This window comes from Flagellimonas lutaonensis, from assembly GCF_000963865.1.
Lineage (GTDB): Bacteria > Bacteroidota > Bacteroidia > Flavobacteriales > Flavobacteriaceae > Flagellimonas_A > Flagellimonas_A lutaonensis.
Map to the genome: position 1 here is coordinate 576716 of NZ_CP011071.1, position 55493 is coordinate 632208.

At 44.9% G+C, this 55493-nt stretch carries 65 protein-coding genes (2 of these 65 running past the window's edge); 38 read left to right on the forward strand and 27 right to left on the reverse strand.

What is annotated here, in order from left to right; translation table 11 throughout:
- The 3 genes in view from VC82_RS02715 to VC82_RS02725 are tightly spaced (at most 55 nt apart) and all read left to right on the forward strand, a layout consistent with a single transcriptional unit that may run on beyond the window.
- On the forward strand, window positions 1-671 hold the 3' portion of the coding sequence (locus tag VC82_RS02715; RefSeq protein WP_045801016.1) for a mechanosensitive ion channel family protein. The gene continues 376 nt to the left of window position 1, outside the view; the window shows 671 of its 1047 coding nt (coding positions 377-1047); its start codon lies beyond the left edge, outside the window; the stop codon is at window positions 669-671.
- Window positions 672-713: 42 nt separating this feature from the next.
- On the forward strand, window positions 714-4316 hold the full coding sequence (locus VC82_RS15185) for a PAS domain S-box protein (protein WP_052698863.1): 3603 nt from the start codon (window positions 714-716) through the stop codon (window positions 4314-4316).
- Between the two features lie 55 nt (window positions 4317-4371).
- Window positions 4372-5442 (forward strand): response regulator, encoded by a 1071-nt coding sequence (locus VC82_RS02725; RefSeq protein ID WP_045801017.1) that lies wholly within the window; start codon window positions 4372-4374, stop codon window positions 5440-5442.
- Between the two features lie 11 nt (window positions 5443-5453).
- On the opposite strand, the gene VC82_RS02730 is transcribed toward VC82_RS02725, so the two are convergent.
- The 5 genes from VC82_RS02730 to ligD form a co-directional block, all read right to left on the reverse strand.
- Window positions 5454-5702: a DUF6327 family protein gene (locus VC82_RS02730; protein ID WP_045801018.1), complete on the reverse strand. Its 249-nt coding sequence runs from the start codon at window positions 5700-5702 to the stop codon at window positions 5454-5456.
- A 2-nt stretch (window positions 5703-5704) separates the two neighbouring features.
- Complete coding sequence (locus VC82_RS02735; RefSeq protein WP_045801019.1) at window positions 5705-6049, reverse strand: hypothetical protein; 345 nt, start codon at window positions 6047-6049, stop codon at window positions 5705-5707.
- Window positions 6050-6055: 6 nt separating this feature from the next.
- A complete protein-coding gene (locus VC82_RS02740; protein WP_045801020.1) occupies window positions 6056-6385 on the reverse strand; it encodes a YtxH domain-containing protein in 330 nt (109 codons plus the stop codon).
- A 179-nt stretch (window positions 6386-6564) separates the two neighbouring features.
- Window positions 6565-7224, reverse strand: coding sequence for a BON domain-containing protein (locus tag VC82_RS02745; protein WP_045801021.1), 660 nt, complete (start codon window positions 7222-7224; stop codon window positions 6565-6567).
- A gap of 99 nt (window positions 7225-7323) precedes the next feature.
- Window positions 7324-8241 (reverse strand): non-homologous end-joining DNA ligase, encoded by a 918-nt coding sequence (gene ligD, locus VC82_RS02750; protein ID WP_045801022.1) that lies wholly within the window; start codon window positions 8239-8241, stop codon window positions 7324-7326.
- 170 nt (window positions 8242-8411) lie between these two features.
- Here ligD and VC82_RS02755 point away from each other — a divergent pair, with 170 nt between their 5' ends.
- From VC82_RS02755 to VC82_RS02765, 3 genes are read left to right on the forward strand one after another with little or no spacing between them, the layout of a single operon-like run.
- Window positions 8412-9212 carry an RNA polymerase sigma factor gene (locus VC82_RS02755; protein ID WP_052698864.1) on the forward strand — a complete coding sequence of 267 codons (801 nt, stop codon included), beginning with the start codon at window positions 8412-8414 and terminating at the stop codon, window positions 9210-9212.
- Window positions 9213-9222: 10 nt separating this feature from the next.
- Window positions 9223-9630 (forward strand): hypothetical protein, encoded by a 408-nt coding sequence (locus tag VC82_RS02760; protein ID WP_045801023.1) that lies wholly within the window; start codon window positions 9223-9225, stop codon window positions 9628-9630.
- A 44-nt stretch (window positions 9631-9674) separates the two neighbouring features.
- Window positions 9675-10031 carry a hypothetical protein gene (locus tag VC82_RS02765; RefSeq protein WP_045801024.1) on the forward strand — a complete coding sequence of 119 codons (357 nt, stop codon included), beginning with the start codon at window positions 9675-9677 and terminating at the stop codon, window positions 10029-10031.
- A 163-nt stretch (window positions 10032-10194) separates the two neighbouring features.
- On the opposite strand, the gene VC82_RS02770 is transcribed toward VC82_RS02765, so the two are convergent.
- From VC82_RS02770 to pta, 6 genes are all read right to left on the reverse strand, one after another.
- Window positions 10195-10965, reverse strand: coding sequence for an exodeoxyribonuclease III (locus VC82_RS02770; RefSeq protein ID WP_045803200.1), 771 nt, complete (start codon window positions 10963-10965; stop codon window positions 10195-10197).
- A gap of 260 nt (window positions 10966-11225) precedes the next feature.
- A complete protein-coding gene (locus tag VC82_RS02775; protein WP_245615961.1) occupies window positions 11226-11609 on the reverse strand; it encodes a hypothetical protein in 384 nt (127 codons plus the stop codon).
- An 84-nt stretch (window positions 11610-11693) separates the two neighbouring features.
- Window positions 11694-13601 (reverse strand): ATP-dependent zinc metalloprotease FtsH, encoded by a 1908-nt coding sequence (gene ftsH / locus VC82_RS02780; RefSeq protein ID WP_245615963.1) that lies wholly within the window; start codon window positions 13599-13601, stop codon window positions 11694-11696.
- Between the two features lie 34 nt (window positions 13602-13635).
- The gene (locus VC82_RS02785; protein ID WP_045801027.1) at window positions 13636-13995 is read right to left on the reverse strand and encodes a carboxymuconolactone decarboxylase family protein; all 360 of its coding nucleotides are present in this window, start codon (window positions 13993-13995) and stop codon (window positions 13636-13638) included.
- A 217-nt stretch (window positions 13996-14212) separates the two neighbouring features.
- Window positions 14213-15397, reverse strand: a complete 1185-nt coding sequence (locus tag VC82_RS02790; protein ID WP_045801028.1) for an acetate/propionate family kinase — start codon at window positions 15395-15397, stop codon at window positions 14213-14215.
- Window positions 15398-15468: 71 nt separating this feature from the next.
- Window positions 15469-17562: a phosphate acetyltransferase gene (gene pta, locus VC82_RS02795; protein WP_045803201.1), complete on the reverse strand. Its 2094-nt coding sequence runs from the start codon at window positions 17560-17562 to the stop codon at window positions 15469-15471.
- 336 nt (window positions 17563-17898) lie between these two features.
- Between pta and VC82_RS02800 the strand changes: the two genes are divergently transcribed.
- The 4 genes from VC82_RS02800 (at window position 17899) to VC82_RS02815 (ending at window position 20372) form a co-directional block, all read left to right on the forward strand.
- The gene (locus tag VC82_RS02800; protein ID WP_045801029.1) at window positions 17899-18750 is read left to right on the forward strand and encodes a universal stress protein; all 852 of its coding nucleotides are present in this window, start codon (window positions 17899-17901) and stop codon (window positions 18748-18750) included.
- An 89-nt stretch (window positions 18751-18839) separates the two neighbouring features.
- Window positions 18840-19715: a universal stress protein gene (locus VC82_RS02805; protein WP_084598146.1), complete on the forward strand. Its 876-nt coding sequence runs from the start codon at window positions 18840-18842 to the stop codon at window positions 19713-19715.
- 10 nt (window positions 19716-19725) lie between these two features.
- On the forward strand, window positions 19726-20019 hold the full coding sequence (locus tag VC82_RS02810) for a hypothetical protein (protein ID WP_045801031.1): 294 nt from the start codon (window positions 19726-19728) through the stop codon (window positions 20017-20019).
- A 104-nt stretch (window positions 20020-20123) separates the two neighbouring features.
- On the forward strand, window positions 20124-20372 hold the full coding sequence (locus VC82_RS02815; protein WP_170218306.1) for a hypothetical protein: 249 nt from the start codon (window positions 20124-20126) through the stop codon (window positions 20370-20372).
- 35 nt (window positions 20373-20407) lie between these two features.
- Here VC82_RS02815 and VC82_RS02820 read toward each other — a convergent pair whose 3' ends face one another.
- Both VC82_RS02820 and VC82_RS02825 read right to left on the reverse strand, forming a co-directional pair.
- A complete protein-coding gene (locus tag VC82_RS02820) occupies window positions 20408-21214 on the reverse strand; it encodes a universal stress protein (RefSeq protein WP_045801033.1) in 807 nt (268 codons plus the stop codon).
- 4 nt (window positions 21215-21218) lie between these two features.
- Entirely contained in the window at window positions 21219-22079 is an 861-nt protein-coding gene (locus VC82_RS02825; protein WP_045803202.1) for a universal stress protein, read from the reverse strand.
- A gap of 188 nt (window positions 22080-22267) precedes the next feature.
- On the opposite strand from VC82_RS02825, the gene deoC reads away from it, so the two are divergent.
- The 3 genes from deoC (at window position 22268) to VC82_RS02840 (ending at window position 24206) form a co-directional block, all read left to right on the forward strand.
- Window positions 22268-22939: a deoxyribose-phosphate aldolase gene (gene deoC, locus VC82_RS02830; RefSeq protein ID WP_045803203.1), complete on the forward strand. Its 672-nt coding sequence runs from the start codon at window positions 22268-22270 to the stop codon at window positions 22937-22939.
- On the forward strand, window positions 22936-23637 hold the full coding sequence (gene deoD, locus VC82_RS02835) for a purine-nucleoside phosphorylase (RefSeq protein WP_045801034.1): 702 nt from the start codon (window positions 22936-22938) through the stop codon (window positions 23635-23637). Before deoC ends, deoD begins: the two co-directional genes overlap by 4 nt.
- Window positions 23638-23753: 116 nt before the next feature.
- A complete protein-coding gene (locus VC82_RS02840; protein ID WP_045803204.1) occupies window positions 23754-24206 on the forward strand; it encodes a DUF2267 domain-containing protein in 453 nt (150 codons plus the stop codon).
- A gap of 146 nt (window positions 24207-24352) precedes the next feature.
- Here VC82_RS02840 and VC82_RS02845 read toward each other — a convergent pair whose 3' ends face one another.
- The gene (locus tag VC82_RS02845) at window positions 24353-25000 is read right to left on the reverse strand and encodes a hypothetical protein (protein WP_052698867.1); all 648 of its coding nucleotides are present in this window, start codon (window positions 24998-25000) and stop codon (window positions 24353-24355) included.
- 174 nt (window positions 25001-25174) lie between these two features.
- Here VC82_RS02845 and VC82_RS02850 point away from each other — a divergent pair, with 174 nt between their 5' ends.
- The 4 genes from VC82_RS02850 to VC82_RS02865 are packed head-to-tail and all read left to right on the forward strand — an operon-like array spanning window position 25175 to window position 28106.
- A complete protein-coding gene (locus VC82_RS02850; RefSeq protein WP_045803206.1) occupies window positions 25175-25843 on the forward strand; it encodes a WG repeat-containing protein in 669 nt (222 codons plus the stop codon).
- The gene (locus VC82_RS02855) at window positions 25840-26601 is read left to right on the forward strand and encodes an SDR family NAD(P)-dependent oxidoreductase (RefSeq protein WP_045801035.1); all 762 of its coding nucleotides are present in this window, start codon (window positions 25840-25842) and stop codon (window positions 26599-26601) included. Before VC82_RS02850 ends, VC82_RS02855 begins: the two co-directional genes overlap by 4 nt.
- A gap of 25 nt (window positions 26602-26626) precedes the next feature.
- Entirely contained in the window at window positions 26627-27307 is a 681-nt protein-coding gene (locus VC82_RS02860) for an FMN-binding protein (RefSeq protein WP_084598147.1), read from the forward strand.
- Window positions 27308-27329: 22 nt separating this feature from the next.
- Complete coding sequence (locus VC82_RS02865) at window positions 27330-28106, forward strand: GNAT family N-acetyltransferase (RefSeq protein WP_045801037.1); 777 nt, start codon at window positions 27330-27332, stop codon at window positions 28104-28106.
- Between the two features lie 46 nt (window positions 28107-28152).
- Here the strand turns inward: VC82_RS02865 and VC82_RS15365 are convergent, their stop codons facing one another.
- The 8 genes from VC82_RS15365 to VC82_RS02905 form a co-directional block, all read right to left on the reverse strand.
- Window positions 28153-28335 carry a zinc ribbon domain-containing protein gene (locus VC82_RS15365; protein ID WP_045801038.1) on the reverse strand — a complete coding sequence of 61 codons (183 nt, stop codon included), beginning with the start codon at window positions 28333-28335 and terminating at the stop codon, window positions 28153-28155.
- A gap of 141 nt (window positions 28336-28476) precedes the next feature.
- Window positions 28477-29223 carry a slipin family protein gene (locus VC82_RS02875; RefSeq protein WP_045801039.1) on the reverse strand — a complete coding sequence of 249 codons (747 nt, stop codon included), beginning with the start codon at window positions 29221-29223 and terminating at the stop codon, window positions 28477-28479.
- Between the two features lie 198 nt (window positions 29224-29421).
- The gene (locus tag VC82_RS02880) at window positions 29422-30441 is read right to left on the reverse strand and encodes a hypothetical protein (RefSeq protein WP_045801040.1); all 1020 of its coding nucleotides are present in this window, start codon (window positions 30439-30441) and stop codon (window positions 29422-29424) included.
- 4 nt (window positions 30442-30445) lie between these two features.
- Complete coding sequence (locus VC82_RS02885; RefSeq protein ID WP_045803207.1) at window positions 30446-31609, reverse strand: M20 family metallopeptidase; 1164 nt, start codon at window positions 31607-31609, stop codon at window positions 30446-30448.
- Between the two features lie 5 nt (window positions 31610-31614).
- Entirely contained in the window at window positions 31615-32226 is a 612-nt protein-coding gene (locus VC82_RS02890; RefSeq protein ID WP_045801041.1) for a flavin reductase family protein, read from the reverse strand.
- A gap of 98 nt (window positions 32227-32324) precedes the next feature.
- Complete coding sequence (locus VC82_RS02895; RefSeq protein ID WP_045801042.1) at window positions 32325-32714, reverse strand: DUF302 domain-containing protein; 390 nt, start codon at window positions 32712-32714, stop codon at window positions 32325-32327.
- 704 nt (window positions 32715-33418) lie between these two features.
- Window positions 33419-34363 (reverse strand): 1-phosphofructokinase family hexose kinase, encoded by a 945-nt coding sequence (locus VC82_RS02900; protein ID WP_045801043.1) that lies wholly within the window; start codon window positions 34361-34363, stop codon window positions 33419-33421.
- 35 nt (window positions 34364-34398) lie between these two features.
- Window positions 34399-35268: an OmpA/MotB family protein gene (locus tag VC82_RS02905; RefSeq protein ID WP_045801044.1), complete on the reverse strand. Its 870-nt coding sequence runs from the start codon at window positions 35266-35268 to the stop codon at window positions 34399-34401.
- Between the two features lie 609 nt (window positions 35269-35877).
- Between VC82_RS02905 and VC82_RS02910 the strand changes: the two genes are divergently transcribed.
- The 5 genes from VC82_RS02910 to VC82_RS02930 all read left to right on the forward strand — a co-directional run bounded on the left by VC82_RS02910 (window position 35878) and on the right by VC82_RS02930 (window position 39479).
- The gene (locus VC82_RS02910) at window positions 35878-36447 is read left to right on the forward strand and encodes a TetR/AcrR family transcriptional regulator (protein ID WP_052698868.1); all 570 of its coding nucleotides are present in this window, start codon (window positions 35878-35880) and stop codon (window positions 36445-36447) included.
- Between the two features lie 65 nt (window positions 36448-36512).
- The gene (locus VC82_RS02915; RefSeq protein ID WP_045801045.1) at window positions 36513-37277 is read left to right on the forward strand and encodes an SDR family NAD(P)-dependent oxidoreductase; all 765 of its coding nucleotides are present in this window, start codon (window positions 36513-36515) and stop codon (window positions 37275-37277) included.
- A 23-nt stretch (window positions 37278-37300) separates the two neighbouring features.
- Window positions 37301-37723, forward strand: a complete 423-nt coding sequence (locus VC82_RS02920; RefSeq protein ID WP_045801046.1) for a nuclear transport factor 2 family protein — start codon at window positions 37301-37303, stop codon at window positions 37721-37723.
- A gap of 32 nt (window positions 37724-37755) precedes the next feature.
- Entirely contained in the window at window positions 37756-38787 is a 1032-nt protein-coding gene (locus VC82_RS02925) for an aldo/keto reductase (protein ID WP_045801047.1), read from the forward strand.
- A gap of 224 nt (window positions 38788-39011) precedes the next feature.
- Window positions 39012-39479 (forward strand): c-type cytochrome, encoded by a 468-nt coding sequence (locus VC82_RS02930; protein ID WP_045803209.1) that lies wholly within the window; start codon window positions 39012-39014, stop codon window positions 39477-39479.
- 104 nt (window positions 39480-39583) lie between these two features.
- On the opposite strand, the gene ppsA is transcribed toward VC82_RS02930, so the two are convergent.
- Together ppsA and VC82_RS02940 are read right to left on the reverse strand one after the other, a co-directional pair.
- The gene (ppsA, locus tag VC82_RS02935; protein WP_045803210.1) at window positions 39584-41974 is read right to left on the reverse strand and encodes a phosphoenolpyruvate synthase; all 2391 of its coding nucleotides are present in this window, start codon (window positions 41972-41974) and stop codon (window positions 39584-39586) included.
- Window positions 41975-42109: 135 nt separating this feature from the next.
- Window positions 42110-42574: a pyridoxamine 5'-phosphate oxidase family protein gene (locus tag VC82_RS02940; RefSeq protein ID WP_045801048.1), complete on the reverse strand. Its 465-nt coding sequence runs from the start codon at window positions 42572-42574 to the stop codon at window positions 42110-42112.
- Window positions 42575-42724: 150 nt separating this feature from the next.
- Between VC82_RS02940 and VC82_RS02945 the strand changes: the two genes are divergently transcribed.
- Complete coding sequence (locus VC82_RS02945; protein WP_052698871.1) at window positions 42725-43114, forward strand: response regulator transcription factor; 390 nt, start codon at window positions 42725-42727, stop codon at window positions 43112-43114.
- 24 nt (window positions 43115-43138) lie between these two features.
- On the opposite strand, the gene VC82_RS02950 is transcribed toward VC82_RS02945, so the two are convergent.
- The gene (locus VC82_RS02950; RefSeq protein WP_045801049.1) at window positions 43139-44509 is read right to left on the reverse strand and encodes an MBL fold metallo-hydrolase RNA specificity domain-containing protein; all 1371 of its coding nucleotides are present in this window, start codon (window positions 44507-44509) and stop codon (window positions 43139-43141) included.
- Window positions 44496-45356: an ATP cone domain-containing protein gene (locus tag VC82_RS02955; protein WP_045801050.1), complete on the reverse strand. Its 861-nt coding sequence runs from the start codon at window positions 45354-45356 to the stop codon at window positions 44496-44498. Before VC82_RS02955 ends, VC82_RS02950 begins: the two co-directional genes overlap by 14 nt.
- A 309-nt stretch (window positions 45357-45665) precedes the next feature.
- Between VC82_RS02955 and VC82_RS02965 the strand changes: the two genes are divergently transcribed.
- The 5 genes from VC82_RS02965 to VC82_RS02985 all read left to right on the forward strand — a co-directional run bounded on the left by VC82_RS02965 (window position 45666) and on the right by VC82_RS02985 (window position 49189).
- Entirely contained in the window at window positions 45666-46175 is a 510-nt protein-coding gene (locus VC82_RS02965; protein ID WP_045801052.1) for a nicotinate-nucleotide adenylyltransferase, read from the forward strand.
- Between the two features lie 43 nt (window positions 46176-46218).
- On the forward strand, window positions 46219-46425 hold the full coding sequence (locus VC82_RS02970; protein WP_045801053.1) for a dodecin family protein: 207 nt from the start codon (window positions 46219-46221) through the stop codon (window positions 46423-46425).
- Window positions 46426-46592: 167 nt separating this feature from the next.
- Window positions 46593-47231: a class I SAM-dependent methyltransferase gene (locus tag VC82_RS02975; protein WP_045803212.1), complete on the forward strand. Its 639-nt coding sequence runs from the start codon at window positions 46593-46595 to the stop codon at window positions 47229-47231.
- The gene (locus VC82_RS02980) at window positions 47228-47740 is read left to right on the forward strand and encodes an archease (RefSeq protein ID WP_045801054.1); all 513 of its coding nucleotides are present in this window, start codon (window positions 47228-47230) and stop codon (window positions 47738-47740) included. The genes VC82_RS02975 and VC82_RS02980 overlap by 4 nt, the downstream gene beginning before the upstream one ends.
- A complete protein-coding gene (locus tag VC82_RS02985) occupies window positions 47741-49189 on the forward strand; it encodes an RtcB family protein (protein WP_045801055.1) in 1449 nt (482 codons plus the stop codon).
- On the opposite strand, the gene VC82_RS02990 is transcribed toward VC82_RS02985, so the two are convergent.
- On the reverse strand, window positions 49179-49820 hold the full coding sequence (locus VC82_RS02990; RefSeq protein ID WP_045801056.1) for a phosphoribosyltransferase: 642 nt from the start codon (window positions 49818-49820) through the stop codon (window positions 49179-49181). The genes VC82_RS02985 and VC82_RS02990 overlap by 11 nt on opposite strands.
- Window positions 49821-50075: 255 nt before the next feature.
- Here VC82_RS02990 and VC82_RS02995 point away from each other — a divergent pair, with 255 nt between their 5' ends.
- The 10 genes from VC82_RS02995 to VC82_RS15510 all read left to right on the forward strand — a co-directional run.
- Window positions 50076-50291, forward strand: coding sequence for a hypothetical protein (locus VC82_RS02995; protein WP_045801057.1), 216 nt, complete (start codon window positions 50076-50078; stop codon window positions 50289-50291).
- A complete protein-coding gene (locus tag VC82_RS03000; RefSeq protein ID WP_045801058.1) occupies window positions 50291-50656 on the forward strand; it encodes an arsenate reductase family protein in 366 nt (121 codons plus the stop codon). Before VC82_RS02995 ends, VC82_RS03000 begins: the two co-directional genes overlap by 1 nt.
- Window positions 50657-50673: 17 nt before the next feature.
- Window positions 50674-51189, forward strand: a complete 516-nt coding sequence (locus VC82_RS03005) for a hypothetical protein (protein WP_157517959.1) — start codon at window positions 50674-50676, stop codon at window positions 51187-51189.
- A gap of 8 nt (window positions 51190-51197) precedes the next feature.
- Window positions 51198-51797, forward strand: a complete 600-nt coding sequence (locus VC82_RS03010; RefSeq protein WP_045801060.1) for a CDP-alcohol phosphatidyltransferase family protein — start codon at window positions 51198-51200, stop codon at window positions 51795-51797.
- 10 nt (window positions 51798-51807) lie between these two features.
- Complete coding sequence (locus VC82_RS03015; protein WP_052699084.1) at window positions 51808-52308, forward strand: P-loop nucleotide/nucleoside kinase family protein; 501 nt, start codon at window positions 51808-51810, stop codon at window positions 52306-52308.
- A complete protein-coding gene (locus tag VC82_RS03020; RefSeq protein ID WP_052698873.1) occupies window positions 52286-53299 on the forward strand; it encodes a hypothetical protein in 1014 nt (337 codons plus the stop codon). The genes VC82_RS03015 and VC82_RS03020 overlap by 23 nt, the downstream gene beginning before the upstream one ends.
- Window positions 53300-53308: 9 nt before the next feature.
- The gene (locus tag VC82_RS03025; protein ID WP_045801062.1) at window positions 53309-54265 is read left to right on the forward strand and encodes a hypothetical protein; all 957 of its coding nucleotides are present in this window, start codon (window positions 53309-53311) and stop codon (window positions 54263-54265) included.
- Window positions 54266-54376: 111 nt separating this feature from the next.
- Entirely contained in the window at window positions 54377-54964 is a 588-nt protein-coding gene (locus VC82_RS03030) for a porin family protein (RefSeq protein ID WP_045801063.1), read from the forward strand.
- Between the two features lie 11 nt (window positions 54965-54975).
- Window positions 54976-55410, forward strand: a complete 435-nt coding sequence (locus VC82_RS03035) for a hypothetical protein (RefSeq protein WP_045801064.1) — start codon at window positions 54976-54978, stop codon at window positions 55408-55410.
- Window positions 55407-55493 carry the beginning of a hypothetical protein gene (locus VC82_RS15510; RefSeq protein ID WP_157517961.1) on the forward strand. The gene runs 90 nt beyond the window's last position, so 87 of the gene's 177 nt are visible here — the first part of the coding sequence; it begins with the start codon at window positions 55407-55409; the stop codon falls past the right edge of the window. The genes VC82_RS03035 and VC82_RS15510 overlap by 4 nt, the downstream gene beginning before the upstream one ends.

Below are 55493 nucleotides of genomic sequence, written 5' to 3' on the forward strand. Positions count from 1 at the left end.
GCAAGGCATTGACGCAGTTACGGTTTTTGAAGAGCATTGCGATGGTCGTCATCATCACCATTGCGGTTTCGGTGGTCTTGTGGAACATTCCCAGCGCACGGCAGGTGGGCAATACCATTCTCACCTCGGCCGGTGTGGCCGGCATTATTGTGGGCGTAGCGGCGCAAAAGTCCATCTCTAATCTCATCGTAGGGTTTCAGATGGCCTTTACCCAAGCCCTTAAAATCGATGACGAGGTGGTCATAGAGGGCGAGTTTGGCAATGTTGAAGACATAACCCTCACTTATGTGGTGGTGCGCACTTGGGATTGGCGGCGGCTTGTACTGCCATTGAACTATTTTAACGACAAGCCGTATGTCAACTGGACATTCAACTCGCGCCCGCTCATTGCCAGTGTGCATCTGTATGTCGATTACACTTTGCCCGTTGACGAGCTTAGGGCCAAATTGATGGATGTTTTGAACGCCGATAAAAGATGGGACAATAATATTGCCGACCTAGAGGTGACCGATACCAATAACCGAACCATGCAGGTTCGAGCCACTTTCAGTGTCAGAAACGCATCAGACGCTTGGAGGCTGCGCTGCAAGGTAAGAGAGGTGTTGGTGGCCTTTATTAAAGAGAATTACCCAGGTGCCCTGCCCAAATTAAGAAGAACGGACGCATCATGAATGGTTCTCTAAATTGATACATGCAATTAGCCAATTTTGAAGATGGATACGTTGAACAACCTTGAACTTTTTGAGGCCTTATTCGAGGCAGCGCCCGAGGGTATTTTGGTCTTGGATGACCAAGGGGCCGTCAAAAGGGCGAATGCCACCGCCGAATGGGTTTTTGGATATACGGCTGAAAAAATAAGGCAAAAAAACATAGACGACTTGGTTCCGGGTCTGTGGGCGAAAATTCATAAAAACCAGAAAGGATCAAATAAAGACTCCGCATTAGAAAAGATCGAGAACAGTACTTCAACATGGGGAAACAAAGTGGATGGCAGTCAGTTTCCCCTTGAGGTCAAATGGGCTTTCAAGACGATTGATGACAAGCGGTTCGTTCTTGTTTTTGTCAGGGACATCACCGCCGAAGAATTGATGGGCCGAGAACTCCGTTCAAAAGAGACCAAGAACAAGGCCCTTTTGGAAGCCATTCCCGATATGATGTTCATCTTGAACCTAAAGGGTGATTTCATCGATGTCCATATCCCTGAACATAACGAAACATTCATTTCCGGGGCAGGAATAATCGGTACGAACATAAAAAAGCTATTTCATCCAAATCTTTACCGTGACCTGTACGATTGCTTCGAAAACACGGCAAAGACAAAAGAAAACCAAAAGGCCGAGTTTCGAGTCGATAAAAACGGCCTGAAAGATTACGAGATAAGGTTTGTGCCCATGAACAACCACAATATCATGGGTATTGTACGCGAGATAACCGCAGCCAAACAGGCCGAAAACAAACTACGGCAAGAAAAAAACAAACTGCAACATTATCTAGACACTGCTGCCTCAATGTTCGTGGTCATCAACAAAGATGGCACCATAGAATTGGTCAACAAAAAAACCTGTGAGGTGTTGGGCTATGAACAAGAAGAACTTATTGGGAAAGAATGGTTCAAGACCTGCTTGCCCAAAGACGAACAAAAGCCTGTCAGGAATGTTTTTGAACGGATAATCCATGGGGAAATTCCTTTGGAGGAATATTATGAAAACCACGTGATTACCAAACAGGGAAAAAAACCTTTGATACGATGGCGAAACGCCATTTTGACCGATGACAGTGGCCAGGTCGCCGCAACGCTGAGTTCTGGCATTGACATAACGACCCAAAAGCAGACAGAAGAAGAACTGCGGGCCAGTGCGGCCAAGAACCATGCACTTTTAGAGGCCATACCTGACCATATTCTGGTTGTCAATGCCAAAGGCAAATATCTTGATTTTTATGAGCCCAACGACCCCGGCCATGTATATCTACCAAAAGAGCAAGTAGTGGGCCGCAACATGAAGGATCTACTGCCCCAAGATCTTTATGTAAAACTTAAAAGAACTATCGACCAAACACTTAAGACCAAAGAAAACCACAAGGTTGAATATGCCCTTGCACGCAACGGAGAGTTAAGGCAATACGAGACCAGTATCGTGTATTTACAAAAAGACCAGGTATTGGCCATGGCCCGCGATATAACTGAAAAAAAGAAAGCCGCTAAAGACCTCAACATTCGAAACAGGGCACTTGATGCGGCCGGTAACGGCATCTTGATCGTCGACGCCCAAAAACCCGATCAGCCCATTATTTACTGTAACGATGCTTTTCAAAAAATAACGGGCTACTCAAAAGATGAGGTTTTAGGAAAGAATTGTCGCTTTTTACAGAACGATGACCGTGACCAAGAGGCAGTTGCCATAATGCAATCGGCCATTGCCAAAGGGAAAGGTTGCCAAGTAGAGCTTCGCAACTATAAAAAGGACGGCACCTTGTTCTGGAACCAATTGACCATTACCCCAGTGCATGATGAAGCTGGAAAACCCACCCATTTCATCGGGGTACAGAACGACGTCACCGACCGCAAACAAGATGAACAACTTAAAGACGAAGTACGACAAATATTGGAGCTGGCCACCAAGAACAAGCCCTTGAGGGAGATAGCCATAGAGATTATCAACGGTATCGAAACGTACGTAGAAGAATGTTGTGCATCGATCCTATTGTTGAAAAAAGAGAGCGGCACCCTTCATATACTTATGGCACCAAACGTGCCCAAAGCCTTCAGCGAGGGTATCGAAGGACTAGAGATAGGTCCAAAAAAAGGATCTTGTGGCACTGCTGCTTTCTTAAAAAAGGAAATCATCGTAGAAGATGTGGCAAACGACCCCCTGTGGGAAGCATACAAAAACCTGGCCCAACAGAGCGGCATCAAGGCCTGTTGGTCGCTGCCCATTTATTCATCTATCGGTGACGTATTGGGCACTTTTGCCGTATATGGAAAACGCAAGGGCAAGCCCAAAAAAAAGGAACTCGAAATCGTGAAAGACATGGCCCGACTCACAGGTCTCGCCATAGAGCACCATGTGGTCAAGCAAGATCTTGAAATAAGCCAAAAAAAGCTGGAGGAATATGCCAATACCTTAGAGCTAAAAGTATCTGAGCGCACCAAAGAACTCAGAGAGACCGTAAAGAAGTTGGTTGAGGCCAACTTACGATCAAGAGAACAGACCGCACTTGCCAAGGCCTCTGAACAAAAGGCCAGAACCAATTATGAAATATTCTCCGCTATCGCCAAAAACTTTCCCAAAGGAATCATCATTGTTTTTAATGCAAACATGGAAATCGTATATATAGAAGGAGAAGAATTACAGCGGATAGATTTGAAAAAGGCCGATTTTGAGGGCAAGCAAATAGATGATATCGACATTTTTTCTGAAAGACGGATGGGCAGAATAAAAAGTGATATCGAAAAGACGTTGAGCGGTAAACACCTTTCTTTTGAAATTGAATTCGGAACTGAAATTTACGCCGTAAACTCTGCCCCCATGTACGCACAAAAAGATGCAGTGTGGGCCCTTTTCGTCTATAGTAATATTACCGAGCAGAAACAGGTCGAAATAGAAATACGCAACACCTTGCAAAAAGAGAAGGAACTCAGTGAATTGAAGTCGCGCTTTGTATCCATGGCCTCTCACGAGTTCAGAACACCTTTGAGCGCTATACTTTCTTCGGCCATATTGATTGAAAAACAGAATACCCCTGACAAGGCCGAAAAAAGATTGAAGTATATCGATCAGATCAAGACCAATGTCCGTAACCTTGTGGTGATACTGAACGATTTTCTCTCTTTGGGCAAATTAGAGGAAGGCAAAATAATAAGCCAACCAGAAAGCTTTGACCTGTTACTCATGACAAGATCGTTGGTAGAAGAAATTACTGCCGACAAAAAAGAGGTACAACAGATTGTGCTGCATCACCAAGGAAATTCCACGTCAGTGTTTTTAGATCCAAAACTGATGCGGCACATTCTGATCAACCTCTTGTCGAACGCCATGAAGTACTCCAAAGAGAATACCACGATTACCCTCACCATCATTTGGGAAGACAATACGGTATCGGTGCGCATAAAAGATGAGGGCATGGGTATTCCCAAGGCCGAACAAGAGCATCTATTCGAGCGTTTCTTCAGGGCACGCAATGCAGAGAACATACAGGGCACGGGCCTTGGTTTGCATATTGTAAAACAATACACTGAACTTATGGGGGGCACGGTAAGCTTCACAAGCGAAGAGGGCAAGGGAACAACCTTCACCTTAGATTTTCCGATTGGGTGACGGTCTGAAAGGTAGAGCAAAATCGGCTGCCCATAGGGATAAAAATTTATGAACGATGAAAAAGATACTCATTATCGAAGACAATACCGATGTACGCGAGAATATGGCCGATATACTAGAGTTGGCCAACTACAGCATCGCCACGGCAGAAGACGGTGAAATTGGGGTTGCCAAGGCACGTGAGCTGCACCCCGATTTGATCGTATGTGACATTATGATGCCCAAACTTGATGGTTATGGCGTTCTTGAAGAACTGAACAGACATGAAGATACTGCAGGCACCCCGTTCATTTTTTTGACGGCCAAATCTGAAAAGACCGAAGTGCGAAAGGGCATGAACCTAGGGGCAGACGATTATTTGACCAAGCCTTTTGAAGAGCATGAACTATTGCAGGCCATCGAATGTAGAATACAAAAGCGTGAATTTTTGCGCAAGCAGGTCAGAAAAGACATTGAAGGCATACACCGTTTTTTGGAGGATGCCTCAGATTATCTCAATATCGAAAACATTTCAAAGACCTACCATCAAAAGAACTATGAAAAAAAAGAGTTTCTATTTATGGAAGGCGATGCGGCCCACACACTCTTTTTTGTGCAGAGTGGGGTGGTAAAGACCTACAAATCGACCGAATCGGGCAAAGAATTGGTGACTGGCCTGCACAAGGCCGGCGATTTCATAGGGCAACTTTCGCTATTGAGCCCTGATGGCAAGTATTTAGAGACTGCCACAATTCTGGAAGATGCAGAGATTTTCGGCATTCCGAAACAACAATTCACCCAGCTCATATACGGTAACAAAGAGGTGGCCCAAAAGTTCATAGGGCTTATTTCGAACAATCTGATAGCGGTGCAGGAACAATTGGTCGATATGGCCTATGCCTCGGTACGCAAGCGGGTGGCCAAGGCCCTTTTGACCATGCAGAACAAGGGCATCATCAAAAATGGTTCTGATGAGGGGCTTGACATTCCACGGGAAGATTTTGCCGGAATGGTCGGCACGGCCACCGAGACCGCCATCAGAACCCTGACCGATTTCAGGGAAGAGGGCCTCATTGCCATGGGAAAAGCGCGCCGCATCATTTTATTGAACAAAGAGGGGTTGCGGCACATTGCCGATTTCGGATAGAAAGTTTGATATTACTCTTCCAAGGCTTCGGCAGAACGCCTTTTTCTGAACAAATGCGTGATTTTTTTGGCTGCCAAGGCAATCATGAAATTTTTCAAGACGCCCGTAGTCTGCACAAAAACCTGTAAGGGCAGTAAACGGGCCTTGGCCTTGGCAAGGTGAAGTTTAAGGTTTTCCCTATCGATTTCACGTTGCAGCCTCAATATTTTTAGCCGTTTATCGATTTCATCAAAAGAACGGTACCTTGTACTATCGGCCATGGCTAATCAAAATAAAATTCTGAAAATCTTCTGAGCAAGGGGCCGTTCAAGCGATTCCTGAACAGATAACAGAGCAGGGCCACCAAAACATAGAAGCCACCGACCATGAGAAACCCATGAAAGGTGTTCTGCAACAATTGCCCAAGTCCGAAGGCCGCGGCGAACGACAGTAACAGCAAGGCCAAAAAAACCGTGGCCCCCACCAATAAGGTCTGGGCAAGCGAAGCCACCGATTTCATGAAGACCTGAAATATCTTGAGCTCTATATATTCTTCGCTATGTTTTAGATAAGACCTCATGTCGGCTTCTGCCTCCATGAGGTCGCTTTTGAGTTCTTCGAAAGCCATAACCGGTCATTTCTGCAATTGGGCGTTCTTTTTTTTGAGATCTTCCAATTTGCGTTCCAATGAGGCGATGATGTCATCTGCCTTATAGCTCATGGTCGAAATGGCTTCGTCGAGTTTTCGGTCGAACGCATCTTTCTTCTCCGCGGCCGTTTTGGTAAGTTCTTCTTTGGCGTGAGAAAGGCGTTCTGTGATTTCATGAGTGGTATCTTCTACCTTACGCTTGATCTTCCTACGGGTTTTCTTACCCTCATCGGGGGCATAGAGAATACCGACGCCCGCCCCGATGGCGGCACCGGTCAATAGTGCCAGTAAAATGCTGCCTGTATTGCTTGTCATGATTACAAATTTTAAGGATTAATGCTAAACTGTGACCAAGGTAAGGCAGACATCTTTTTTTGAAAATGATCCCAATCAGTCCGATAGAAAAAAAGTGCTGCAATGCGCTATCCGACATACAGAAACAATGGTTTTCACTTACAGGAATGGTTTTTTTAAGATGTTTGACCACAGAGGGGCTATACTTTGGCATCAATGCTGAGTCGGTTATCGACATCGCTGACCCCAGGTGCTTTCAGGGCGGCTTTCTCTGCCTCTTCTTTTTCTCTGAGGGAATGTACCGACCCGGTAAGTCTGACAGTGCTGTTTGCCACTTCTATTTCAACGTTGCCGGCATCGATGATCGCAGACCTGACAAATGCTTTCTCTATGCCTTGTTTTACATCTGATGGGGAAACTTTGTGCGACACCTGGATCAAGTTCAATACACCTTTCACACCCAATAGATGCTCAACGGTACGTTTGGCCGATTTTCGCTGGTAGGCCCAAGGCACCGTGCCTGAAAGTGTAATTTTGCCATCTTCAACCTCTACCATAAGGTTGTCTGTCGGTACCGAGGCGTTCCACTCCAAGGCATTGATGGCGGCCCTTGCTATTTCTTGATCGGTCTTTTTTAGTTCATCGCCACTGATCACTTGTATGTCTTCTGCAACACCCTTTACACCACGTACCGATTTTGCCGCTCTCTCGGCCGCAGTTTTGTTGTAATATTTGTCGGTAATGCCATTTAGGGTCACCACCCCGTCTTTGACTATGACTCCGATCTGGGTTTCGTCGATATCGGGCATCCAAGCGAGCTCATCCAAAATATCCCGCTTTATTTCTGCATCTGTTCTCATCGCATGTTATTTGGTCAAGGGTACTTTATTACAGATAGATTTATTGGAGTAGGCAATTTTTATGCTTTCATTTTTTAGAGGGCAATACCTAATTTTACATCACGAAACGCTGACATGTTCTTGTAAAAGGTCATCCAGTTTTTCACTGGATTTTTTCTGGCTTTTGGCATGTGCGTTGAAATCTGACCAAGGGTCGCCCTTTTTCTTTAATCGCTGAAAAATGGAGTTGATGTCAAAGCTTTGGGCATTGAGTTTTTTATTGTCAAGTTCGCTCCAGTACAAGGGGGTGGCCACAGGTGCTCCTTTCAAGGCCCTTACCGAAAATGGCGCAATTGCCGTCTGGGCATACGCGTTTCTCAGGTAATCGACAAAGAGTCTGTTCTTTCGGTCTTTTTTTCTGATGGCTGTGGTGAACTCTTTGGGGTTTCTTCGGCAGAGGTAGTCGGCCACTCTCTTGGCAAATTCACGGGTCTCGTCAAAATTTTGGGTGCCGTCTAAGGGTGCGGCTATGTGAAGCCCCCTTGACCCCGTGGTCATCACAAAAGTATGCAGCCCCATCTTCTGTTCAAGCAGGTCGTGAAGTGCCTTGGCCGCCTTTATCACCAAAGAAAAGTTGCCGTTAGGCGGATCTAGATCAAAAACCAGTTTATCAGGATAGTCCAGCCTATGCACTTTGCCAAGCGTCACGTGAAACTCGATGACATCTTGATTGGCAAGGTACGCCAAGGTTTCTTTGTTGTTGCAAAGCACTTGGTTGAGCCATCCATCTTCTTTTTTTACCCTTGCGGTCTGTATCCAGTTCGGAAAATGATCTGACGCATTTTTTTGATAAAAGCCTTCTTGGTCTATGCCGTCAGTGAAACGTCTCATGGTCAACGGGCGGTCTTTCAAATAGGGCAGCATATAGTCTGCAATACGTTCGTAATACCCCACTATTCCGCTTTTGGGGATCCCTGAAGCGGGAAAGAGCAGCTTGTCGCCATGGGTCAGTGTTATTTTAGGGTTTTCCTTTTCCATGATATCCAAAACTAACACAGTTGCCAAATTTTCTAAATGATGCACATCAGCCATGTAAATTTTAACAGTTCATTTTTCCCCTATGGTACGTAACAATGAACTCATCTTGGGTTCAATACATTTCAGACTGACCCACATCATTTGATAAGACATTCACAACACCCATATTTATGCCCATTGTAATTAAACAGAATACCATGCAAAAGACCATGAGACAAGAAAAGGGCAAAGCCTTTCATGAGAGGGTTGCAGCGGCTTTTGCCGACCTGAAACGATTAAAGGCCGAGGGCAATGATAAGGCCTTCAACGAACGATTGCTCGAGATTTTGCCCGCCGTGAAAAATTATTTGGGCAGCAGGCTCAACAATGCCTTGCGAAAGGGAATTATCCCAAGGGGAAAGTATAGGGCAGATGATTTCTTGGACGAGCTTTTTTTGGAAGTCTTTGAACACTTTGATGAGGTATCTGACAAATCAGACCTGCATCCCTGGCTTTTCAAAAAGGCCGATGCACTTTTTGAAGATAAGTTGGTAGAAGAGGAATTCGATGCGGTGTTCTTCGAGAACATCCACAAATATTCGCAACTCGAATGGCAGGCCATGGAAGAAGAGTTCAGCACCGATGGCGATGGCGACCTTGTCATGCTAGAAGAATTGGATGACATCTCGTACAAAAGGCACGACTACTTGCTTAAAAATATTTTTCTAGAAGACGATAAAAAAGACCTGATGGCCAAACTTGACCACCAGTTTGACAAAGATGCCATCGCCAGACATGTCGATCTCGTACTGAACCGTATGCCCGAACACATGCAGACCGTATTTCAACTTCATATTGAACAAAGGTTTGGGGCAGGTGAGATCGCCTTAATCAAAAGTCTTGCCGTTGCCGAGGTCGAACAGCTCTTAAGTGAGGCCAGACAGCGTCTTGAGAAAAGTCTATACTATCGATACTTGATTGACAACACTTAAAAAATATACTATGAACACTATGAATTCAAACCCCAAGACCGATTTCTTGCTCGGTGCGGGATTGGACATTCTGCACCAAGAAAGCAACGAATGGCTCGATACCATTGCCTTTTGGAAAGATGAAACAAGGTTTTTCGCCAAGCTGCTACAAAAAAAGAAAATCAAGAACGGTACAGAACCCGAATATGCAAAAATGCTTGATAATCTTGACAGATTACATGCAGAACTGTTCGATTATCTGGCCGAAGATATCATTAAACACGAGAAGGTATTGGCCCGATTGCAAAAGGGAGAAAAAGGTCTTGCCGATGCCGATTATCGTCAAAAGCATCGAGAGTTGAAAAAAAAGATGGAGGTATTCACGAGCGATTTTCGTGAGTTCAAAAAAATGGTTTTCGGGTATGTAAAAGCCCTGTAGAATTGTACTAGTTGGCTATACGAAAGGTCCCAAAATAAAATCATATGCAACTTTTGATCTATACTGAAGAATATGAAATGGCCGACGGCATCGACCATTTTATGGATTTTTATTACGCTCTGGGTATGCGCTATTTGGCCAGTGACTTTCTACGTGAGGGGCTTTCGCCCCAGCATATTTCTGATGCGGTGATGCGGGCCATACGTTCGGGCAAGGCCTCAGGGCTTACCATACGTCAACATTTTATGCCTGTTTTCAGTAGCAGCGGTAAAGACGTAATCAGCGATTGCAAATTATCGCGATTGGGGTATGCACTGGTGCTTCTCAACGCCGATGTGACGTTCAGTGCTGCGGCCAATTGGCAGCGAAAAGTACTGGAACATTTTTTGGGGGAAGATTAGGGCCTGTTAACACTAAACGAAAATCATGGATTTTTTGATGATTTTTTCGGATTTTGAGGCTGTTTTTGGTAAGCATAGCGGGCTATGTATCCGAAAACGAACAAAGAAATACGGAAAAAGGGCGAAAAAGCCACTTTTGGGCTTAGTGTTAACAGGCCTTAGGTCATACATTGATGTGCAGCCCTATGGGGCAATGGTCGGAGCCGTGCACCTCTGAAAATATGTTGACCGATCGTACCTTTTTCATCAGTGACGGACTCACCAAAAAATAATCGATGCGCCAACCTACATTGCGCTCTCTGGCCTTGAACCGATAGCTCCAATAGGTATAGACCACTTCATCAGGGTGGAGCTTTCGAAAGGCATCGACAAAACCCGAAGCGATGAAATTGTCCATACCGTCAATCTCGATCTGGGTATAGCCCGCTGTTTTGTTGTAGTTAGCCTTGTCGTTCTTGAGATCGATGGGCCTGTGCGCCACATTGAAATCGCCGCAGGCGATCACAGGTTTCGTTGCTTCCAAATTCTTGAGATACTTCAATAGGTCGGCATCCCAGATTTTTCTATAATCCAAACGAACCAATTGTTGCCCTGAATTGGGCACATAGACATTGACAAGATAAAAATCATCAAATTCGGCGCACTGTACCCTTCCCTCTGAATCGTGCTTGGGAACGCCCATATCGTTTTTGACCCCTTGTGGTTCTTTTTTGCTCAAAAGTGCAGTGCCCGAGTACCCTTTTTTATCGGCCGAGTTATAGTGGATTTCGTAGCCCGTCATTGGTGACAGCACATTTTTCACCTCATCGTCCTGTGCCTTGGTCTCTTGCAGGCAAAGGATGTCTGGATCCAGTTTTTCGATGTTTTCAAAAAAATCCTTTTTGGCGACCGCCCTGATGCCGTTTACGTTCCAAGAGATGATCTTGAGGCCCATGTTCGCTTGTTTTTTGGTAAAGATAACCATTGTACAGTTTGACAGGATTTTCCTTCCCGATTACTTCGGGATTGCCCTTTCTATAAAGGGAGATTGAGAAAATCTTTATTCAATCCACCAAAGGCGGACAAGAGGAAAAGAATAAAGATTTTCTTTAGTTTTCAATCGCAATGTCAAAATGCACAATGGGTCAAAGACAGTTCTCGATTACCTTTTTGAAAAAAGCCTTTGCCAGATGGGCCTTTTATCATGATGCGCGATTACATATACTCGGTCAAAAATCGAAAAAATTCCTTTTTGAGATTTGCATAGATTTCACGCTGTGTTTCGATGCGGTTCCTGAATTCAAGATGCTTTTTCATCAAGGCAGTGTCCATGGCCTGTTGGCCCATTTTACTTTGACCAGCCATATTGGTCTCATGCTTTTCTATGGTCTCTTGAAGGTCATCGATGACCCCACCATGAAGAATAAACTCATTTTGAAAATGCTCAAGCCGAACAAGCACTTCTTTGTCAGTGTAACGCGTTACCATTTCTTGCAGCCGATTTTTGAAAGAGCGCAACTCATCTTTCCAAAAGGCCAGCTCACTTCGCCAATGTTGGTGTTCAAAATGCAAATCTGAATTGTAAAATATTTCTTCCATTTTTTCCATGACAAATTTTATTATTGATCAGTTTTTGTTTGTTTGTCTTTTTTTTCATTTGATGAAAGAGACAGACATAGCTATTCACTTGGCACCATCTGCCAATATCTTTTCACTTCTTTTCCCCAAGAGTTTCTCAAGGTCTTCTTTGTCAACCACTTCTTGCCTTAGGAGGAGCTGTGCCAGTTTTTCAAGCTCTTCCCTATGATCCAACAACAGGGTCTTGGTGCGTTCATAGGCGGTGGTTACCAGATTTTGTACTTCTTTATCGATCAATTTGGCCATTTCTTCGCTGTAGGGCTTTCCCAAAATGCGTTCGTTCTGGCCAGTGGAATCGTAATAACTGATAGGGCCAATTTCTTCGTCAAGCCCATAATAGGACACCATGGTATAGGCTTGTTTGGTGACTTTTTCAAGGTCATCCAAAGCACCTGAAGATATTTCGTCAAAGATGATTTCTTCTGCGGCTCTTCCACCCAGCGAAGCGCATATTTGGTCCATGAACTGTGATTTGGTCACAATTTGCCGTTCTTCGGGCAAGTACCAGGCAGAACCCAATGATTTCCCTCTCGGAATAATGGACACCTTGACCAGGGAGTCTACATTCTTAAGGTGCCAACTAACCACAGCATGACCAGCTTCGTGATATGCTACGATTTCCTTTTCTTTGGGCGAGATGATCTTACTCTTGCGTTCCAAACCACCGATGACACGGTCGCGGGCTTCCATAAAATCTTGCTGTTCCACTTCCGATTTCTTTTTTCTTGCGGCAATCAATGCGGCTTCGTTGCAGATGTTGGCGATATCGGCCCCTGAAAAACCGGGGCTCAATTTGGCCAAGAGATCCACATCCACATTTTCTGAAAGTTTTAAAGGTCTCAGGTGTACCCCGAAAATTTCTTTTCGTTCTTCTTTGGTCGGCAACTCCAAATATATATGGCGATCGAACCTACCGGGCCGCAAAAGGGCCTTGTCAAGCACATCGGGGCGGTTGGTGGCGGCGAGTACGATGACCCCTGTATTGGGGCCAAAGCCGTCAAGCTCGGTGAGCAATTGGTTCAATGTGCTTTCGCGCTCATCGTTCGCCTGAAAGGCGTTGATTTTGCCACGCGAACGCCCTACGGCGTCGATTTCATCGATAAAAACAATGCTGGGTGCTTTTTCCTTGGCCTTCTTAAAGAGGTCTCGTACCCTAGAGGCACCGACGCCAACGAACATCTCTACGAACTCAGATCCCGACATCGAGAAGAAAGGTACGCCAGCTTCGCCAGCCACCGCTTTGGCCATAAGGGTCTTGCCGGTGCCCGGTGGACCTACGAGCATTACGCCTTTTGGTATCTTGGCACCCAATTTGGTATACGTTTCAGGGTTTTTAAGGAAATCGACCACTTCCATAACCTCGGCCTTCGCCTCTTTTAGTCCGGCGACATCTTTGAAGGTAGCCGAACTCTTGGTTCCCTTTTCTGATATTCTTGGTGCCGATTTCCCAAAATTGAATAACGGGTTACTGCCAGCTCCACCACCGCCCATTCTCCTAAGCATGTACACCCAAAACAGTATGATGATGCCCAAGGGAAGCAGCCAAGAGAATATGGTGATCCAGTTGGTGCGGTTCTCATAACGAACATCGATTTTTTCAATGTCGGGCATACCCTCTTGCGCTCTTTGCAATTTGCCCTCAAAACTCTCGACCGAGCCAATGGTGATATAATAGTGTGGGCCAATTTCTGACGTCAAGACACCATCGGTGACTTCTTTGAAATCTTCATCATCGAGTCGATCTTTTTTAAGGTAGATCTCTGCGATTTCTTTGTTGACGACCACAATTCTTTCAACGGCATTCTTGGCAAGCACGTTCTCCTCGAATTTTGCCCAACTGATTTCGGTTGCCCTTCCCAAGGGGTTTGAGACTATCGAGAAAAATAGTATAAAACCGAGCAATAGCCAATAAAACCAGCTGATGCCATAGCCCCCATAAGGTCGCTTTGGCATTTTACCTCCTTTTTTTGGGTTATTATTTTGTGGGTCATGCGCCATTCTTTTCCAAGATTGCAAATTGATCCAATGCTTCGAGCGCTTCACAGCCATAGACCACCGATGGGCCACCGCCCATCAATATGGCCACGCCAATGGTCTCTAATATTTCTTGAGAAGAAGCTCCTGCGGCCAGTGCATCGTGCACATGATAGGCGACACAGCCGTCACAGCGCACGGTAATAGCAATGCCCAGAGCAATAAGTTCTTTGGTTTTGGAAGAAAGTACGCCCTTGGCGGTACTGGCAGTATGCAGTTCTCCAAAACTGTGCATGGTTGCAGGAATATGCTGTCGCAGTTTTTTCATGTTCCGCGTCAAGTCGTTGTACTTTTTTGAATGGTCTTTGATCATAACTTTATTTTTTTGAATAGGTACGCCCTATTTTGTCAAGGTTTTAAGGTGAACATATAACCAAAACTAGCTTACCCAGTTGAAGTTTGAAATGATACAGGTCATTTGCGTGAAGGTTCTACCGTTTTGTTTTAACGACGATATTGAGCGCTGCCATGAAAAGCCTCGCGAATTGGGAAAGGCAATGGGAAAAGTACACAGGATGCGTGAATCAATGTCAAGAGACCATATCGAATGCCTGTTTCGCAATCTCAAGTTCCTCATCGGTGGCAATGACCAATATCTTGACCTTTGAAGTGCCTGTGTTGATTTCCATGAGGGAATCTGATCTTGATTCGTTTTTCGCATCATCCAATTTTAGGCCCAAATAATCCATATCGGCACAGACCCTTTTTCGCATTCGACTTGAATTTTCACCAATGCCCGCCGTAAACACAATGGCATCCAATCCGTTCATGGCGGCGGTGTAGGCCCCGATATATTTTTTAATGCGATGGGCATTCATTTCAAGGGCCAGTTGGCAACTTGTGTTTCCCTTTTCCGCTTCGGCCTCAATATCGCGCAGATCGCTGAACCCAGTAAGGCCCAGCATGCCACTCTTTTTGGTCAACAGGGTGTTCACTTCTTCCAAGGTATATCCCAAACTATCGACCAAGTGGAAAATAACCGAATGGTCTATGTCGCCGCTTCGCGAACCCATGATGAGTCCGTTCGAGGGGGCAAATCCAAGGCTGTGGTCCACACTTTTGCCATCGGCCACTGCGGTCATGCTGCAACCATTGCCCAGATGGATGGTGATGATTTTTGATTTGTCTTTCTTTAAATACGCAATGGCCTTTTCTGAGACATACTTGTGGCTGGTGCCATGAAACCCATATACCTGAATGCCGTGGTTCTCGTAAAATTCGTTGGGAATGGCATATTTGCGTGCCTTAACGGGCATGGTCTGGTGAAAGGCGGTATCAAAGACGGCCACCTGTTTGGCTCTGGGAAATAATTGTTCCGCTATAAGGATGCCCTCTAAATTATGCGGATTGTGCAAGGGGGCCAAAGCGGCAAACTCCTTTATTTCTTCCTTGACCGCTTGGGTGATTAAAGTGGTCTTGGCGAATGAGTCCCCGCCATGTACCACTCGATGGCCTACGGCAGCGATCTCATCAGGGCTTTTTATGGCCCCTTTTTTAGGATGCAGCAGCATATCCGCAATTTTTTGAAACCCTTCTTTATGGGTCTTGACCGCGTACTCTTTCTTGAAATCAACAACATTGGTCTTGTATGTCAGCACAGCATCATCAGAACCGATACGTTCGACCCTGCCCGAACATACCACTCTTTGGGCCGGCATGGCGATCAGTTGGAATTTTATGGAGGAGCTTCCGGCGTTGATAATGAGGATATTCATTTTTTAAGTTGATCGGTTACCAAGTTATCGGTTTGTTGTTTTTTGTTATTCCTTTACAGAAATTATTCAGCTTACATTCCCTGTGCCTGTATGGCCGTGATGATGACCGTGTTCACAATATCATCAACTGTACAGCCGCGGCTTAGGTCGTTCACGGGTTTTCTGAGTCCTTGCAACATGGGGCCAATGGCGAGGGCACCGGTCTCGCGCTGCACTGCCTTGTAGGTGTTGTTGCCCGTATTGAGATCAGGAAAAATAAAGATTGTTGCTTGGCCCGCCACCTGCGAATCGGGCAATTTGCTCCTGCCGACCTGAAGATCAACGGCGGCATCATACTGTATAGGCCCCTCGATTTTCAGGTCGGGCCGTTTTTGTTTCACGAGTTCGGTGGCCGTGCGTACGCGATCGACATCCTCTCCCATACCCGAAGTGCCCGACGAATACGATAGCATGGCGATTTTGGGCTCAATGCCGAAAGCGGCACCGGTATCTGCCGATGAAATCGCGATTTCTGCCAATTGCTCTGCCGTTGGGTTGGGGTTGATGGCACAATCGCCAAAGACCACCACCCGATCGGGCAGGCACATAAAAAAGATGGAAGACACCAACGAGACCCCGGGTACGGTCTTTATGAATTGTAGGGCCGGCCGTATGGTGTGCTGGGTGGTGTGTACGGCCCCAGATACCATACCGTCTGCATGGCCCTTATAGACCATCATGGTGCCGAAATAGGATACATCGGTCATGAGGTCGCGTGCCATGGCGCGGTTGAGGTTTTTATGTTTTCGCAACTCGTAGAGCGTCTCGGCATAGTCGTCAAAACAATCGGCCGATGCGGGATCGAGGATCGATATTTTACCAATATCCAGATCTAGGTCGAGTTGTGTGACTTTCTCTGTGATCTGTTGTGGGTCGCCGAGCAACGTGATGGTGGCCGCACCGGTATCGACCAATTCTTTTGCGGCATATAGGATGCGTTCGTCGGATCCCTCGGGCAGTACAATATGTTTTTTGTCGGTCTGTGCCGTTTTGAGCAGGTTGTATTGGAACATTCTAGGGGTAATGCCATTGGGGGTAAAGGTGATCAGCCGATCGGCAAGCTCTTCCACGGGGGTGTATTTGGCAAAATCCTGTATTGAAGTGGTTATTTTCTGGGTGTTCTCTGCATAAATTTTCGGTGCAATGGCTCCAACGCGATTGGTAATATCAAAGGTATCGTCTTGCACTGATATAATAGGAACAACTTCTGATAGCCCTTCAATCAATTTAATAATGGATTCTTCAGGCCGCAGCCCACCGGTGAGCACGATTCCCGAGACGGTCGGATAGTTGGAGGACAGGTTCGCCTGCAAGGCCCCCAAGATAATATCGGCACGGTCGCCGGGGGTAATGACCAAGCCGTCTTCTCGCAAGTGTGTCAGGTAATTGCGCAGTTGCATCGCCCCCACACCAAAATGCCCCGCTTGGTTGTTCATATAATCTTCGCCAAAAAGCACTTCGCCCTCAAGCTGGTCAACAATTTCCTTGATGGTGGGGTTGCCCAAGATTGGGTTCAGTGGAATGGTGCCCACAAGCACATCGTCGGGCAGTTCATTTTTGAGAGCCTCTTTGACCAAGGTCACGTTTTCGGGCCGGATCTTGTTGGCGACCAGCATGACCACCTCTACTCCCTTGTCTTTGAACGAGTCGTAGGCGAGGTACATGTCTCCGATGAACTCATCGAGTGTCTTGCCCACACCACTGGTCAAGATAATTGTCGGTATGCCCAAGTTCTTGGCCATGAGCACGTTGATGTCCCATTCGATGATACCGCCCTCACCGGTGAAATCGGTGCCTTCCACAAGCACAAAATCAAACCGGTCTTCAATCGCCTTGTACTTTCGTATGATTTTGTCGAGCACCTCATCCTCTTTGTTCTTGTTGAGCTTTTTTACCACTTGGCTCCGGGTAAAGGCATAGGCCTCATCATGTTTCAGATCCAGTTCAAAATAGGAGATGACGGTGTGGATGTGGTTGTCCTCTTTTCCATCGACAAGGTCATCGATAATGGGCCTGAAATAGCCCACTTTGGCAATCTTGCCCAACAACACCTGCATCAATCCGAGAGAAACGATTGATTTGCCGCTCTTGGGTTCGGTGGTGGCAATATAAACGGCTTTGTTCATGACCATTCTTGGGTTTGAGGCTGCAAATTTATGGGATTCTTTTACGGTAATCCATCTATTTGTCCTGATAATAAAGATTTTTGTTTTTTGAAAGGCATATTGGGCATTGTTGAACATTTTTTCATGACCGGCAAATTTTTTGGGCGAAAGTATTGTACCAGGTCAACACGTTAAATGATATGGGTCAGAAAAAGCGAAGAATCTTTTATGTAAAGAGGGTGACATTCAAGGTAACCCAAAGACGAAAAAACCAAAACCCAAAATTCTACAGCAACTGATTTTCGTCATGGTAATTCTTGTTTCCCTCAGCTAATTTTAAGCCCTAAAACCAGTGCCATGAACAAGCGCATTCTATTACCGACAGATTTTTCACAATACGCGTTCAACGCTATCCGCTATGCCCTAAATCTTTACGACTCGGTCGATTGTGATTTCTACTTTCTCAATGTTTACCAAGTAGATGGCTATGCATTGGACAACATGATGATGGTTCCCGAACCTGGTGAGAGGGCCTTCGAAGTGGCAAAACGAAAGTCTGAAGAGCAATTCGAAAAATTGATGGAACAATTGAGGGCACACCCCAAAAATCCGAGGCACAGGTATCACACCATATCGACCTTCAATTCACTGTTGGAAGCCGTGAAACAGACCATAGCCAAAAAAGACATTGACATCGTGGTCATGGGTACTAAAGGCCTTACCCAATCTAGAACGGTCATCTATGGCACCAATGCCATCAATGTCATGGAAAAGGTAACGGAATGCCCAGTATTGGCAGTGCCTTTAGAGACACAGTTTGTACCTCCTAAAGAAATTGTCTTTCCCACCGATTTTAAGACCGTTTTTAAGCGTAAAGAACTCAATTATCTGATTGAAATCTGTAAAATGCATAATTCGTTTCTATGGATATTGCACATAGATAGAACCGATGGCCTCAGTAAAAGGCAGTTAGAGAACAAAGATCTTTTAGATTCGATTTTAGGCGACATAGACCATGACTACAATATCTTGGAGGATATGAAAGTGCAAGAGGGCATCAACATCTTTGTCGAAAGCCGTGGCAGCGATATGATTGCCTTTATCAATAGAAAGCACCACTTTTTCGGAAGCATTTTCACAAAACCCCTGGTCAAAGAATTGGGGTACCACTCGCGCATTCCGATCTTGGTTTTGAACGACCGCTCATGACTGCATATTTCTGAAAATATGCCACCCGATTGATTCAGGTCATTTGCCCCTGCACTATCTACATCTAACTTTAAGGCAGAGATACCGACATGATGAAAACAATATTGTACGCGACCGATTATTCAAACGAATCAGTGGCAGCGCTAAAGTATGCCTTGGGCATTGCAAGAGCATTGCGTGTACGCATGGTGCTCACACATGTATATGACGTGCCCACCGTACTGGGCACCCAATCGGCAGAACCTTTTCCCGACCTGTCCAGAGATGCCAGAAAGCATGAACGCCAAAGGCTACAGGAGTTTTTTGAAGAACACATAGGAAAAGTATCTGATGAAACATTGATACGCTTCGAGCCAGTAGAGCATACATCGGTTACCAAGGGCATCATCTCAAAGGCCGCCGAATGGCATGCCTATGTCATCTTTGTCGGTGTCAGGGGTGGCAGCAAACTTCGGGAAATCATTATGGGGAGCACCACTAAGGCCCTGATAGAAAAGGCACCTTGCCCAGTCTGGGCGATTCCTGAAAATGCCGACTATGCGCCTTTGAAGACCATAGTATATGCCACTGCCTTTGAAGAAGAAGATGTGTATGCCATTCGTAAACTGGCCGGAATGGCCAGACCTTTCAAGGCCAAAATCAAGATCGTACATATCTCGACCGAGAATGAATATGCCGGAGAAAGCCAAATGGAATGGTTCAAAGACCTGCTTCGACAAAAGGTCACCTACAGGCGAATTGACTTTGAACTCATTTTTTCTGAAAATATTTTTGAACGAATCAAAACCTATTTAGAAGAAGTGAACGCTGATCTTTTGGTCATGTTGGAGCGCGGCAAGAAAAGTTTCTTCAAAAAATGGATGCGCGGCGATCTGGTCAAAAAAATGGAATCGTACGGCAAAGTTCCTCTATTGAGTTTTAGAGAGGGCAACCATCAGCTTTTTTATTTCAAGGCGGTGCTTTAAAACAAGTATCATGGCACGAAGACTGTATTTTATAATAATGCTTGTGGCCATTGGGCTTGCCATTTATCTATATACCGCCAGATCGGCCCACACCCAGACTTTCATCATCGCGGCCGCAACCCTGTTGTTCATGTTTTTTGGTATGGGCATTCATGGTCTGATCGCACATTCTCTAAACCCAAAGGTCAAAGGTGGCCTTTTGATCTATCCATTGCTGATGGGTGCGCTTTGGGCCGTTCTTTTTCTATTGTTCGTGTTTTTCATCTTGCCCATTTTTTGTCCTGATTTTTTGATCAGCCCCTGAAAAGGCTGGCCATCCTTATTGGGGCTGACCCACATCATTTTGTAATGTGTTCTTTGAGACTATTTTTCCACGATAAGATTCAAAACAGGAACACTATGAAAGCTATGGCAAAAATAAGAGACCTAAAAAGCAATGAGGCGAAACAGCTTATTGTAAGAAATTTGAACCGTATATTGGATTTCTGCATTTTGGATATCGATATAGAAAGAGGCACCCTGTACTTCATCTACGCCACCCCTCTTACCCTTGAAAAGGCTAAAAGGGAATTACGTTGCATAGGGCACCCGATGGACTATTGCATCTTGCAGAAGAGCATATCAAAGAAGCACGACGAAAGCTCATTGAAAGCCTGAAAAAACACTTGGACTACAACGGTTTGGCATAAGGGTCATTCAACATCAGGGAGTATCAACAACGGTATTTTGGCAGAAAAAGCGACCTTGCGTATTATCGGTTCCCGTAATAACTTTTCAAAGAAACTGTGCCTGTTCTTTTTAAATATGACCATGTCAACATCATTTCGTTGGCTCAACATGCTTTTCATGGCTGACGATATAGAAGTTTTCAGCGGCACCTCTTCAAAACGGTACTTCAAACCCACAAAATTGTCTTCGTAGAGTTTGCGGTTGGCTTTCTGTTCTTCGTTCATGGCGTTTCCGCGATCAAAATATACCATTGTCAATGCAATATCATGGCATTTGATGAGGTCTTTGAGCACTTTAAGGGCGGTGGTGCCAATCGGTTTTTTAAGGTCATTGGCGAAGATCATTTTTTTGGGCATTTGTAGCCCGAAGCCTTCGGGTACGGTTATAATGGGGCAAGTGTTGACGTGCCGTACAACACTCACCGCGGTGCTGCCCATAAATGTTTTGGCCAATGCAGTGGCCCCTTTGCTGCCCATGACCACAAAATCCACTTTCTTATCGGCAACGGTTGCAGCAATCGCTTCCAATGCTAGATTATCGACCATGATAGGCTCAAATTGATGGTTGTCTTTTTTGGTTTCGGTAAGGCCCGACACCAATTTTTTCAACATTAGTTGTGCATCGGATTTTCCCGTTGGTGCCGATGGGGCCATTTGGTAGGCATTGAGCACAAAAAATGTGCATTTTTCTTTTTCAAATAAGGCAATGGCATAATCGATGGCCACTTGGGCCGCTTCAGAAAAATCTGTTGGCAAGAGTATTTTTTTCATCGCTTTAGTTAGTGACTTCAGAGGTATCCCTTATGATCAAAAAAGGAATTTTCACATGAAATCCGATTTGATCTACATTTTGCTTGATAAGCAACCGCTCGAAGAAAGAGTGTTCTTTGTTCATCATGGCCAGCAGTTGAAAATCATGGTCTTCTATATGCTCTAAAATGGCATCGGGCATCAATTTGCCCTGAATCTCTGTAAATTGGTACGGCACTTCTTTTAAACAATTTTTTAGGTGCTTTTTATTTTGTTCCTGCTTGTCGGTCAAATCATTTTCAGGCAGTTCCTTTACGTGCAGTACCGTGATCTTTGCCATATACTCTTCGGCAATTTCAATAAGTGAACGTAGCTCTTTGATTTTATACTTTGACCAATAGTCGGTTGGAAAAAGGATGTTTTCCATTTTGGTAAACTTGCTGCTTTCAGGGATGGCCAGTACGGGTATTTTTGCCTTTCGGATCACGAATACAGCATTAGATCCCAAGAATAGCTGTTTGGCCCCTGTTGCCCCTTTGGTGCCCATGACCACCAAATCAATATTCTTCTCATCGGTGAGTTCATTGATCTCATCTGTCAATGTATTGAAGGCAGATACGGTCTCAAAACTGTGGTTCGGGTTGGGGAATTGTTTCTTAATGTCTTTCAAGGTTCTTTCGAGCCCTGCCAAGGAAACATCGACCTTAATATCAGGAATGGCACTGTAAGCAGGGCCTCCTATCAGATAATCCATACGGTAAAAGACTGGGGTATAGGTATGCAGCAGATAGAACTTGGCGGTTTCCTCCTTGAAGAATTCCAGGGCGTAGCAAATGGCGTTCCATGCGTTATCAGAAAAATCGGTGGGTATGAGAATGGTCTTCATCTGATGCGTTTTTGAGTGTTTCTGTGAAGTAACATCCCCAAAAATAATGGTCGGCAAAATTGAAAGCCATGATTTACGTCAGTCTAGAAAAAGAGCGAATGTGCGGCTGACCGTTGTCATAAAATGGGGAGCGATATGCACATACCTTTGAAAATATGCTATCTTCAAATGACAAAGCTCTCAAATCAATGTCTGTGCACAAACCCATAGCAAGTTACATCGACCATACCCTGCTAAAGCCAACGGCAACAGAAGCAGACATCAACAAACTCTGTCACGAGGCCACAACGCATGGTTTTCATTCGGTATGCATCAATGGGTGCCATGTTGCCCTTGCCAAAAAAGAACTTGGTCGTACAACGGTCGGTATCTGCACCGTGGTCGGATTTCCCCTGGGGGCCATGTCAACCGGGGCCAAAGTGGCAGAAGCCAAAGATTATGTTGACAAGGGGGCCGACGAAATCGACATGGTCATTAACATAGGATGGATAAAATCCAATAGCGAAAATCGGGTAAGAGATGAAATTGCCGCCATTAAAAAAGCGATTGATGATAGAATATTGAAAGTGATTTTAGAGACGTGTTACCTGACCCAAGCCGAAAAGCGAACGGTCTGTGAGCTGGCCTTAGAGGCCAAGGCAGATTTCGTAAAAACCTCTACGGGCTTTGGCACGGCAGGGGCGACCTTGGCCGATATAAAGTTGATGAAAGCCGTGGTGGGCGACCAAATGGGAATCAAGGCCTCAGGCGGAATCAGGGATAGAGAAACCGCCCTGCGGTTCATTGACCAAGGTGCCTCACGCATTGGCACCTCATCCGGAGTCGCCATTGTATTATCTAGCACAAAACAAGGATCATGAGCGTTCATATTGGGGCCAAATTGGGTGAAATCGCCAATACCGTACTGATGCCGGGCGACCCGCTGCGTGCAAAATGGATCGCAGAAACTTTTTTAGAAGACCCATTTTGCTATAACGATATTCGCGGCATGCTGGGGTACACCGGTACTTTCAACGGTAAGCGGGTCTCTGTACAGGGGAGCGGTATGGGTATTCCTTCCGCATTGATATATTACCATGAACTGATCAAAGACTACGGGGTGAAGAACCTGATCCGTGTGGGTACGGCAGGCTCTTATCAAAAAGATATTAAGATAAGGGATATTGTCTTGGCCATGGCAGCCTCTACAACCTCGGGCATCAACAACTCACGTTTTATCAACGCCGATTATTCGCCCACCGCCAATTTTGAGCTTTTGATGGGGGCTGCCCTATATGCCAGGGCGAACGATATTCCCATAAAGGCGGGCAATGTACTTTCTTCAGATGAGTTCTATGAAGATGACCCCGAGGCTTACAAGTTATGGGCACGGTACGGGGTGCTCTGTGTTGAAATGGAAGCCGCCGGCCTTTACACCGTGGCCGCAAAGTACGATGTAAGGGCCTTGGCCATACTTACGATATCTGATTCTTTGGTGACCGGTGAAAGATCTACTGCCGAAGATCGTGAAACTACTTTCAGAAACATGGTACACATCGCATTGAACATTGCTGAGTGAAATTGGCAACCGAACCAAGCTTCGTTCAAAAACAAAAATTGGCCCCAAATGATCTGGGTCATTTTGAATGTGCCCAAAAATCTTCAAATTTATTGTTCATACTAAAAATATGCATCATGGCACTTAATTTTAACCAATATGCAACAGAGGGGAATACCTTTTTAAAAGACTATGCCAAGCAATTGGGCTTTGGCAACGATACCGAAAAGGCGGGCAGAATATTTGTTTCGATCATGCACGCGTTGCGCGAGATCATACCGGTAGAGGAGTCTTTGCAGTTCATCGCACAACTGCCGATGTTCTTAAAGGCGGCCTACGTGAACGGGTGGACCATAAAGAAAAAGAAGCCCAAGATCAAACGAATGGATGAGTTTGTGGAGTTGGTCAAGGAAATGGACGGAGTGGCAGCCATCAACGATTATGGCTATGAGAATGACTTGGCCGAAAAGTATATCGACCTGACTTTCATCTATCTGAGAAAATATGTATCCCTTGGAGAAATGGAAGACATACGAGGCTCTCTTCCAAAAGATCTTAAAAGCATGATCTACTCCAATTTGATGTTTTAGGCCCCAAACCCTAGAATCAATATGAACGTCTTACTGGCCTTGCTTCTGTACATTTTTGTGCTGGTGGTTGTCCTGTACCTGAAAAGAAAGCAACTCTGACCTAAAACATGGCCGAAAGCACGCTAAAAGCCTGACAACGTTGCGGATCAATAGGTCTGTGGCAAGGTCAAAATGATGCCCTCGCTCTCCAATTGCTGTACGATGCGCTCAACGTAATCATTCACTGTTGTCGTGATGTTTGAAGGATCTACGATTTTGAAAGTGCCCACCCAGACCAGTGTTTTGCCCTCATCTTCTTTGATGTTGTATATAGAGGTCTCTATGTGAAAGACTTTGTAATCCTTATAATACCCAGGCGTATAATAAACGTCTTGAAACCTGTAATAATAGCGTCCGAAACGATACCACCAATAATTGCCAAAGGTATAATGGCCAGATTGATAGAGCCTATCTTCATCGATACCGATTACGGCGGTGATGACCACTGCATCAAAGCCATCGGCGATAAGCTCGTTTTTCATGGCCTCGACCTCGGCTTCGCTCTTTTTTGAATCGGTGAAGGCTTCATCGAGTACCATACTGCTCTCATGGGCATTGATGCCCCTGGCAATAAATGATTCCTTTAGCTTTTCTTCAAAGATCTTTCGGGCGGTCAGGTTATCGGTCATTCCCACAATCAGTACTTTGTTCGGGTCAAAATTGGTGACTTCCTTGTTTCTCCAACTGTCCACAAACCGTGTTGAAGAACAAGATGCCATCATTAAGATTGCCAGAATGGCTGCCATTTTTTTCATCGGAACATACTTTGAAATCAAAATTCAAACTGTGTCTCAAAAATAGATGCCCTTTCATGCCCAGGCAATGACCTGTATCATCTTGGCAGCGTCTTTTTATTCTTGTCAGACTGACCCAAATCATTGTGGATGCACCACCTGCCCGCTACCTTGGCTCCCATTAAAACTAGAGTCATGAAACAATATTTTGCATTTCTCGCACTTGTTGTACTCCCTTTTTTTGTATTCTCACAGACTTTAAAGACCATCAACAAGCCCACCATCAAGGGGCTTGATGAAGTAGCGCCCTTTAGTGAAGATCTGGCGGCGGTCAGAAAAGGAAACCAATGGGGCTTTATCGACAAGACCGGGCAGTTGGTCATTGATTTTAGAAGTGATTTGGTTTGGAGCAAGAATGCCGACCCCAAGCGAAAAGATGTCAAGGGTATCCGATATCCCCAATTCAAGAACGGGCGATGTATGATCCAAGAGATAAAGGATGAGGATATTCCGTATTATGGCTTTATCGACACCGAAGGGCAAATTGCCATAGAACCTGAATACATCAACCTTACCGAGTTTGACGATGGCAGGGCCGTGGGCATTTTTTGTAGAAGAACCTATAGGGGCAAAAACAATTTTCAGCTCAATATTTACGAATACACCTTTACAGAAGCCGTGCTGAACACCGAAGGAGAAATTATATGGCCCATAGAAGACAGAGAGGGCATTTTGATGAAGAAAGGGCGGTACGAAATGCCAGAGTTAAGGGCAACCTTGATCTCACCTGATCTTTTGGCGGTAAAAGACACGACAAATGATTGGGAAATACGTAACATCAACTCACAAAACCAAAAACCATGAATAGGTTAAAAGACAAAGTGGCCGTGGTCACTGGTGGTGCCGCGGGCATAGGAAAAGAAACTGCAAAAGTCTTTCTTTTGGAAGGCGCCAAGGCACTTTTGGTCGATATTGATGAAGAGGCCCTGAAGAAGACCGTAAAAGAATTTGACAATGCCAATGTGAAGTATTGCCAAGCTGATGTATCGAAAGCATCAGATGTGAAAAAATATACACAGGAAGCCTTGGATGTCTTCGGAAGAATCGATGTCTTCTTCAGCAATGCAGGCATTGAGGGTACTTCTAGGCCCATAGCTGAATACCCCGATGAGGTGTTCAACAAGGTCATCGATATCAATTTGAAAGGGGTCTGGCACGGGTGCAAATATGTGATCCCGAAAATGGCCGAGGGTGGTAGTGTCATTATCACCTCTTCGGTGGCGGGCCTTAAGGGCTTTCAAGGCTTGGGGGCCTATGTGGCCAGTAAGCATGGGGTAATAGGGATCATGCGTACCGCAGCCATTGAGTTTGCCGAAAGAAAAATACGCGTGAACACGGTTCATCCAGGCCCGGTAAACAATGAGATGATGCGCAGGATCGAAGCCGATATATCTCCTGATGACCCCCTACAGGCGCAACAGGGGTTCGAGGCTATTGTGCCCTTTGGCCGCTATGCCGAAGCAAGTGAAATTGCCGACCTTGTCATATTTCTCGCCTCTGATGAAAGCAAGTACATTACTGGAAGCACCCATGTCATCGATGGAGGTCTGATGGCGGGCTGATAAATTTAAAAATAACGTTACCCTTATGAGAACAATCCTTTGCTTGATTTTTTTGAGCCTGTTTCTTTGGAACTGCAAACAGGCGCCTGAGTCCAAAAAAGTGGATGCCGATATACAGCAGCCCTTAGTAAAAACCGAAAAAGCACAGAAGACATCTCCCATTTTGCTCAAGCTTGTCGAGTTTGCCGACACCACGGCAACAGACACCACCGATATTACAGACATATTTGTTTTTAAGCAATTGAACGAAAATGGAGAGATTGCCTCTCTTGACCCGAAAGATGCCGTCTCGCTCCATAAAAAAGTCACTGATGCCAAAAGCGGGGAAGAGCTGCCCATATTTGAACTGAAAAAGGGGCAAAAGGCAGTACTCATGGTCAATGGCAGGGGCTTTGCAGGGCCTTTGTGGGCCAAGATTTTGGTTGACAAAGATGCGATGACCATCGAAAAAATCGAATTTGACCATAGTGCGGAATCAGAGGGGTATGGTGACGGCATAACATATACCTCATTTGAAAAACAATTCGTCGGTGCCAAGATTGACTTAACAGACAACACCTTTTCTCTGTTCCAGAGCGGAAGTGAAGTAGAAAAGGGAAACCAAAGGATCGACGGTCTTTCAGGGGCGACCATGACCAGCCAAGCCGTTGTGAAAATGGTGAACGAAGGACTTAAAAAGTATAAAGGATACTTGAATCCTGAATGACAAAACACCAACTCATTGAAGGATGGATCCAATCAACATCATCTCGGTAACGCCACAAAATGTTAAGGAGCAAACACTCTTCTGTGTCAAGGATATCACCAACCCCGGATTTGAAAACAAGCGTATATGGTTCGAAAAAAGATATGCGGAAGGATTGCGGATGAAAATCCTGAAAGGTGAAAATGACAAAATGATCGGTTTCATTGAATATGTTCCGGCCGAATATGCTTGGCGGCCCCTTGATGCCGATGGCTTTATGTTCATCCATTGCATGTATGTTTATTCGAAAAAAGACCGGAACAAGGGCTACGGATCAACGTTGATTAACGAAGCCGAAAAAGATGCCAAGGCAAGGGGGATGGCCGGGGTCTGTGTCATGGCCAGTAAAGGAGCTTGGATCGCAGACAAAGGCATTTTTGAAAAAAATGGATTTCAACAAGTCGATAAAAAAGGAAGGTTTGAATTACTGTCGAAAAAATGGGATGCGAAAGCACCAGATCCCAAACTGCACGATTGGACAGTACAGCAAAAAAAATACAAAGGTTGGCATTTGCTCTATGCCGACCAATGCCCCTGGCACGAAAAATCGGTCGAAGCCCTTTTGAATACTGCAATGGACTATGATATTGACCTTAAAGTTATCAAGTTGAAAACGGCTAAGGAGGCCAAAAATGCGCCATCGGGCTATGGGGTGTTCAGCCTATTGCACAACGGGAAATTGTTGGAAGACCACTATATCAGTGCCACTAGGTTTCGCAATATCTTAAAAAAGGAACTTGGCATGGGCAGTCAAAAGTAGTGATAGACCGAAAGCGTTTACCTAAAAATCTTTGCTTCTTTGCTAGCTAAACCGATGTTTTTTCGATTTTTTGTTCCAAGCTGATTCCATGATCGACAAACTTGCCTTTCAGGTAACATTGACGGCAGTATTCAGTGTTCACCGTGCCGTCTTTGTTGGTGCCAAAATCGACCAAGTGGTACATGGGTTGACCACAGTTTTCACAACTATTTCTTTTTGAAAGATTCATGGTAGCATATCAATTATATGTTTTTCAATCGGTTACGACAAAATAACCTTTACATTTATGGCGTGAAATGACATAGGTCAGGCACGGCATAAAACCATTTCCCAATTCAAAACCGGTATAAAAAGGCAGCGATACCGTTTATCATAAATCGGTGTTTTTTGGCTTTCTGGGCAATACCTCTTCAGGAAAGGGGAACAAGATTGTGGAGTTCTTCTCGGCCGCGATGTTCGAGAGGGTCTGGTAGAGCCGCAATTTGATGGCCGAGGGTGACTTGTCAATTTGAAGGCCTGCTTCCAACAACTTTGCCGCGGCCTGATTCTCGGCTTCGGCAAGAATGATCCGTGCCCTCCGCGAACGTTCGGCTTCGGCTTGGTTGGCCATCATGCGCTTCATGTTTTCGGGCAGTTGAATGTCTTTGATCTTTACGTCGATGATCTCAATGCCCCAATGATGGGTTTCCGTTTCAACAATGCTTTTGATGTTCTTGCCCATTTCTTCACGTTTTGATAGAATGGTGTCCAACTCTACCTTTCCACAGACATCCCTAAGTGCGGCCTGTGAGAGCTGGGTGATGGCAAAATCGTATTCTTCGACCTCAAGAACCGCTTTTTCGGGGTCGTTGATCTTAAAAAATACCACCCCATCGATGCTACAGGGCACGTTGTCTTCGGTCATCACTTCTTGCGAGACGATATTGATGGTGATGACCCTAATGTCAACCACTTGAATGGTCTCGACCAAGGGAATGATCCACCGGAAACCCGGTTGCAGGGTTTTGACATATTTTCCAAATCGGAATTTCAAAGCTCTTTTATATTCAAAAACGATACGGATACCGGCCAATAGAATGACACCTAAAATGATGCCGAACAAAAACATGGGATTCATAGTATTATATTTAGATAGTTCAACTTTGTTTGCCACTGCTGACAAGAACATCAGCGGGCAAACGGACATTTGAAGCTTTTTCGATGCACTTCAATAGAGGTCAAAAAAAGAAGAAAACCGCACTGTCCTAGATTGGTTTGGTCTTCTTTCAAGATACAGAAAAAAATGATGCGCACATAAAGCCATTGCCATCACATTTTATAGTTGAAACCCCGTTTTCTGGGTCAATATCTGTTTCAGTTCGCCCATGGTTCTGGCATCGATGAGGTTCAACGCCTTTACCCCACAAAGCTTCTCTACCATTTCAATGCCCGCCAAGGTGTTGGAGGCAATGCCGGTAACGACATCGGGCGTTAGGTCAAAGGCCCTCATCAGCCCGTGTACGGCATACGGGTCTGAGGCGGCCAAAACAATTGCTTTTATCTGTTCTCTGATTGCGTTGATGGCACTATCGCCATTGTAGGGTTCCAAGGGTGAGGCCCCTATTTCGATAATGGCCACATCGGCATTTTGTTGTTGGATCCTACTGAGCAATTGCTTCAGAAGCACTTGGTATTTTTCCTTGGGATAGATGGAGGATGGAAGGCCCACATCAACAAAATCCATCACCGTATCGGCACCGACATCCTTTATGGCGAGAATGTCCTTGAACCGGCCGGCACCCGTCAGTTTTGCACCCACCACCTTATGCCCGGCCATCTTGAACAGATGGGTGACGATACGCGCCGAGGTGGTCTTGCCGGCCGACATCGAAGTGCCGACAAAAAGGATAACGGGTGTTTTGAAAGTAATTTCATCCACGGGGGCCACAAAATCGCGCATGTTCAGTTTTTTACCCTTGCGGCTGGCATGCCCCAAATACACCACTTGCATCATATTGGGAATGAAAGCGGATTTTGAGGTGAGTCTGCCCATAAGCCCCGCCGCCGTGAGCACGTGCATTTTCAGGTCGTCTTCTACCTTTCGCCATGTGCCAGTGGCCTCTAAGGTGGCAAAACGTTCGCCCAATGCCCCTATCAGGTGTTCATCTCCGATGACACCGCGCATTCTTCCGCTGGGCAGTTCAAGGCTCAGGGCATTGCTTCCTGGGTCTGTGATCTTGCAGATGACATAATCTCCGGTTTCCCACTGTTTTCTGGGCAATTGTTTCACTTCAAACTCTTTTTCCCGCAAATCGGAAATCCGTGTCAACGAGGCATAGATATATTTTAGGTCCATAGCTTTATTCTTTTATTGAATCTGACAAGAGCAGCAAGGTCAACAGGGCCGTTCGTTTGGGTAATTGCTCGCTGAAAATGAATTCGTGGTGGGCATGGGCACCATCGCCGGTCGTTCCGAGTCCGTCCAGGGTGGCCGTGTAGGTGCTGGTGGTGTTGCCATCAGAACCTCCGCCTGCCGTGGCCTCTTCCAGCTCCAATCCCAATAGCAAAGCCTTTGCCCTGGCCAGTTTCCACAATTTTTGGTTTCTGGGGGTACGCTCCATCGGTGGTCTGCCCATAGCGCCTTCCACCCGTATCTTGACATCGGCCATGGTTGGCCGAAGCCCGTATATTTTTTTGGTGATGGACTTGCCATCTTCTTTGTTGAGTACCCTAACATCGACCACTGCCTTGCTTTCGGGGGCCACCACATTGGGCGAAATACCCCCTTGAATGGTGCCTACGTTCACGGTGATGCCCTTTTCAAAATCGTTCATGGCATATAATCGCTGCACTTGGTGCGAAAGCTCTACAATGGCGTTGATGCCCTTACCGGGGTCTAGCCCTGCGTGGGCCGCCTTGCCGGTGACCGTTATCGTAAATCGCCCCAGACCCTTGCGGGCGGTCTTCAATTTTCCCTCAAGCCCCAAGGGAGGTTCCATGACAAAGGCGCGCTCACAGATCTTTGCCAATCGTTTTATGGCATGACGTGATTCAATGCTTCCGATTTCCTCGTCAGAATTGATGAGCACCAGTGGGGTCAAGGCTGTCTCAAGGGACAGTTCTTTGATGGCCTTGAGGGCAAAGACCATTTGCGTAAGCCCCGCTTTCATGTCATAAACACCGGGGCCGCTGAGTTTGCCGTCACGCTCGGCAATGGGCATTTCTTTGAGTGTGTCCTTTTTCCAGACGGTATCACAATGTCCCAAAAGCAATTGCAGGGGTTTGCCTCTATCCCTATTTTGGGGTCGGGCATAGAGATGGCCACCGGTCTCACTGCCGGGAATGAACTGTACAAAAAAATGGAGCTCTTCCAATTTCTTTCCGAGAAGCTGTAGGATTTTCTTTTGGGATCCAGCATCATGTGAGGGCGACTCAAGCTTGACCAGTTTCTTTAGGAACGCCACTTGTTCTTCATGGTGCATGTTAAGGTAATCCAACACTTCAGAAGCGGTATCCGTAGCCATCCATGTCATTTTTTAAAGTCTTTAGGAAAGGGAAACACATGGGTATCCTTAATTTTTGCAAACCTGCCGTGGGCGATATAGGCCAATAGGGGGTGGTCGTGCAATTGTTGCCTCTCGTCTTTCTCAGACATACGCAGGTAGTCTTTGTTTATATGGGCCGCCTTGATGGTGCCCGCAACCAAGCTGTTGTCGTCAAAGCCGTCGATGACCTTGTACAGTTCGCACTCTAAATACAGGTAGGCGCCCCTGAGCAAGGGGGCATCAATAGTGGCGGCCTTTATCAAGGGCAGCGCCTTGACCGTGCCTTCCGATTTTGAAATGTCTTCTGTACGGGGAGATGCGCTCAAAGAGGTTGGTACGATTTGATCGGGCGTCGGAAAACTTACCGTGAATGCCCTGTTTTTCTTCACATTTTGATAGGTGCCGTGCCTTGGGGTGCAGACAAAGCCGAAATAAAGACCGTGCCCCAAGGGCATGGCCATGTGCTTGGGGGCCAGATCGTACCCTTCATCTTCTTTGGTGCCGATGACCACCAACGGGGCCACGGTGAAGATGCGGTCCCAAAGGGGGAGGTCAAGATCTAAGGAGGTAAAACGGTCTTGTTGCAATGTGTCCATAACCATTCGTGCAATGCTATAAAATTACGGCTACGGATATGCCCTCGTAATGATTTTGGTCAGGTGGGCAGCGGCCAAATTTTAGACATGAAAAAAAGCTAAAGACTATTGACCGCCCTTTTCAGTTTATCGCGTACCTCTTCGGCAATGCCCGCCAAAGCCTCGTTTTTGACCCCCATCATCGAGGCCACTGGATCTACGGCGGCCACTTCTATGCTGCTGTCGTCGTTTTCACGAACGATGACATTGCAGGGCAGCATGGTGCCGATCTTGTTCTCGATCTGTAATGCCTTGTGGGCAAATGGTGGATTGCAGGCCCCCAAAATTTTGTAGTTGGGAAAATGCACATCCAACTTCTGTTTCAAGGTGGCCTTTATGTCGATTTCGGTAAGAATGCCAAAGCCTTCCTCTTTTAAGGCTTCAGTCGTTTTTTCAACGGCTTTCTCAAAAGAGACATCATTAAGTGTGGTACTGAAATAATAATCCATTTGAATTCACTTTTTAGAATGAATGACTTCTTAAAAACGAAAACAGGAAGCCATGGGCCTCCTGTTTTCTTCGAAGTTGCAAATGTGTCTTTGCGTGTAGCCAATCCTTAAGTCATCTTAATTGATAAAATGATGTAGGGGCCGGCCTTTGGCAAAAACGGCCTTGCAACCTCTGGCCTGGACCGCCTTGCGGCGATAGAGACCTTTCTGTTGGTGTTGTTGAAAGGACCGGGACAGTAGCATGTTCCGGTCCTTTGGTGTCGGTATCGCAATGCCTGATTTGTCATCCGCATTTGGAACGTAGCGAATACGCCGAGAAACGGACGCCAAGACCGATACGGCACTTCAGATACCTTATATGACCGCTAAGGCATTGCTGCTTAGAAGTCTATCTATTTGTATGCAAAGAACTTTAATACAAAAAAGGAACCGGAACACCGAGATGTTCCGGTTCCAAAGAAGAAATTACTCCACCCAATGACCACTTACACTGGAAGTTACTCGAACCTATCGCTAGATTCTTTCACAACTCAAAAGGTGTAAAGGGTATCTGTAACCTCTTCCTTTTCCATAGATTTTTTATCCCCACGATAAAAAATCCATTGTATTTTTTTTCAAAGAACGATATCAACTATCGATTATGAGACCAATCTACAACACATAACAAAGTTTTGAAATGACCTAAGTCAGTTTGGTCATTTTTTTCAATTTTTAACATTTGTGTGAACAATCCATTCATAGAGTCGGTTCACATCTTCTTTTCTACAAAGTTCTGTGCCCGGGGTCATAGTGGCGGCGGTGCCACAGGCCACCCCGTAACGCACCATTTCTGAAAGTGATTTTCCGTTGGCCAGGCCAAATACCATTCCCGCTACCATACTGTCGCCGGCACCAACTGTGCTTTTTTGGTGTACCGTCGGGGCGGGAATGTGTTCACACAAATCTTTGGTGACCAATAGGGCTCCCTTGGCACCCAACGAAACCACAAGAACCTCGCTATGATGTTCTTTAACAAATTTTTTTGACAACGGTTCAAGTTCATCAGCAGTGATGGAGGTTACCCCCAAAAGCGTACTGAGTTCGCCCAGATTGGGCTTGAGCAAATATACTCCAGCAGCTGCCCCTTCTTTGAGGGCCTCGCCCGAAGTGTCCAACACTAAGCGTGCCTCTTTCTTCTTTGCCAAAGCGGAAAGCCTTGCATAAAAATCATTGGGCATTTTGGGTGCCAATCTGCCGCTGGCGATCAAAAAATCGTTCTCGGACAATTTTTTCTCAACCTCTTCCAAACAGTTTAGCCATTCTGCTTTGCTGACATTGGGCCCCGGCATGCCAAACCGATATTGTTGTTCGGTGGCGGTATCGGTCACCGAAAGATTGTCGCGCGTCCATCCTTCTATGAAAATGGTCTCTTGCCGTATGCCTTCTTTGGTGAGCAGGTTTGTGAGGTGATTGCCCGTTTGGCCGCCGGCGAGATACATGCACAGTGAGGTGCCCCCCAACTTTTTAATGGCGCGGGAGACATTTATACCGCCGCCGCCTGGGTCAAAAACGGGTGATGCACAACGCAATTTCTTGTTCGGAACAATGCCCGCGACCGTGGTGCTCTTGTCGAGCGCAGGGTTTACGGTCAATGTGATGATATTGTTCATTTCAACGGTTTTGCTTTAAAGGAAAGGATATCGCCTTACTCTGGCTGCTCTACTTCGACACTAGTTGTCGGTGGTTCCAACAATTCAAAAAACTGGTCGAGCTTGGGTAGAATGACGATCTCGGTACGCCGATTTTTTGTCCTCCCGTCCACGGTTTCGTTGGTGGTCTTGGGCAGGTATTCCGAACGGCCACCGGCGGTCATCCGCGAAGGCTGTACCCCGAATTTGTTCTGCATCAATCGCACGATCGATGTGGCCCGTTTGACGCTCAAATCCCAATTATCGACCATGCATTCGTTGGCAATCGGCACATTATCGGTATGGCCCTCCACCAGAATATCGAGTTCTTTATGATCGTTGACGATCTTGGCGATTTTACCGATGACCTCTTCGGCGCGGTCACTGATTTGGTAACTGCCCGACCTGAACAACATTTTATCCGAGATGGAAACATAGATCACCCCCTTTTTAACCTCGATATTGATATCGTCGTCGTCAAAATCGTCAAGCGAACGTTTGAGGTTCATGACGAGTACAAGATTGATGGAATCTTTTCGTTGCATCGATGTCGTTAGGTCCCTGATGTATTTGTTCTGCTCGTTGAGCGCCTCCAGCGATTGTTTGATACTCTCGGCACCCGATTTGCTCACGACCGAAAGATCCGATAAGCGGGCCAAAAGATCGGTATTGGTGCTTTTGAAGTATTCCATTTGCTGTTCCAATGATTTGGATCGGTTTTTTTCATTGGCCAGATTAGTCTGAAGTAAGGCAACCTCGTTTTGGCTGTTCTGAAGATTATTTTCACAAAGTGCCACCCTGTCTTGTGCCGCGGCGTACTTTTTTTGGCTCACGCATGATGTCATTAAAACAACCAAGCCTATGGCCATAAATTGTATGGTCTTCATGATATATTGTTTTAAATGGTGTTACATCGATTCCCGTCACAAAGAAACGACCCCGAATAGCGGTGCGAAATGATGTAGGTCATCTAGGTCTTGGATGTTCGGCCGACGGAATCGAATCATCATAGGGCTTTGTTTCGCATGGTCGTTCTACCCCTGATATAATCGCACAACATGTTGGATGACCATAGGCTTGGAAAGATTTGCCAAGTTCGCCATCCCGATAACCATCGGGATTGGATTTGGTATTGGAACGGAAAAAGATGAACACAGAACCCGCCTGTACCGAATTGTGCTTTCGGGCGGGCAAAAGGCTTTGGCCACGGGCGGACCTGCCTGCAGGCAGGCGGAAACGAAAAGGTTTCCTTACCGTTCTACTTGCCATAGGAGACCGATGATGTCGTACTGTTCATGAAATTGTTTAGTTGTGTTCATCGGTATTCGTCGGTCACAAAGCTCGGTGGCATAGCCATACCAACCTTTTTGCTTTTTACGTACCTTGGACAATTAAAAACCTAGGGACTTACTGCGCGTAGCCCAGCGTTACCTGCAATAAAAACCCAAAATCTACCTGAAAACATTTTTCAATTCAAATATTCGTAAATTTACAGAATGAATGTTCTATCGGATAAACAACATAGAATTTTTGAAACGACCCTAAAACTAATTGCTGAACATGGCTTGCATAACACTCCTATGTCATTGGTGAGCAAACGATCAGGCGTGTCAACAGGTGCAATTTATCATCATTTTAATGGCAAGGAGCATTTAATCAATGAATTATATATATACGTTAAGCAAGATTTAATTGATAATATTTTTGAGAATGTTGATAGCAACCAAGAGTTTAAGGAAAAATTCCACAGAATTTGGAGTAATTATTTTTACTATTTGATTAAAAACCCTGATATACTGTCTTTTATAGAACAATGTTCAATCTCTCCCATCATCAATGAAAAAACAAGAAAAAAAGCTGAAAAATTTAGTGGGCCACTTATAGAATTTTTTGAAAATGGCATTAAAGACAAACAAATTGTTGATAATGAGATTGAACTGATTTTGGCAATAACGAACGGCAATGTAGTAGCTCTTGCTAAATTATTTATATCTGGAATGTTGTCTATAAATCAAGAAACTGTAAACAAAGCAATAAACATTTCCTTAAAGGGTTTATCGAAATAATTTTTTTTACGTAACACAGAACGAATGTTCTATCTATAATAATTGGAACACTAAAAATTTATACCATGAATAAAACAAAAGGAAATGTATTGATCACAGGGGCAAGTGCCGGGGCAGGCAGGGCTATTGCGGTCAAATTTGCGAGCAAAGGTTTTAACATAATTGCCGTTGCCCGCAGAAAAGATAAACTTGACAGTTTAAAAAATGAACTTCAATCAGGGTATGGTTCTGATGTGACAATTTTACCGACCGATCTAGAGAATGAAAAAGCTGTTTATGAACTTTATGATAAAGCCAAAGAAATAGGAATTGATGTTCTTGTTAATAATGCTGGATTAGGAGAATGGAATTTAGCATGGGAAACAAGTTCAGAAAGATTAGATGCTATGATTAACCTGAATATTAAAGCGCTTTCAATTTTATCAACCTGTTTTGTTAAAGACAATGTCAGTAGAAAGTCAACTTTGATAAACATCGCTTCGTTGGCAGGTTATTCTCTGTTTAGTACAGCAATTCCTTATAGTGCTACCAAGTTTTTTGTTACATCGTTTACCGAAGGCTTGACACATGATTTAAAACTAGCCAACAGCCCCTTTCAAGCCAAATTAATGGCCCCGGGTCCCATTGATACGGAATTCACTAAAATTTCTTTAGAGCAATCAAAACTAGGCGATATTGACACTAGTAACGTTCAGTTTCACACCCCTGAACAAATTGCGGCGTTTACTTACCAACTTTATGAAAGTGATAAACCTGTGGGTATGGTCGATATGGCCAGTATGGGTTTTGTTTTAACCGACACAATTCATCCATCGGCAAGTATCAAATGATTTTCTAACACAAAATATTTATCATGACCAGAATTGAACAGAACAAACAAATCGTAAATGCAGCATTTGACCATGCCGAAAAAGGCAACCTTGAAGGATTTTTAAAGGCTTTATCACAGGATTTCAAATGGACAACCACCGGCTCTACAGGAGTATCCGGAACATATGATGTCCAAGGACTTATAAACGAATATTTTCCAAAAATAACTGCATCTTTTGAGAGTATGCCAGTTATAGTACCTGACAAAATCATCGCTGATGAAAATCATGTAATCAGGCTTGGACATGGCGAAGGCGGGGTTGCCAAAAATGGTTTGGAATACAACAATATCTATTGCTTTGTAATAGAAGTAGAGAATGAAAAAATTAAATCCATTACCGAATATTGCGATACGGCCCTTGTTGAAAAAGCTGAATTGGGTCAATACCAGATCAGTGAAAATTGAATTTAATTCGCTAACATAAAAAAGGAAATAGAATGGAATATTTAGCACTTGGAAATACAGGACTGTACGTTTCCCGCCTATGCCTCGGGACAATGACTTTTGGAAAAAACACCTTATATAATCCAATAGGAAGTTTGGAAGAGAAAGAAGTCAAGCAGTTGGTTGACCGCGCATTTGATGTAGGTATAAACTTCTTTGACACGGCAAACTTATATGCTATGGGCGAATCGGAAAAATTGCTCGGAAAAGCAATAGGCAAAAGACGTGAAGAAGCTGTAATTGCAACCAAACTATACAATCCTTTCACAAATGATATGAATTCACTTGGCACCAGCCGAAAAGCAATTATGCGTGAAGTGGAGGCAAGTCTTAAAAGACTTAATACGGACTATATCGACCTTTATCAGGTACATTCTTGGGATCCTACAACGCCCCTTGAAGAAACGCTTTCAGGATTGGATGATCTTGTTAGGTCTGGAAAAGTCAGATACATCGGGCTGTCAAATTTTACCGGATGGCAGATAGCAAAAGCACATGGAATTTCAGAAGCCAAAGGTTTTCATAAGTTCATTTCGGCCCAGTCGCACTATTCGCTTGTCGGTCGGGAACTTGAATATGAGGTACTTCCTGCCGTGCGTGACCTTAAAATGGGAGTCATGGTTTGGAGTCCGCTTGCCAGCGGTTTTCTTACCGGCAAATATACCGGTGAAAATGCCGAAAAAGGAAGACGAAGCCATTTTTCATTTCCACCCATAGAACTTGAACAGGGCGATAAAGTTGTTGAAATATTAAAAGAAATTGCATCCACCCACCAAGCAACACCCGCCCAAATTGCGCTCGCTTGGCTATTGCATCGAAAAGGAATTACGAGCATAATTATCGGTGTGAGGCGTATTGACCAGTTTGAAGACAACATAGGTTCTGTTAAAATCAAACTTTCCAGTGAAGAATTGGAGCAATTGAATGCTGTCAGCCAGCCCAAAACTCCATTTATGTACATGGATTTCAGTTTGCAGCGGGGGCAAACATTACATGAAAGGATAACACAAATGAAGTCGCATTGAAAGGCAAAATTAGTGTATCATTAGATAAATCACTGCGGTTAACGTTATATATGAAAAAAGTGCAGAAGTGCAGATTCTGAAAGGTCTGCACTTTTTTTATTTGGTTGCTACGTTTATATAAAACCGCTGACGAAGGTCATTGTCGTTGTTTCAACGGCACGCTACATTTGTTTTAGCCAATTGATCTGGCGATGAACCAAATCCTTAATTTAAAACAACGAATTATGAAAGATAAAAATAAAACTTCGTGCAAACTGTCAAATCATCTACTGGTTTTCATTTTTTTATGTGTTGGTGTACTTTTGAGTAGTTGCAATGAGCAAGCACGTGGCTTTGCCTTACCCGAAGGCAATGTCGAAGCAGGTAAAGCAACTTATAGGAGATTGGCCTGCAATGAATGTCATAGTATTTCAGGAATCGAGTGGATTGGAGGAAGCGATAGTCTCAACATACCCCTTGGCGGTGACGTACCTGCTAAAAAATCCTACGGGAATCTCGTTACTTCGGTCATCAATCCTACACACAAAATCGCACGCAGCTACGAACAAAAGGGTACTAACGAAACAGGTCTTTCCAAGATGAAGAACTACAACGAGGTCATGACGGTCCAAGAACTCGTCGATCTGGTCACTTTTCTTCAAACGGAATACAAAATAAGCATACCGCCAACACATTACCATCCTTATTATTGAGTTGTTTAAAGGAGAGAGTAAAAAGCCGTAACATTACCTATTGTTTTTATCTATTGCCTGTAGTTCATCGTTACAATGATTCGGGCAATTCAATCAATCGATAGTTAGGCCAACGCTTCACTTTTCAAGTCGACTTCCGCCTTGTTGATGTTTTCGATACCCTGCAACAACGCATCGGGATTAAAGGAAATACTATCAATGCCTTTTTCGACCAGAAAGGCTGCAAATTCTGGAAAATCGCTGGGTGCCTGCCCGCACAGCCCTATTTTTGTACCTGTTTGACGCGCCGAGTCTATGGCCATGGCAATCATTTTTTTGGCGGCAGCGTCGTTTTCATCGAAGAGTTTGCCCATGATTTCTGAATCACGATCGATACCGAGTGTGAGTTGGGTAAGGTCGTTTGAACCAATTGAAAACCCATCAAAGATTTTGGCGAACTCATCAGCAAGGATCACATTGCTGGGAATCTCGATCATGGTATAGACCTCAAGGCCGTTTTTGCCGCGTTTCAATCCGTTTTCCTTCATGATCTCCACTACTTTTTTGCCCTCTTCCAAGGTTCGGCAAAAGGGCACCATTACTTTTAGGTTGTCGAGCCCCATGGTTTCCCGTACTTTTTTAATGGCGGCACATTCTAGGGCGAACCCTTCTTTGTACAGATCGCTGTAATATCGGGCCGCACCCCTGAAACCCAACATCGGATTTTCCTCATCGGGCTCAAAACCCGTACCTCCGATAAGGTTGGCATATTCGTTGGTCTTGAAATCGCTCAACCGCACGATGACTTCCTTGGGGTAAAATGCCGCCGCGATCGTGGCGATTCCTTGTGATAAATGATCGATAAAATAATCCGCTTTGTTTTGGTAGCCGTGTGTCATCTTTTCGATTTTTCTAATGACACCTGCATTTTTCAGTTCGTCGAACTTGACCAAGGCCATGGGATGTATTTTCACGGAATGGGTAATGATAAACTCCATACGCAGCAATCCCACGCCATTGTTGGGGTAATATGAAAGTTGGAAGGCGTTTTCGGGATCGGCCAGAATCATTTTCGCTTCTGTACGGGGCATCGATATGTTCGAAAAATCGATTTCCTTTTCATCGAAAGTGAGTTCCTCCTCGTAGACGTAGCCCGTTTTTCCCTGGGCGCAGGATAAGGTTATGGGTTCGCCATCCTTGATATTCGTTGTGGCGTTTCCGCAGCCCACAATGGCGGGCACCCCCAGCTCACGGGCCACGATTGCGGCGTGGCTGGTCCGTCCGCCCTTGTTGGTAATGATGCCGCCCGACTGTTTTAATAAGGGATCCCAATCGGGTGTGATCGTATCGGTAACGATGATATGGCCGGGGGTCAGATTTTTGGCTTCCTTGGGGGATTTTAAGAGGGTAGGGATGCCGACCTTTATTTTGGAACCTACGGCGTTTCCTTTCGTGATTACATTGCCTTTTTCCTTCAATTTATACTCAATGTGCAGATTTTTGTTTTCGGACTGATGTACTGTTTCAGGTCTTGCCTGAATGATAAACAGCTCGTTCGTGAGGCCGTCTTTTGCCCATTCGATGTCCATAGGTTTTTCATAATGCTGTTCGATGAGCGATGCCCATTTTGCCAAGGTGATTATTTCTTGGTCGGAGAGCACAAACTGCCGTTGCTTGGGTTTTGGCGTGTGTATGTTGGCCGTAGCGGCACCATCCTTTGATTTTCCATAGATCATGGTCAATTTCTTGTCGCCCATTTTCTTTTGGATGATGGGATTTTTCCCCATCTGCAATGTGGGCTTGAACACATAAAACTCATCGGGATTGACAGCACCTTGAACGATATTCTCGCCCAAGCCCCATACGCCCGAAAGCAAGATGACATTTTCAAATCCCGATTCGGGTTCGATGGTAAAGCCTACGCCCGAGCAGCCCTTATCGGCCCGTACCATTTGTTGTACGCCTACCGAAAGGGCGACCTCATTGTGTTTAAACCCCTTGTCGTCACGATATTTGATGGCGCGATCGGTATATAAGGAAGCAAAACATTTTTTAACGGCCTCAAGCAGTTTCTTTTCGCCGGAAATGTTCAAAAAGGTATCGTGCTGGCCGGCAAAACTGGCAGTGGGCAAATCTTCTGCGGTGGCACTGCTGCGAACTGCTACGGCACATTCTGTGTTATCGCAAAGTCTTTTATAGGCCTCGGTGATTTCTTTTGAAAAGGTGCTTGAAAAGCTTCCTCTCAAAATGAGATTACGTGCCTTTTGGCCTATTTCACCCAGATTGGCATAGGTTTCGGTATCCAATTTTGAAAGGATATCCTGCAATGGTCTTCGTATGGAGTTTTCATCCAAGAACTTCCAAAAGGCTTCCGCCGTGGTCGCAAAACCATCGGGCACACGTACCCCCTGTTGGGTCAATTGGTTGTACATTTCGCCCAGTGAGGCATTTTTCCCCCCTACGGTAGGCACATCGGCCATTTTTATTTCGTTGAAGTACTTGATGTTAGCAGCCATCTTTTTAAGGTTTGCCCGCAAATTTCCCAATGTTGCGCCTGCCCCGCAATGATGCGTATCAGTTGTACCGTAGGTTCAAGGGCGAATGGATGAAAATATCGAAGTGCGACATAAAAAATCCTGGATATTTTTGGCCTACCCCTCTCTTTGCTTTCCTGTTATTTCGAGTATGTTGATGCGGTAAACAATCGGGGAGGAGCCTTCGGCACCCAGTTTGCTCGAAAATTCATGGATGAACTGAACGTCTTTATTGGGATTGCGATTGATGAGGTCTTTTACGCCCTGTGAAAACTCGTGCAGCAGGTGTTTGGCATCTATCTGATGCAGTTCTTCAAATTCACCATGCACCAAAACAGATTTCCAATGGTCCATAGATTCGATTTCATCTACCTGTAACGATACGTACCTGTTTTTTCTCATTGCATCGATTTTATGCCCTTCCAAAGAGTAGCTAATGATGCCACCATCATTTTCTATATCAAGGAAGTAATAGGTTATTGGGGCCACAAAAGGGATTTTACCCACCATATACGCCAGTCTTCCTATGTATTTGTTTCGAAGCAGTTCAATGCAGTCTTTTTGCCCAAGATTCTTTATCATGTCAAATGTTTATCTAAAACTATCATACCACCATAATTTGTGTTATGATCTAAGTCATTTCAGAAAACTTAATCAGAGCGTTAAGGATTATTCTTTCAAATGCCTATCTTTATGATAACCTCGAATTAATAACCAACAAGATATTTTCTTATGTCCCATGCATGTATTTTAATCATTGAAGACGATACCTGCATATTGAATAATACCGCTGAACTTTTACAGCTCGAAGGCTATACGGTGATGACGGCAAGCGATGGAAAAATAGGGATGGAAAAAATACTGCATTCGCCCCCTGACCTTATCATCTGTGACCTATTGATGCCCAAAATGGATGGGCTTACCCTACTTGAAACCTTGGGCAAGCACCCCAAGCTCAAAAAGATACCTTTCATCTTCTCAAGTGCCAAATCTGAAAAAACCGATATTGAAAAAGGACTTGCCTTTGGTGCCGATGATTATTTGGTAAAGCCTTTTGGCCTCGATGAGCTTTTGAAATCAATCAAAAAATGTCTGTCAACAAAGGGTGTGGCAGAAAAATGAAATCATTTTTTTTTCAGGAGCACATCATACCACTAGGGTCAATGCTTCGTTCAGTTGGGGCACTCGTACATGCCATCCGAAAGTATTGTTGAGTTTTGCTCTGAATGTGTTAAGGTCACTGGGTTCACCGTGCACCAAGAATACACTTTCGGGAATGTTGCGCAGTTTGCCCAGCCAATGCAACAACTCTTGTTGGTCGGCATGTGCAGAAAGGCTTTCCAAGTGGTAAATGCTGGCCTTTACAGGATAGAGTTTTCCATATATCTTGATTTCATTTGACCCTTCGAGCAATTTTCTGCCGCGCGTTCCCTCGGCCATATAACCCACCAATAATATAGTGGTCGAGGGCCGATCGATGAGTTGCTGCAGATAAGTGAGTACCCTGCCTCCGGTGACCATGCCACTACCTGCGATGATAATCTTTGGTCTTGGGTCGTCTATGGTTTGCCATGTTTCCCGATACGATTGAACGATATTGATGTGGCGGCACATGGCCCTATATTCGTTCATGGGCAAACGGTGCCAATGTTGATGTCTTTCAAAAACGGAAAGCACGTTGTTGCCCATAGGGCTGTCAACATAAATAGGGATGTTCGGGATTCTATTCTTCTTGTACAAGTGCCACAGCAAATACATAAGCGATTGTAACCGCTCGACAGCAAATGAGAGAATGATAAGATGCCCCCTTTGTTGAATGGTCTTGCTGATCAACTTGATCAGTATTGTCTCGACGTCTTCTTCAGGGTGATGTTTGTCGCCATAGGTGCTTTCCATAAAAAGATAGTCTGCCCATTTGGGGCGTTCAGGTGGCTCTAGCAACAAATCTTCCTGTCTGCCGATATCGCCCGAAAATACGAATCGTTTTCCATAGATATTGATTTCAATGAAAGTGGCGCCGATGATATGGCCGTTGTAGCGAAAGCGGTATTTGATATTTTCTGACAACGTATGCCAGACATCACGTTTTTGGGGCTTGAATAAATTCAGGGTAAATTCAGCTTCTTTCAATGTATAGAGAGGGAGGGCCGGATCATGTTTTGAATACCCCTCGGTGTTGGCCAATTGGGCCTCTTCTTCATGAATTTTGGCACTGTCAAGAAGTACAATCTCTGTAATGTCCAGAGTCGGCGCGGTACCATGAACAGTACCCCGAAAGCCCTCTTTGACGAGTTTGGGCAGGTAGCCGGTATGGTCTAAATGGCCATGGGTCAACAATACGGCATCTAGCCTTGTGGGATTTATGGGCAAGGGTTCCCAATTTTTCAACCGCAGTTCTTTGAGGCCCTGAAACATGCCACAGTCAACCATCAGGTTTTTTTCGGGCGTTTCCAAATAGAATTTTGAACCCGTCACCGTACCCGCGGCCCCGAGAAAATGTACTTTAATCATTGGCATTTTCAAGATCGTTATGGGTGCACAGCATGTTCATCTCATCAAGAATCCTTTTCTTTCGGGTGTCTGATATGCCCAAATGGTCAAGAAAAAAACGGTCGCCCAACAGTTGGCGGCAGAGTACCACATCTCTGCTCAGCAGAAATTCCTTTTCTCGCTTAGTGAGCAGGGTAGATACCGTGATGGGGTATAGGCCAAGCCGGTCTATACGGTCTTTGAGGGCATCGTTCTTGGGGTGGTTCCATCCCAAAAGAAACAACCCTGCACATTTACCGTACTGCAATGCATCGGCGGTGAAACGGGTATTGGTAACCAACCAAACCTCTTTTAAAGGTTTTTTGCCATGCGTGCCGTTCCATCTTTTCTGTACATCATTGTAGCGACTGTGTAGGTAAAGTGGGTCTTTCACATTGCACTTTTTGGTCTTGTCACCGTGAAACTTGCACTCTACCAGTATAAACCGATCACTGTTTTCGGCCAGCACATCTATTTCGTGTTTTACGCAGAACCCTTGTACTGTTTGGCCGACTTCTACGGTATAGCCCGAATATTTCAATAATTGCCCAACAAACCTTTCAAACGGAAACCCTGTCGGACCCAGCTCGTAAATGGCTTTCTTCAGTTTGTATTTTGAGGCAAATACAGAACGTTCACGCTTTAGCAGTGCAAAAGCCCTATTGTGGATTTCCTCCGTGGTGATTTCTGGGTACAGTTCATTTTTTATGATCTGTACAATGTGTTCAACTACTTGATCGTTGGCCCCCGATTTTTTTAAGGAAGCCTTGAGCTTGTTTAGCGAAAACGGTGCCTTTTCGCCAGTAGATTTGATTACCTCGAACTGTTCGTTCATATCTTAAGGTGTCTGAATGCGTAATCGAAAAAAGCCTGTGTTTTGGCAATCAAAATAGTGTCAATCATTTCATTGTGCCATGACCATGGTCATGAAATCTGAGTTTATTGACATTGCCAGTGTTGAATGCAAAAACCGGAATGGTAATACGCTTATGTCATTTACGCCCTATTATGCTGCACGGGCAAGTGCCCATAATTTGTTCACTGATCCAGATCATTGTGAACCTGTTGCAATCAGAATACATTTGGTTTTATTGATTGGATGGATCGGCTCGGTTCATCTAACCGTTAACTTAAATAAAACGTTATGAAAAAATTACTATGTGGTCTGTTTATTTTGGGGCTGACCATCCCGAGCTTTGCCCAAATCGTCAAGACAGAACAGTTATCTGAAGTCACGGTATATGCCACCAATTACAAGTACCTGAACAGTATAGATACTGGAGAAGAAGCTTCCATTCCTGTTGAAATGCTGCGAAGAAAAGTGGCTTCATTCAATGTGCAAGATTCTGAATTCTATCAAGATGACTATGATCTCTACAGGATTAATTTCTACATACCTGAAGGCAAAATACTTGCCGCTTATGACAAAGATGGCAAGATTCTTCGCACCGCAGAAAGGTTCAAAGACATCAACCTGCCCACTGCCGTGAAAGAAGCTGTTTTGGACAGGTTTCCTGAGTGGACCATCACCAAGGATATTTACCTTGTACACTACCATGATAAAAAAGGTGTTTCTAAAAAGTACAAGCTCAAACTTGAAAACGGCGATAAGGTACTCAGGGTAAAAGTGGACGAGAAAGGAAACTTTCTTTGATCAACGAAAATCGATTTAACAACAATTATTAAAATTAGAAACTATGTCAGTATTAAAAGTAATAGAGATTTTAGGAAATTCCACTGAGAGTTTTGAGGATGCTGTACAAAACATTGTTGACGAAGCGTCAAAAACGGTAAAGAACATCAAGTCTGTGTACATCAAAGACATGCAGGTAACGGTGAACAACAATAAGATTTCAGAGTATCGTGTAAACGCCAAGGTCACCTTTGGCATTGTGGAAGAATAATCCTTTAGTTTGGTTTGGATGGTATGGTTCGAAGAGGTCTTCCGATTTCGGGCCATACTTTTTTTTATCCGAGCAAAGAGGTCGTGCAATGTTAAAAAAGATGTAATTGATTTACATCATTGTGCATTTGTCACTTTCCATTGATATTTAGGTAAATCATGAATGTCATGGCATCCATCAAAACATTTGACGAGCACGTAGCACAATATGAACAGTGGTACGAAGACCACCCCGAGGCCTATCAATCAGAAATTTTGGCCCTGCAAGAGCAGTTTTTAGAGCTGCCCCAAAATATCAGGGGCATAGAGGTGGGCCTGGGCACGGGAAGGTTTTCAGAGCCCTTGGGCATCAAAGAGGGCATTGAACCCTCGGCCGAAATGGCAAAAAGGGCCATGAAAAGGGGCATTGAGATCATGAAGGGCACCGCCGAACGGTTGCCCTATGCTGCCATGCAATTCGATTTTGTGCTCTTTGTCACGGTTTGCCATCTCAAAAACCTGAAAAAAGCCCTGTCAGAGGCCCGTCGGGTATTAAAGCCCGATGGGGCGATTATTATTGGTTTTTTGGATAAGGAACGACTAATCGCACAGTCGTATATGGCCAGGCGGCATAAGAGTAACTTTTATGAAAAGGCCGTTTTTTATTCGGTGGAAGAAATGGAGCAATTGCTCAAAAAAGCGGGGTTCAAAAATTTCAAATATAACCAGACGCTGTTCGACAATTTAGAGGAAATTAAAAACATTCAATCACCAAAAGAGGGAACAGGAGAGGGTTCTTTTGTTGTGGTAAAAGCACAGAAAAAATGAATGTTGTTCAAGAGTCAAGGGAAAACGGGAAAAAAACAACTGCCCGGGCAAGAAACCGCAAAAGGCGGGGTTTGTATTATGGAAACCCCCAAAAAGTTTATGTCAAGGCATTGCCACATACTGCCGATGTAGAGACAAAGGTATATGCCCTTACCTACAAAGAACTTTTTGAGAACAACCTAAGGGCGATGAACAACATCTTAAAAGAGGGCTGTGGTGATGCCGCAGACCATTTCGACTGCTTGATGAGACTTGATATCTCATCAGCCGATCCCACAAACCTTTTGGTCGATTTTTTGTCTGAGGTGCTTTCACTTTCCTATGTCCAGAAAGCGCTTTTCTGCAATATCTATTTTTCAGAACTGTCAAACAACAGAATCGAGGCACAGCTATATGGTAAATGGATCGATGGTTTCGATGAAGAAATCAAGGGGGTAACCTACCACGAAGCCTATGTAAAAAAGAACGACGACAACATCTGGGAAAGCCATATCATTTTTGACATTTAGATGAAGAAAGTAAAAAAGGACGATATCCAAAAAATTGAGGAGTATCTGTGGGAAATTCCAAAATCCTTTAGGGAAGATATGCGCGTACCCGCCAGAATCTTGGCGAACGAAACCCTATTGGACGATATCTTGGATGACCGATCACTCAGCCAATTGGTGAACGTCGCATGCCTGCCGGGCATCAAAAAGGCCTCGCTTGTCATGCCCGACGTACACGAAGGCTATGGCTTTCCGATCGGGGGCGTTGCGGCCACCGCCCACCCCGAAGGAGCCATTTCGCCCGGGGGTATCGGTTACGACATCAATTGTGGGGTAAGGCTACACGTATCAAAACTGCAACGCGAAGAAGTGGAAAACCGTTTGGAAGACCTTACGAAAGAGCTCAACGCCCAAATTCCATCGGGTATGGGCAAGGGCGGACCTATCAAGGTTTATGCCGATGAAATGGACGAGGTGCTCACAAAGGGTGCTGAATGGGCGATTGAACGTGGATATGGTTCAAAAGAAGATCTACAGTTTATAGAAAACAATGGCAGATTGCCCTTTGCCGATCCCGGTTATGTTTCGGCGATGGCCAAGAACAGAGGGGCTGACCAGTTGGGCACCATTGGCTCCGGGAACCATTTTGTGGAAGTGGATTATGTCGAGGAAATCTACGACGATATTATCGCACAAACCTATGGGCTGCAAAAAGGTCAGGTGGTGGTTTTAATCCACACCGGATCTCGCGGACTGGGGCACCAAGTGGCCACCGATCACATACGGTCAATGATGGCCGCCATGCCCAAATATGGCATACAGCTACCCGATAGGGAGCTTACCTGTGTACCTTTCAATTCAGAAGAAGGGCAAGACTATTTCAAGGCCATGTGCGCTGCCGCCAATTTTGCCTGGTGCAACCGACAGGTCATTTCAGGTGGGGTGGCAAATGCTTGGCAGACTGTCTTTGGAAAAGATGGAGGGCAGCTAAGACTTTTGTATGATGTTGCACACAACATTGCAAAAGTAGAGACCCATACCACAGAAGATGGGCCCCGAAAGGTCATCGTACACAGAAAAGGGGCCACAAGGGCCTTTGGCCCCGGATCTGATGAACTGCCGGAAGCTTATGCCAAGGCAGGGCAGCCTGTTATCATTCCGGGTAGCATGGGCACGTGTTCGTACGTGCTGGCGGGTGCCCCAAAAAGTGAAGAAATGACCTTTGGGTCGTGCTGCCACGGTGCTGGCAGACGCTTGTCGAGAACAGCAGCCAAAAAGCAGGTAAATGCCCCAGTGCTGAAACAAGAACTCAGGGAAAAGGGCATATTGGTAGAGGGGTCATACAGGGGCATTGCCGAAGAGGCGCCCATAGCCTACAAAGATGTTGATTTGGTGGTCGATACCGTAGAAACTTCCGGCATTGCCAAAAAGGTCGCAAAATTGAAACCTATGGCGGTCATCAAGGGTTGATGATTCTATTGGCCTCTTCCAACAATTGCATGGCCTCGGTATCTGAGACTTGGCCGAATTCCTCATAATACTGCCCTACTGCATGAAAATTACGAGGTGTATTTAAACAGACCACTTCATCGATGTATTCTGAATCCTCCAAATTTTTGACCGCCGATGGGGGCGCCACCGGAATGGCTACCACGGTCTTTTTCGGTTTTTGGCCATGTACCAACTGCGCCGTTACCTTGATGGTATTGCCCGTGGCGATGCCATCATCGACGATGATGACGGTTTTGCCCTTCAAATCTCGTGGGAATCTGTTCTTGTAATATTGGTCGTGCCTTTTGCGGAGTTTTTTTCTGACGCGCTCCGATTCTTCAACGATATAACTTTTGGTCACCCCTACTGCCTCGTTCAAGACCACATTTTCGAGACTTACTGCCCCAATGGCATATTCCCTATTGTAGGGATGGCCCAATTTTTTCGAAAGGGCCACATCCAAAGGAGCGTCAAGAGCTTTTGCCACAATCGCCCCCAATGGAAGTCCGCCTCTGGGTATGGCCAAGACCACGATATTTCCCTTATGACTTTTGTAAGGTGATAATTTTTCTGCGAGTTGCAGTGCCGCATCAGTTCTATCTTTAAACATCTTTTAAAACTTTTCTTCCCGACCGAAGTTCATGCCCTATGATTGTTTTCTTTTTTGGTTCAGTGTTCAAGATAAGCAACAAACAAAGGGTTGCACAATGATGTGAATCATTCATGCCAAGGATTTGAACTGATGAAAATCATTTCAACAAATGGGCCATACCAGTAGCTTTACCTTGGGTTTCCCTAAAAGATGATAATTGTAAGCACCCAAGCTCTTGAGCCGTAACAGGGATGGAATCTAAAGGTTCACAAAATGAATGACCTAAAAGAATTGCTCAACGAAATCAGCGACCTCACCAATACTATAGAGACGCAGTATCCGGAACTTTATCAATTCTTGGAAGAAGACCCCATGACCCTGCCCGTGGCCCGGCATCCCAAAGTGGACAAAAGCACTTTGGAAAAATACCTCCAAAGCTTACGGGAATTATTGAAACATCATTTGGAAACACATAACAATAGGGGTTGATGGGCGAAATTGCTACTTCAGAAAGGCAGATCACCCTGTTTTACCATTCCAAATCGGTAAGGGCAAAACAGGCCTTGGCCTACGCCAAGGCCAAGGGCTTGCCCATATTGTTGATAGACATCATCAAGACCCCCTTGACGGGCACACAGATAGCCGAGTTGGCATCTCGGCTGGGCCTAAGGGTGTGCGATTTGGTGAATCAAGAACACCCTGCCTATACCAAGCGTTTTAAGCACCATGATTTCTCTACGGAAGATTGGATAAAAATGATACAAAAGAACCCGGATATCATGAAACAGCCCATAGCACTCAGGGGAAACAAAAGCATTTTGGTCGATACACCAACGGATATCATAAAGATTTGATCCAAAAAATAATGATCATGAAAAGAAAATGGTACAAAATAGTCGTCTGGATATTGATCGGTATCGTGGCCCTGTTCTTCATATTGGCCGTTTGGTACAAGTACGAATATTCGATGGATCCCGTAGAACCTTACACGATATATGCCGAAAGTTTTGAAGACAAACTGCTCATCGCCACACAGGGCAGTGAATTCAAAAATGCGGTGGTACAACGTATCGTTGACCATTACGAAAACGATTCGCTTTTCATCAAGGTCATCGATGTTTCAGGTCTGCCACAAATAGCCCCATCAGATTATAGTGCAATTTTGATCTTGCACACTTGGGAATATGACAAACCACCCGAAGCTGTGGAGGAGTTCATCACCGAAAACAAAGATGATGCCGATAAGTTCGTTGTCTTTTCAACCTCCGGTGAGGGGGGCAATACGGTCGAGGGGGTTGATGGTCTGGCAGGGGAATCCGTCATGGCCGATGTTCCCGTTTACTCAGGGCAGATCATCAAAAAGTTGGATGGCCTGCTTGACCAGTGAAAACATATATGCTTACTTTCAAAAACTTCAATATTGCCGATTGGTTCTCGTTTTACCGCATCGTTGCGGTGCCGCTGCTACTGGTTTTGGTCTGGTTAGGGGAGCGACAGCTCTTCTCTTGGTTTTTGCTCATCAGCTATAGTACCGATGCCATCGATGGCTTTTTGGCCCGAAAACTCAAGGTCAGCAGTGCGAGGGGATCCCAATTGGATTCAATGGGTGACCAACTGACCTTTATCATGGGCCTCATCGGGCTTTGGGTCTTTGAAAACGATTTCATCAAAGAAAACCTGCTGCTCATTGCCATTGCCTTTGTGCCCTATATCATACAAATGCTCATCGCATTTTTCAAATATGGCAAGGCCACGGCCTTTCATACGTATCTGGCAAAAATCTCTGCCGTAATGCAGGCAGGTTTTATTCTGTGGACCTTGTTTTTCGGTCCGATTTATTGGCTCTTTTATGCTATGATTGTTGTAGGGGTATTGGAAACCTTAGAGGAAATTACCCTTATTTTTATGTATGATCGATGGGTAAAGGACGTAAAAGGCATCTACTGGGCACTGAAAGATGAACGAAGAATTGGCAACGCTGTCGAAAGTGAATAAAAACCAAAATTTGATTATTATCGTTTTAGGCCTCCCCGGCTCGGGAAAGAGCTATTTTGCCGAAAGGCTCGCCAAAACGATACCTGCCGAATACATCAACAGTGATCGGTTACGGAAAGAACTGCTGCCCCAACGCACATATTCCGAAGCGGAAAAGGCAATAGTATATGAGGCCATGCTAGAGAAAATGGAAGAGGCCATCGCCCAGAAAAAAAATGTGGTATTGGATGCCACTTTCCATAAAAAGGAAACAAGGGATTTGTTTTTGCAAAAGGTGAGTGAGAAAGTTTTCTTCATCGAGGTACGGGCCGATGAAAAAATCATCAGAGAGCGGCTAAAACGAAACAGACCTTATAGCGAGGCCGATTTTGGGGTGTACGAAACGATTGAAAAACAATGGGAACCACTCACCAGGCCCCATCTGACGGTGCAATCCACCAATGATAATATCGATGATATGCTGCAAAAGGCAATGGAATACCTAAAAGATGACCCAAGGGCAGATAGATAAATTGATTTCCGAAAGGGAGTTTCCGGAAGCCACCGATCATTGCGAATTGGTCGAGACCCACATTTCATGGGTCATTCTGTGCGATGATTTCGTCTATAAGGTCAAAAAACCGATTAAATATTCCTTTTTGGATTTTTCAACGGTTGAACGGCGGAAACATTTTTGCGAAAGGGAGCTTCAACTGAACCAACGATTCGCCAAAGACATCTACCTCGGGGTACTGCCGGTTTACCAAGTGAACGGCCATTTTAAGATTGGGGGCGATTTTGGGGCGCCCATCGATTACACACTGAAGATGCGAAAGCTTGACCCCAAAATGCGAATGGACAAACTGCTGAAGCAAGGCAGGGTAAGCGAAGAACACATAAAAAACCTCGCCGAATGGATAGAGAATTTCCACAAAAAGGCTGCTGTGATCCGCGAAAAGGATGTGCTAGATATAAAGGAAAAATTCAATGATCTTGTGGCAGAAAAGCAGTTTATTTCAGAACAGCTAGGTTTTGACAGTGCCAAGACTATCGACCGTGCGGTAATCGTGTCTGATGGTTTTTTTGACAAACATGAAAAGTTGTTGAAAGACAGATTGCGCTCAGGATTTTTTAGGGATTGCCACGGTGACCTGCACTCGCGCAACATTTTTCTGTTGCCGGGGCCCCAACCATTCGATTGTTTGGAGTTCAATGATGACTATCGGCAAATAGATGTGTTGAACGAAGTGGCCTTTCTCTGTATGGATCTCGATGCACATGACAAAAACGAACTCTCAGAATTGTGTATCGGGCATTATAATCTTCACTTTCCGGCAATGCGGAACGATGAGGAACGGCAACTTTTTACGTACTATAAATGCTATCGGGCCAATGTGCGTGCCAAGGTCAATAGTTTAAGGGCTAAGAGTGCATATAACAATGCCGACCAAAAAAAGACACTTTTAGAGGTTCAAAAATATCTCGATTTGATGGAAGATTATCTGAAATCATTTTCGCAGTAAAGAAATGTCATGAAAAACAACGAAATCATACAATGGTTGCTCAAAGGCGATGTCTCCATTCAGTACCAAATCCATCATGACTTGTTGCTCACGGAACGCAACGATTTACAAAATAAGATTGTGAAAGAAGGTTGGGGCGCCAAATACCTATCGAAACGAAACCCGAACGGGCATTGGGGCAGGGAGTTTTATTATCCCAAATGGACATCGACCCACTACACACTTTTGGATCTCCGAAACCTTTGCATTGCGCCGAATAATTCTTTGATCAAAACATCCATTACCATGATACTTCAGACCTGCAAAACGCAAGATGGCGGTATTCTCCTCTTAAAGGCGAAGAAGAGTGATGTATGCGTTAATGGCATGGTGCTGAACTATGCGGCTTATTTCAGGGCAAACGAAGATGACCTAAAATCGATTGTCGATGCGCTGTTGCGAGAACATATGCCCGATGGGGGCTTCAATTGCCGGTCGAACCGCTCGGGGGCAGTACATAGTTCTTTGCACAGTACGCTCTCCGTCTTAGAGGGTTTGACCGAATATGTAAAAAATGGATATTCTTATCGCGCAGGGGAAGTAAAAGATGTCATCGATGCCTCTAAAGAATTCGTGCTGATGCACCGATTGTTTCTTTCCGATAGAACGGGAAATATCATTGACAAAAGATTCCTCAAGCTTTCGTACCCCCGAAGGTGGCGGTATGATATTTTAAGCGCGCTCGACTATTTTCAATATGCCGGTTCTGAATGGGACGAACGTATGCAGCCCGCCATCGATGAACTATTAAATAAAAGAAATAAAGACGGCACTTGGAACGTACAAGCCAAGCATCCCGGCCAAACACATTTTGATATGGAAAAAGCGGGCAGGCCCAGTCGTTGGAATACGCTAAGGGCGTTTCGGGTTTTGCGCCATTTTAAGATTGAAACGAAAGAGACTATCTCAAAAATCTGTTCTGCATAAATTAAAGATTTAAAACTATCTGCGAAAATCGAAGTGGCAACTGACTTGAATCATTGTGATAGGAAGGCCTGCCAGCTAATTTCGCAGCTTTAATCCTTATATCATTATGTCATGAAAAAGTTTAGAACACTTGTTTTAATAGGCTTGGGATTAATTATTGGTAAAGCATCAATGGCCCAAGACAAATGGTCGGCAGAACTGCGGCCCAACATAAATTTTGCCACACAAGATATCGGCAATGCCGACCTAAAAACGGGCTTTGGCTTCGAGGCTGCCGTCGGGTATCGTTTCATGCCCCATTTGGGGGCTTACGTCGGTTGGGGCTGGAACAAATTCGCATCCGATACGCCCTCTTTCCCCGGAACGGGAAATACCGATTTTGAAATGACCGGTTATACCTTCGGGCTCCAGTTCATCCATCCGATAAACAATTCTTCCTTGTCCTATCTGATAAGAGCTGGGGGAATCTACAATCATATCGAAGTAGAGAACGATGCGGGAGACATCACTGCAGATTCCGATCATGGTCTCGGCTGGGAAATAGGTGCAGGCCTTCAAGTGGATTTGGGCAGCAACTGGAACCTACGCCCACAAATTGGCTATCGTGCCCTTTCAAGGGATATTGAAATCGGGAATACCACGACCGATGTGGATTTGAACTATATCAGTTTTGGCGTCGGAATCGCTAAAATATTTTAAAATACGATAAGATGAACCATATTGTATATCTAGATCACAAAGCCAACGAACTCGAAAATCTGAAATCAGGCGAAAAAACCATGATTATTCGCGGTGCAATGGGAAGACGAACGCCCTACGGAGAAGTTTCCGTGGGCGATATTCTTTACTTTATTGAAAACAAGGGCGACGGACTGATAAAAGGTGCAGCAGAGGTCAAGGAGGTCTTTAATTCTGGAAAGCTGACAAAAGAGGAATCGGCCGAACTCATCGAAAAACATCAGGATAAATTGATGCTCGATACAGGGCTTTTGAAACGGTTCTCGGGCAAACGGTATATCGAGTTGTTTACCATCACAAATTTTGAAGTATTGGAACCCTTTGCCTTTGACCGCTCAAAATACCCTAAAATGGATGATTGGTTGCTTGTGGAGGATATGGAAACGATAAAGGCGCAAAAAACATGAAAATCGTAGTTGTCATTATACTGGTTATCCACGGCCTTATCCATTTTATGTGCTTTGTGAAAGCTTTTGATTTTGCGAATATG

Bases quoted from the DNA above. Each gene is read 5' to 3' on its own strand.
- VC82_RS02920 (WP_045801046.1), top strand. From the start codon at position 37,301: ATGACCAGAATTGAACAGAACAAACAAATCGTAAATGCAGCATTTGAC.
- VC82_RS02800 (WP_045801029.1), top strand. From the start codon at position 17,899: ATGAACAAGCGCATTCTATTACCGACAGATTTTTCACAATACGCGTTC.
- VC82_RS03025 (WP_045801062.1), top strand. From the start codon at position 53,309: ATGAAAAACAACGAAATCATACAATGGTTGCTCAAAGGCGATGTCTCC.
- VC82_RS02910 (WP_052698868.1), top strand. From the start codon at position 35,878: ATGAATGTTCTATCGGATAAACAACATAGAATTTTTGAAACGACCCTA.
- VC82_RS02815 (WP_170218306.1), top strand. From the start codon at position 20,124: ATGGCAAAAATAAGAGACCTAAAAAGCAATGAGGCGAAACAGCTTATT.
- VC82_RS02945 (WP_052698871.1), top strand. From the start codon at position 42,725: ATGTCCCATGCATGTATTTTAATCATTGAAGACGATACCTGCATATTG.
- VC82_RS02745 (WP_045801021.1), bottom strand. From the start codon at position 7,224: ATGAGAACAGATGCAGAAATAAAGCGGGATATTTTGGATGAGCTCGCT.
- deoD (WP_045801034.1), top strand. From the start codon at position 22,936: ATGAGCGTTCATATTGGGGCCAAATTGGGTGAAATCGCCAATACCGTA.
- VC82_RS02820 (WP_045801033.1), bottom strand. From the start codon at position 21,214: ATGAAAAAAATACTCTTGCCAACAGATTTTTCTGAAGCGGCCCAAGTG.
- ftsH (WP_245615963.1), bottom strand. From the start codon at position 13,601: ATGCCAAAGCGACCTTATGGGGGCTATGGCATCAGCTGGTTTTATTGG.
- VC82_RS02810 (WP_045801031.1), top strand. From the start codon at position 19,726: ATGGCACGAAGACTGTATTTTATAATAATGCTTGTGGCCATTGGGCTT.
- VC82_RS02755 (WP_052698864.1), top strand. From the start codon at position 8,412: ATGCCCATTGTAATTAAACAGAATACCATGCAAAAGACCATGAGACAA.
- VC82_RS02765 (WP_045801024.1), top strand. From the start codon at position 9,675: ATGCAACTTTTGATCTATACTGAAGAATATGAAATGGCCGACGGCATC.
- VC82_RS02735 (WP_045801019.1), bottom strand. From the start codon at position 6,049: ATGGCTTTCGAAGAACTCAAAAGCGACCTCATGGAGGCAGAAGCCGAC.
- VC82_RS02860 (WP_084598147.1), top strand. From the start codon at position 26,627: ATGAGAACAATCCTTTGCTTGATTTTTTTGAGCCTGTTTCTTTGGAAC.
- VC82_RS02890 (WP_045801041.1), bottom strand. From the start codon at position 32,226: ATGGACACATTGCAACAAGACCGTTTTACCTCCTTAGATCTTGACCTC.
- VC82_RS02885 (WP_045803207.1), bottom strand. From the start codon at position 31,609: ATGGCTACGGATACCGCTTCTGAAGTGTTGGATTACCTTAACATGCAC.
- VC82_RS03030 (WP_045801063.1), top strand. From the start codon at position 54,377: ATGAAAAAGTTTAGAACACTTGTTTTAATAGGCTTGGGATTAATTATT.
- VC82_RS02950 (WP_045801049.1), bottom strand. From the start codon at position 44,509: ATGCCAATGATTAAAGTACATTTTCTCGGGGCCGCGGGTACGGTGACG.
- VC82_RS02850 (WP_045803206.1), top strand. From the start codon at position 25,175: ATGAAACAATATTTTGCATTTCTCGCACTTGTTGTACTCCCTTTTTTT.
- VC82_RS02970 (WP_045801053.1), top strand. From the start codon at position 46,219: ATGTCAGTATTAAAAGTAATAGAGATTTTAGGAAATTCCACTGAGAGT.
- VC82_RS02880 (WP_045801040.1), bottom strand. From the start codon at position 30,441: ATGGACCTAAAATATATCTATGCCTCGTTGACACGGATTTCCGATTTG.
- VC82_RS02915 (WP_045801045.1), top strand. From the start codon at position 36,513: ATGAATAAAACAAAAGGAAATGTATTGATCACAGGGGCAAGTGCCGGG.
- VC82_RS02790 (WP_045801028.1), bottom strand. From the start codon at position 15,397: ATGAATATCCTCATTATCAACGCCGGAAGCTCCTCCATAAAATTCCAA.
- VC82_RS02940 (WP_045801048.1), bottom strand. From the start codon at position 42,574: ATGATAAAGAATCTTGGGCAAAAAGACTGCATTGAACTGCTTCGAAAC.
- VC82_RS03020 (WP_052698873.1), top strand. From the start codon at position 52,286: ATGACCCAAGGGCAGATAGATAAATTGATTTCCGAAAGGGAGTTTCCG.
- VC82_RS02965 (WP_045801052.1), top strand. From the start codon at position 45,666: ATGAAAAAATTACTATGTGGTCTGTTTATTTTGGGGCTGACCATCCCG.
- ppsA (WP_045803210.1), bottom strand. From the start codon at position 41,974: ATGGCTGCTAACATCAAGTACTTCAACGAAATAAAAATGGCCGATGTG.
- VC82_RS02925 (WP_045801047.1), top strand. From the start codon at position 37,756: ATGGAATATTTAGCACTTGGAAATACAGGACTGTACGTTTCCCGCCTA.
- VC82_RS03000 (WP_045801058.1), top strand. From the start codon at position 50,291: ATGGGCGAAATTGCTACTTCAGAAAGGCAGATCACCCTGTTTTACCAT.
- VC82_RS03035 (WP_045801064.1), top strand. From the start codon at position 54,976: ATGAACCATATTGTATATCTAGATCACAAAGCCAACGAACTCGAAAAT.
- VC82_RS02875 (WP_045801039.1), bottom strand. From the start codon at position 29,223: ATGAATCCCATGTTTTTGTTCGGCATCATTTTAGGTGTCATTCTATTG.
- VC82_RS02775 (WP_245615961.1), bottom strand. From the start codon at position 11,609: ATGGAAGAAATATTTTACAATTCAGATTTGCATTTTGAACACCAACAT.
- VC82_RS02840 (WP_045803204.1), top strand. From the start codon at position 23,754: ATGGCACTTAATTTTAACCAATATGCAACAGAGGGGAATACCTTTTTA.
- ligD (WP_045801022.1), bottom strand. From the start codon at position 8,241: ATGGAAAAGGAAAACCCTAAAATAACACTGACCCATGGCGACAAGCTG.
- VC82_RS02975 (WP_045803212.1), top strand. From the start codon at position 46,593: ATGGCATCCATCAAAACATTTGACGAGCACGTAGCACAATATGAACAG.
- VC82_RS15365 (WP_045801038.1), bottom strand. From the start codon at position 28,335: ATGAATCTTTCAAAAAGAAATAGTTGTGAAAACTGTGGTCAACCCATG.
- VC82_RS02900 (WP_045801043.1), bottom strand. From the start codon at position 34,363: ATGAACAATATCATCACATTGACCGTAAACCCTGCGCTCGACAAGAGC.
- VC82_RS15185 (WP_052698863.1), top strand. From the start codon at position 714: ATGGATACGTTGAACAACCTTGAACTTTTTGAGGCCTTATTCGAGGCA.
- VC82_RS02760 (WP_045801023.1), top strand. From the start codon at position 9,223: ATGAACACTATGAATTCAAACCCCAAGACCGATTTCTTGCTCGGTGCG.
- deoC (WP_045803203.1), top strand. From the start codon at position 22,268: ATGTCTGTGCACAAACCCATAGCAAGTTACATCGACCATACCCTGCTA.
- VC82_RS02730 (WP_045801018.1), bottom strand. From the start codon at position 5,702: ATGGCCGATAGTACAAGGTACCGTTCTTTTGATGAAATCGATAAACGG.
- VC82_RS02805 (WP_084598146.1), top strand. From the start codon at position 18,840: ATGATGAAAACAATATTGTACGCGACCGATTATTCAAACGAATCAGTG.
- VC82_RS02740 (WP_045801020.1), bottom strand. From the start codon at position 6,385: ATGACAAGCAATACAGGCAGCATTTTACTGGCACTATTGACCGGTGCC.
- VC82_RS02980 (WP_045801054.1), top strand. From the start codon at position 47,228: ATGAATGTTGTTCAAGAGTCAAGGGAAAACGGGAAAAAAACAACTGCC.
- VC82_RS02855 (WP_045801035.1), top strand. From the start codon at position 25,840: ATGAATAGGTTAAAAGACAAAGTGGCCGTGGTCACTGGTGGTGCCGCG.
- VC82_RS02770 (WP_045803200.1), bottom strand. From the start codon at position 10,965: ATGGGCCTCAAGATCATCTCTTGGAACGTAAACGGCATCAGGGCGGTC.
- VC82_RS02865 (WP_045801037.1), top strand. From the start codon at position 27,330: ATGGATCCAATCAACATCATCTCGGTAACGCCACAAAATGTTAAGGAG.
- VC82_RS02905 (WP_045801044.1), bottom strand. From the start codon at position 35,268: ATGAAGACCATACAATTTATGGCCATAGGCTTGGTTGTTTTAATGACA.
- VC82_RS02845 (WP_052698867.1), bottom strand. From the start codon at position 25,000: ATGAAAAAAATGGCAGCCATTCTGGCAATCTTAATGATGGCATCTTGT.
- VC82_RS02825 (WP_045803202.1), bottom strand. From the start codon at position 22,079: ATGAAGACCATTCTCATACCCACCGATTTTTCTGATAACGCATGGAAC.
- VC82_RS02785 (WP_045801027.1), bottom strand. From the start codon at position 13,995: ATGATCAAAGACCATTCAAAAAAGTACAACGACTTGACGCGGAACATG.
- VC82_RS02930 (WP_045803209.1), top strand. From the start codon at position 39,012: ATGAAAGATAAAAATAAAACTTCGTGCAAACTGTCAAATCATCTACTG.
- VC82_RS02895 (WP_045801042.1), bottom strand. From the start codon at position 32,714: ATGGATTATTATTTCAGTACCACACTTAATGATGTCTCTTTTGAGAAA.
- VC82_RS02725 (WP_045801017.1), top strand. From the start codon at position 4,372: ATGAAAAAGATACTCATTATCGAAGACAATACCGATGTACGCGAGAAT.
- VC82_RS02995 (WP_045801057.1), top strand. From the start codon at position 50,076: ATGAATGACCTAAAAGAATTGCTCAACGAAATCAGCGACCTCACCAAT.
- VC82_RS03005 (WP_157517959.1), top strand. From the start codon at position 50,674: ATGAAAAGAAAATGGTACAAAATAGTCGTCTGGATATTGATCGGTATC.
- VC82_RS02985 (WP_045801055.1), top strand. From the start codon at position 47,741: ATGAAGAAAGTAAAAAAGGACGATATCCAAAAAATTGAGGAGTATCTG.
- VC82_RS02990 (WP_045801056.1), bottom strand. From the start codon at position 49,820: ATGTTTAAAGATAGAACTGATGCGGCACTGCAACTCGCAGAAAAATTA.
- pta (WP_045803201.1), bottom strand. From the start codon at position 17,562: ATGAACAAAGCCGTTTATATTGCCACCACCGAACCCAAGAGCGGCAAA.
- VC82_RS02955 (WP_045801050.1), bottom strand. From the start codon at position 45,356: ATGAACGAACAGTTCGAGGTAATCAAATCTACTGGCGAAAAGGCACCG.
- VC82_RS03010 (WP_045801060.1), top strand. From the start codon at position 51,198: ATGCTTACTTTCAAAAACTTCAATATTGCCGATTGGTTCTCGTTTTAC.